Raw genomic sequence first — 56804 nt, 5'->3', positions numbered from 1 at the left:
TCGTCCATCTCAAACTCGTACGCATGCTTTTTGTTGCTGAGTTTGTCGATGCCGATTTCGTAGTCTCTAAGCTTCTTCACTACCGTTTTTTTATTGCAAGATGCAAAATTAGAACATTATTCTGACAAATAAAATAGCTGCCTTATTTAAGAACAGCCTTTTGTTCTGCCTGGCGCTTCTTTATGATGTCGCAGGCAAGGAACAACGCCTCCCGGAAAGAGGTTTCATCCGCCACGTGTTTGCCGGCTATGTCATAGGCGGTGCCGTGGTCAGGGGAGGTGCGCACAATGGGCAGCCCCGCCGTATAGTTCACGCCGCTCTCCATCGCCAGCGTCTTGAACGGGATAAGGCCCTGGTCGTGGTACATGGACAGCACGGCGTCGAACTGCGTGTACTGGCGCATGCCGAAGAAGCCGTCGGCCGGGTAGGGGCCGAACACCAGGTGGCCTTTCTCCTTCAGGTGCAGCACGGCCGGACGAATGATGTCAGTCTCCTCGTTGCCCAGCAGGCCCTTTTCCCCGGCGTGCGGGTTAAGGCCCAAGACCGCGATGCGAGGCTTGAGTATACCAAAATCCTTGCGCAGCGACTCCTGCAGGATGGTGATTTTGCGGATGATGAGGTCGAAGTTGAGTCTGCTCGCCACGTCCTTGACAGGTATGTGACCAGTTACGGTAGCCACGCGAAGGGTGTCGCTCACGAGCAGCATCAGGCTTTCAGGTGCATCGAAGTAGGAGGTGAGAAACTCGGTATGGCCTGGAAACTTGAACTCCTCCGCCTGGATGTTGTCCTTGTCAATCGGGGCGGTCACTAGACCATCCAGCATACCAGCTTTCAAGTCTCTGCAGGCGGCCAGCAGGGAATCCAGTGACGCTTTGCCCGATTCGGGCTTGGGTATACCTGGCTCTATCTCGATATCTTCCTCCCAGCAGTTAATCAGGTTCACCTTTTTCGGCACCAGGTCCAGGGCCGTGGGCACCTGCTGGTAGTGGAAGTGTTCGGCGCTCAGGGCTTTGCGTACTTTGTTGATGACTCCGGCAGACGCGTAGATGACAGGCGTGCAGAAGTTGAGGATGCGTTGGTCTGATAATGTCTTGACGATGATCTCGGGCCCGATGCCGTTGGTGTCGCCTATGCTTATACCTAGTTTTGCTTTGTATCTGTTGTCCATTGGTTCTTAGTTAGCCAAAGAGCTAAGGTAGTTGTAAATGAGGCGCACGCCGGAGCCGGTGGCCAGCTTGCCTCGGTAGGAGTCTTCGCCCAGCAGGTAGGCCGTGCCGGCGATATCGAAGTGCACCCACGGGTAATCGGTGAAGTATTCTAAGAATACGCCAGCGGAGATGGCGCCCGCCTCGGCACCGCCCAGGTTCTTGATGTCCGCGATGTCGGATTCGATGTGCTTCTTGTACTCGTCCCACAGCGGAAACTCCACGATGCGTTCGTGCTCTTCCTCGCCGGCCCTTTTCAAGGCGGCCATTACGTCATCGCCGGCGTTGCTCATGGCCACCAGGCCTTCTTTTCCGATGGCGCGTGCCGCGGCTCCTGTCAGAGTGGCCATGTCAATTACTAACTCTGGCTTATACTTTTGCGCAAAGCTTAGGGCGTCGGCCAGAATCAGGCGGCCTTCGGCATCGGTGTTGAGTACCTCCACGGTCATGCCATTGTGCATGGTCAGCACGTCGCCAGGAGCGTAAGCCTTGCCGCCCGGACGGTTGTCAGTGGCAGGTATAAGCGCGATGACGTGCAGCTGTATGTTGTTCTTCGCCAGGGCATACAACACGCCGGCCACAGCGGCGGCACCGGCCATGTCCGACTTCATGTAGTCCATGGACTGCGGCGTTGGCTTCAGGCTAAGGCCGCCGGTATCGTACACAACGCCTTTGCCCACTAGCACATAGGGCTTCTGGTTGGTGGCGCCTTCTGGTTTCCACTCCAATATATTAAAGGTAGGCGGCTCCTCGCTGCCTTGGTTCACGGCCAGCAGGCCGCCCATCTTCAGCGACTGTATCTGCAGTTCGTCGAACACCTGGGTCGTGAAGCCGGCGCTTTCACCCAACTCCACCAGCTGCTCACTGAACTGAGAGGCGGATTGGTGGCTGTTCGGTTCGTTCACTAGGTCGCGGGTGATGGTTACAGCATCCAGCACGTTCTGCAGCTCCAGCACATCGAACTCCGACAGGTTCTCATCTGTGAGCACGATGGTCTGCAGTGGGCTCGGTTTGCTGTTTCTGGTCTTGTATTTCTGGAATTGGTAGTTGCTTAGGTAGAGGCCTTCGGCCAGATAGGGGCTGAAGTTGCTGTTGGTGAGGTCCTGGATGGCCAGCTCTTCCACCTTATCAGTCTTGAGTTGCTTGAGCAAGGTATAGCCAGACTGGCGCATCGCCTCTTTAGCAGCGTTTTCGGTCTTAGCATCCTTGGTTACGACCAGGTATAGACGCTGCGTGTAGCGGTTCAGCGTGATGATCTTCGCCTCCGCCTCCAGCTGCCGCTGCACATAAGCCGCCTCGTCGGCATTCAGTTCTGACAGGGAGCCTGCCTGGTCCGCCCGCACAATCAGGGCAACGTCTGTATTTTTACCTACCGATGTATTGTATTTGAGTTGTGTTGGCATTTGTCGTTCGTATCTTTGAGTGCGCAATATAGTAAGTATATAGTTCAATGCGAAAAAGCGACTGGGCCCCATATAGCCCCTGCAGCACGCATATACATTAAGGTATAACGGTATTCGGCGGAAAAGTATAATTTCCGGCGGGTTCATAAAGAGCACAACGTGAGCAAAGTAAGTCCAAAGAAGCACCTGGGCCAGCACTTCCTGGTAGACCAGAACATAGCCCGCAAGATTGTGGAGCAGCTGACCCTGCCCGGCGGGGTGCCCGATGTGCTGGAAATAGGTCCCGGTATGGGCGTGCTCACGCAGTACCTGCTGCAGCATAAGGAATACCGGACCACCGTGGTGGACATCGACCGCGAATCCATCGCTTACCTCAAGGAGCACTTCCCGGCTTTGCAGGACCGCATCATCTCGGCCGACTTCCTGAAGACCGATTTGAGCCAGCTGTTCCCAGGCAAGTTCGCCGTCATCGGCAACTTCCCTTACAACATCTCCAGCCAGATATTCTTTAAGGTGCTTGAGCATCGCGACGTAGTGCCCGAAGTGGTCTGCATGATTCAGAAGGAGGTGGCTGAGCGACTGGCGGCACCTCCGGGCTCCAAGGTATACGGCATCCTGAGCGTGCTGCTGCAGACCTTCTATACCATCGACTACAAATTTACGGTGCACGAGCACGTGTTCCATCCGCCGCCCAAAGTCAAGTCGGGCGTCATCAGCTTGGTGCGCAACGGGCGCGAGAGCCTGCCCTGTGATGAGAAGCTGTTTTTCAGCGTGGTGAAGCTGAGTTTCGGAACCAGGCGCAAAACGCTCCGTAACTGCCTCAAGACGTACAACTTGCCACCCGAGGTGGCGGCGCTGCCCGTGTTCGACAAAAGGGCGGAGCAGCTGTCGGTAGAGGATTTCATTCAATTGACCCAACTCATAGAGCAGAACATGTAAGCCATGCAGGTAGAAATCACACGCGACTACATTGACCAGGTTGAAGAGGCGATAGCACGCGATGACAGGTCGTTCATACTGGAGACGATGTCGGACATGTATCCGGCTGACATCACCACTGTGCTGTATGAGCTGGACACGAATGAGTCGAAGTACGTGCTGGACCTGCTGCCACCGGAGGTAGGGGCCGAGATACTCAGCGACCTAGACTACGACATCCGCACTGATTTCCTGCAGTATTTCACCAGCCAGGAGATAGCCCGCTACGTCAACCTGATGGACTCGGATGACGCGGTGGACATCCTGAACGAGCAGAATGTGCAGCGCCGCGAGGAGGTTATCGCCCTGCTCGACAACGAGGAGAAGGCTGAGGACATCCTGGACCTGCTGCACTACGAAGAAGACTGCGCGGGTGGTCTGATGGCGAAGGAGCTCATCAAGGTGAACATCAACTGGCGGGTGCGGCAGTGCATTGAGGAGATTCGCCGGCAGGCCGAAGATGTGGAGCGCATCTATACCGTGTATGTGGTGGACAACCGCGACATCCTGGTGGGACGCCTAAGTATAAAGGCCCTGCTGCTTTCTAAAGATGACAAACTGGTGAAGGACATCTACAACCCGGACGTCATATCTATTGAGTCTTTCCGGGACGAGAACGAGGTGGTGAGCGTGATGCAGAAGTACGACCTGGAAGCTATACCTGTGGTGAACATTCAGGGCAGGCTGCTGGGCCGCATCACCATTGACGACGTGATTGACGTGATGCAGGAGCAGGCCGAACTCAGCCGGCAGCTCATGACGGGTATCACTGAGAACGTGGAGGAAGACGATAGCGTGTTCCGGATTTCGCGCTCCCGTATACCCTGGCTGATTATCGGGATGGTGGGCGGTCTGCTGGCTGCCCAGTTCATGGGCTTCTTTGAGGCGGATATCGCCATTCTTCCGGCACTTGCCCTGTTCGTGCCGCTGATTACGGCCACGGGCGGAAACGTAGGCATACAGTCCTCGTCTATCATCATCCAAACCTTGTCATCTAACGCGGTGATTTTCGAGAACTTCGCCCAGCGTATTTTCAAGCTCATCATGGTGGCCTTGCTGAACGCGCTCATCATATCGGCGCTCGTGTTTGGCTTCACCTATCTGTTCCGCCAGGATTTCAAGTTGTCGCTGGTGGTGTCGGTGGCCCTGTTTTCGGTGGTCATGCTGGCCTCGCTGATGGGTACGCTGACCCCGATGGTGCTGGACAAGTTCGGCATAAACCCTGCCGTAGCCGCCGGCCCCTTTATCACCACCGCCAACGATTTATTGGGGCTGGCCATTTACTTTGGCGTGGCGCACATGCTCTATGAGCTGTAGGGAGTAGCAATAGCTACTTCACAACCACTACTACAGCGCTGAGATCATAACAGAGTGCACCCAATCGCCTGTTTCTTTAAATTTGTCTTCCACCAAAGCGTAATCCTTATGCCTGTACGCATACTCATCATTGATGAAATCCACCCTAGCCTGTTCCCGATGCTGGAAGGTATAGGTATGGAGGCGGAGTACAAACCAGATATAAAACCTGCGGAGGTATGCGAGGCGCTGGTGGGCTTCGATGGGCTGATTGTGCGGAGCAAGATGCGCATCACCGCCGATACCATTCGGCTGGCAGACAGGCTTAAGTTCGTGGCGAGGGCCGGGGCAGGCGTCGACAACATTGATGCGGAGGCGCTGCAGGCGCGCGGAATTGCCTTGCTGGGTGCCAATGAGGGAAACCGGCAGGCGGTAGGAGAGCACGCGCTAGGTATGCTGCTGAGCCTGCTGCGCAACATCAGCCGGGGCGACCGACAGGTACGCAATAAGGTATGGCAGCGCGAAGAGAACCGGGGGGAGGAGATAAGCGGCAAGACCGTGGGCATCATCGGGTATGGCAACATGGGGCAGAGTCTGGCGCGTGTGCTGAGTGGCTTCGGGGGCCGCATCATCGCCTACGACCGCTACGTCCCCGAGAAAATAACAAGCCCAGCAGAAGCCGTTTCGCTGGAGGAACTGCAGCGCCAGGCCGATATTGTGAGTCTGCACATACCTTACATACCGGAGAACCGGACCTTCGCTAACGATGCTTTCTTTCAGGCCTTCCAGAAGCGCATCTGGTTCATGAACACATCGCGCGGCGAGGTGGTGGACCAGGCGGCGCTGGTGCACCACCTGAGGGCCGGAACCGTGAAAGGGGCGGCATTGGACGTGCTGGAAAATGAGAAGCTCCATACCTTGACAGAACAGCAGCTCCAAAGTTTCAACTACCTGGCCAACTCCGAGAATGTCGTCCTCACCCCGCATATCGCCGGTTGGACGCACGAGTCTTACGTGCAAATAAACCAAGTGCTCGTAGAGAAGATAGCCAGGTTGAAGGAGACAGGAAGACTGGGATAGACGGCTATACCTTGTGTGGTAGGGGCCATTGAAATGTCAGCGCTACCGAAAATCTGACTGCCTACTTTTTATCCCCTCAGTCGTATAACAAGGAGTGAAAACACCTTCTAACTGGTGCAGGTAGGCAAGAATAACTATCCTGAAAATATACTTGTAAATAAAAACTTTGTATATTTGTCTCAGACGGAAGGTGCGGGGGAAGCCCGCTAAACCACTTCCTGAACAGAATAAAGGTTCTGAAGCATGGAACAGCTGCCTCCTCTGATGGGGCAGATTTAGAGAAGCTTTCATTAATCACCAACATATTTGGCAAAAAGAACGGTTATGTGCGACATAGCCGTTCTTTTTGTTTTTGTGTTTTAAAACGTCAAGACCAAACATGAGCAACATTTCTTATTACACGGCAGAAGGTTTACAGAAACTGAAGGACGAACTGGCCGAGCTCAAAACAAAAGGCCGTGCCGAGGTGGCGCGCCAGCTGGCAGAGGCACGCGACAAAGGGGACCTCAGCGAGAACGCCGAATACGACGCCGCCAAGGATGCACAGGGTCACCTGGAACTCAAAATCGCCAAGCTGGAGGAAGTGGTGGGCAACGCCCGCCTCATCGACGAGACGAACCTGGACACGAGCAAGGCACTCATCCTGTCCAAGGTGAAAATCAAGAACCTGAAGAACAACATGGTGATGGATTACCTATTGGTAGCAGAGGAAGAAGCGAACCTGGCCGCCGGCAAGATTTCGGTTAAATCACCAATTGGGAAGGGCCTTTTAGGTAAATCGGTCGGCGATATTGCGCACATTACCGTACCTGCAGGTAAGATTGAGTTCGAAATCCTGGAAATAAGCCGCTAATAGGTATGGAAGCATCCATCTTCACTAAAATTGTAAACGGCGAGATACCGGCCTACAAAATTGCCGAGGATGACCGCTACCTGGCCTTTCTCGACGTGTTCCCGACTACCAAGGGGCACACGCTTGTCATCCCAAAGCAGCAGATTGACTACCTCTTCGACCTGGACGATGCGCTATACCTGGGCCTGATGGCTTTTGCCAAGAAAGTGGCGGCAGCCGTTGAGAAGGCCGTTCCCTGCAAACGCATTGGGGTGGCGGTGGTCGGGCTGGAAGTGCCGCACGCACACGTGCACCTGATTCCCATCAACAAGATGGCAGACATGAACTTCGCCAACAAGCAGAAGTTCAGCAAAGAAGAATTTGAAGAAGTGGCGGAGAAAATCCGCCAGGCATACGCTGCATCCTAAGGTATAGCAGGTATATAAAACGAGAAGGGGCGAATCTCAACGATTCGCCCCTTCTCGTTTTATGTTTTGAACTACTGCTTCTGCTGAAGCGTGTCCTGCCGTTGTTGGCGGATGGTGTCCTGTGGCTGCACCTGCTGTACAGGTTGCACCGGCTGCTGCTCCAGGCGTTTGGCCTCTTCCTTGGCCTGCTTTCGGAAGAAGCCACGCAGCAGGAAGTTGTTCTGCAGCGCCTGCATGTTCTGGTCGAATTTCTGCGTGCTTGTTTCCAGGTTCTGCATCGTGCTCTGCAGTTGCTTGGCGAATTCCTGGTCGTTGAGGAGCACACCTACCGCGTTGTTGTTGTTGTTCAACCTGTTGGTAGTCGTGCGCAGGTTCTCTGTGATTTCATTGGCCGAAGCGGTTGCTTCTTCCAGTTGCGCCATGGATGTCTTCAATTGCTCAAATACCTCTTTGTCCGTCATCAGTTCGTTGGCCAGTCCGCCCGGCGTGTTCAGCTTGGAGGTGAACTGCGAGAGGGCCTTCGATGCGTTGACCGTGCTGCGGGAAGTCTGCTGTAGGTTGGCTACCATTGTGCGCAGGTCGTTGGCCAGCGTCGAGTCCGTCATAATCGCACCCACCGTTCCTTCGCCGCGCACTATCTTGCCGCTCAGTTCCTTGAAGTCACCCGTAATCGCCACCAGGTTTTGGTTGTTTTTCTGAAGCGTCTCCATCAGGTCGTCGGTGTTGAGCGGATTCACGGCTTTCAGTACGTCACCATCACTCACCGGCGGAGCCTGTTGTGTGCCGCCATCTATCACGATGTTTTTATTGCCAATGAAGCTCTCGGAACTGATGCGGGCCAAGGCATCTTTGCGGATGTACTCCTGCACGCGCTGCTCAATGTTCATCACCACTTCCACCTGCGAGTCGCCGTAGAGGTTGATTGTTTTGATGGTGCCGATTTTCACACCGGAAAACCACACATTGTTCCCTGCCCGAAGACCTGCCACGTCATCAAAAACAGCCCGAACGGCAATGCTCTCCATAAACCGCTTCTGCTGCCCGCCCAGCGTGAAGATGCCAGCCAGGAGGATGACAATCGCCAAGAACACAAAGACGCCAACTATGATGGAACGTTTATTTTCTGAAGTGCTCATCTATTCTATAAAGTTGTAATTGTGAAATGCTTTTACGCGTTCGTCATCCGTATCGAATACTTCCTCAAATGTACCCTGCCGCTGAAACTGCCCATCCAGGAGCATCACTACGCGGTCGCCAACGGCTTTAGCGCAGGTCAGGTCGTGGGTGATGATGATGGAAGAGGTGTTGAACCGGCGCTGCACCTCGTTTATCAATTTGTTAATCTCAATACTGGTAATAGGGTCCAGGCCGGCGGTAGGCTCGTCGTACAGCATGATTTCCGGTTTGAGAATCAGCGTACGGGCAATGCCGATGCGTTTCCGCTGGCCACCGGATAACTCTGACGGCATCTGGTTCATCGCCTGCGAAAGGCCCACCGCCTCCAGCACAAAGCGGATAATCCGGTCGCGGTCCTTCTCAGTCAGCTCCTTGGAATGCCGTATTAGCGGAAACTCCAGGTTCTCCTTTACGGTCATACTGTCGTAAAGGGCGCTGTTCTGGAACGAGAAACCTATTTTAAGGCGCAGCGCGTCCAACTCCTTGGGAGATAGTCTATCTACTTCCTCCCCCAGCACATTCACGCGCCCCTCATCGGGCTTCAGAAGGCCGGAGATAATCTTGATAAGGACCGACTTACCTGTGCCGGAGCGACCCAGCACCACCAGGTTTTCGCCCTTGTACAGCTCCAGGTCCACGCCCTTGAGTACTTCGAAGTCATCAAAGGCCTTCTTCAGCCCCGTGATTTCGATGACCTTCTTTGTTCTATCTATTTTAGGGTTTATCTCTTTCATAGCCTACTTAGAATACACGTAAGGCATTGATAACCTGCATAATGAGCAATTCCTCAATGAAAATAAGGAACATGGCCGTCACCACCGAGGAGTTGGCCGCTTTGCCCACGCCTTCAGTGCCCTTGGAGGAATTATAGCCTTTGTAACAGCCTACCATACCTATAGTGAAACCGAAAATAACGGACTTGACGGAGGAAGCGGCAATATCCAGGAAGGTGATGGCCTCGAACACCTGGTAGAAAAACGTAATCAGCGTGGTCTGCTCGTTCTGATGCACGTTCAGGTAGCCGCCCAGCAGAGATACCAGCGTGGTGTACATGGTCAGGGCCGGAATCATGAGGGTGGAAGCGAGCACCCGGCTCACCACCAGAAACTTGAAAGGATTGGTGGCCGATACCTCCATGGCGTCAATCTGCTCAGTCACGCGCATAGAGCCCAATTCGGCCCCGATGCCTGAGGCCACCCTTCCAGCCGCAATCAGCGCCGTCACCAGTGGACCCATCGCTCTTACAATCGCCACCGAAATCAGGGCCGGTAACAAAGCGGTAGCGCCAAAGTCAGCCAGCGAGGGGCGCGACTGGTTGGTGAACACGATACCGATAATGAATCCGGTGAGGGAGATGAGCGGGAGCGAGCGTACCCCGATTTCGTAGCATTGGTTGATGACCTCCTTTATCTCATAAGGCGGGAACCATACCTCTTTGAAAAAACGAGCTATGAAGGCAAAGACGTGGCCGAGCTCCAGAAAAATTCTGTCCAGCCTCTTAGAGATGACGTATCGGCGCGAGCGGGTATTTTCAGTATTCTTGTTGCTTGAATCCATTTCGACGGGCTGAAATCCGGTTAGACCTTTCATGAAACCGGCAGCAGGAAAATCTTTGATATAATTTTACCACATCATACGGCCTACAAGGAGCTTTAGGTTGTTACGCTATACCTCACCTGATGGCTTACGAGGGGGTAAAGGTAACAATTGTAAAAATAATTTGAGGACCAAAAATCTGCAGGCCCAAATTTCTGCCCCTGAATTGAGCAAAACGATTTGTTTTACTTGCTGGCCAGCCGTTCCGGGTTGTCCGCCAGGAAGCCTTTCCATGACTTGCCGCCCTGCTTGGCGTTGTTGCCTTTCTGGTAGTGGTGGCAGAGCGCCACAGAAAGGGCATCGGTCGCGTCGAACATCTTCGGGTCGGGCTGTATTTTGAGAATCTGCACCAGCATGCTGGCCACCTGCTCCTTGGAGGCGTTCCCGTTTCCGGTCACCGACTGCTTCACTTTTTTGGGCGCATACTCCACGTAGGGAATGTCGCGGGAAAGGGCGGCGGCGATGGCAACCCCCTGGGCACGACCCAGTTTGAGCATACTCTGCACGTTCACACCAAAGAAGGGTGACTCAATGGCCAGCTCGTCGGGCAGGTATTCGTCGATGAGCTGTATCATGCGGTCAAAAATTTTCTTTAACTTGATGGCGTGGTTGCTGTAGCTTTTCAGGTGAATGACACCATACTGCACTACCTGCACCTTTGAACCCGTCACCTCAATCAGGCCGTAGCCCATGACTTGTGTGCCCGGGTCAATGCCAAGAATCAGTTTATTGGGAGGAAGTGCAGGAGAGTAAACCATAAGAGCTGCAAATTAAGACAATATCTTGAACATTACCCGCAACAGAAGGTTCCTTTTGATAATTGGCAAGGCCGTGGTGGTGGCGCTCACGCTCTACTTCCTATACCTGGCCATCTTCACGGCGCCCGATACGCTGCTCTCCTGGCGAGGCATACTCCGTTCCGCCCGCAAAAGTGATTATACCTTCCTGCTGATTCTGAGCGCGCTGCTCATACCTGTCAACTGGGGCCTGGAGGCCTGGAAGTGGCAATTGCTGGGGCAGAAACTCGAAAAGCTGTCGTACCTGCGCGCTTTCCGGGCCGTGATGGTGGGGCTCACACTCGGCTTCATCACCCCCAACCGACTGGGCGACTACGCCGGGCGGGTGCTGGAGCTGAAAAGCAAGGAAAGGCTGGAGGCGATTGGGGCGGTCTTCATCGGCCGGTTCTGCCAACTGGTCGCCACCGTGCTGGTCGGCTCACTGGGGCTTTTGTACTTTATCTGGCTCCTGTACTGGGCCGATTACCCTGCTATCTGCCTGAGTCTGGTGTTGCTGCTGCTGGTGCTCAACCTGGCTTTGCTGCTGCTGCTCTTCCATGCCCGCGCCATGGTGGCGCTGGTGTCAGCCGTGGGGCCGCTGCAAAAGCTGACCAAGTACCTGGCCATAATGGGGCGCTATACCTATCACGAGATGTACCGGGTGTTGCTGCTCTCGCTGGCGCGCTACTTCGTTTTCCTGCTGCAGTTCGTGTTGTTGCTCGTCTTGTTCAACGTGCGGTTGAGCCCGCTGGAGTATGTGAGTGGGGTATCAACGGCCTTCTTCCTCAAATCCGTGGTGCCGTCGGTGTCTTTGCTCTCTGATTTGGGGGTTCGGGAACTATCGGCCATGTACGTATTCAGCCTGCTGGGGCAGGAGCGCCTGCAAGTCTTGAGTGCCAGCCTGAGCCTGTGGCTGCTCAACATCGTGGTGCCAAGTGCCCTGGGCTTGTTCTTCGTGCTGCGCTTGCAGCTGACCAAAAAGCGTGTCGCGGCATGACCCTGTTGCTTGTGCTCTCGCTGCTGGCCTACGCCTTCGTCATCCTGAGCTGCCTCTTGGCCTGGGGCCGGCTGCCTATACCTGAACTTCCCAACGACTACGTGCCTGTCACCCAAATCTCTGTCATTATCCCGGTTCGCAATGAGGCGCGGCATATTCTGGCACTGCTGCAGGACCTGGAGCGCCAGCATTATCCATCAGAACTGCTAGAAGTGCTGGTGGTGGATGACCACTCGGAGGACGGAACAGCCGCACTGGTAGAGCAATTTCTACTAACCTCCTCGCTGCGCATCAGGTTAGTACCGCTGCGGGAGCAGTTGGGAGGCTTCGGGAAGAAGGCGGCGGTAAAGCAAGGTATAGCGCAGGCGCAGGGCGAGCTGCTCGCCTTCACCGACGGCGACTGCCGCGTGCAGTCGGAGTGGCTGCGGCTCTTCGCCTATACCTTCGAAACCCGTCGGGCGGTCTTCATCTCCGGCCCGGTCTGCTTCCATAACACCCATACCTTGCTGGAGCGGATGCAACTCGTGGAGTTCGCTTCGCTGATCGGCGTGGGCGGTGCCTCCATTGGGTTGCGGCAACCCAACATGTGCAACGGGGCCAACCTCGCCTATACCCGCCAGGTGTTTGAGGAGGTGGGGGGCTTTGCCGGAAACGAAGGGATTGCAAGTGGCGATGATGAGTTCCTGTTGCACAAGGTGAGCCGGCTATACCCAGACCGCATCGTCTTCCTAAAGCACGGGCAGGCCATCGTGCACACCGAGGCGCGGAAAACCGTCAGCAGTTTCCTGGCGCAGCGGGTGCGCTGGGCCAGCAAATGGAAAGCCTATCAGGAGTGGCATGTGCAACTGGTGGCGCTGGTGGTGTTCGCTGTCAACCTGCTTTTGTTCCTGGCTATACCTGCCACCCTGTTCGGTTCTATGGGATTGGGAACACTCATCGGGGCGTATGCAGCAAAGTTCGTGGTGGATTTCCTGTTTCTAAAGCGCATCCTGGCTTTTATGGGGAGAGGGATGTTCTTAAAATATATGCTCCCGCTACAGCTAGTTTACATACCATACGTACTATATACTGCCATTCTGGGCTTATTAGGCCGATACGAATGGAAAGGCAGAACAATCCGCAACCATGACCGATAACGAATTCGCAATCCTGGACGAACTTTACTTCGTGACGTCCTATTCCGACTTGAAAACCACCGTCTCCCTGACCGACGCTGAGCTGTGCGAGGCGCTGCGAAGCTTGATTTCGAGAGGCTACGTCAAAATCCTATACCCGGACCAGGACACCGAACACGACTACGATGAGCATACCTTCGGGCAGCACTGCCAGAAGTTCTACTTCCTGGCCACCAAAGCCGGACTCGTGGTGCATAATTCTATCTGAGCAGCAGCGCTACTTAAAATGCCTTTATTTATCCTGTTCAGGTATAGCTCTTTATAAACTAAGTCAGCATTTGCCAGACGTGGTTATGTAGCTGGCCATGCGTTTTATCTGCTGCTGATGTTTGGCAGTGGGTGCGTAATTAATGCTAGCAATTTGCGTTGAATACCTGTTATACAAAGGATTAAGCGCGATTAGTACAATTGCAGTTGATTTTTTGTAAATTTACGCGGCGCATGCCAGACTCTCGAGTGCTAGGTACAATGCCTGCCCATGATACCGGGCCGAAATCTGAGCCCTAAACTATGAACACGAATGCCGGAATTAATAACGCCAAACATACAGCAGGAGTTGAACCTGAAGAAGCTGGAGCTATCGGCTCTGCTAGAGATAACGCAGGCTATCAACGACAACCTGCCAGAGGAAGCGCTGTATAAAATTTATCGTTTCACGCTGCTGGCGCAGTTGCAGATTAACCGCCTGGCTCTGTTCGTGCACGACGAGAAGTGGGACTGTAAGGTGAGCTTCGGCACAGAGCAGGATTTCATCAAGCAGAACATGCCGGCTGAAATCCTGGAGCTGAAGGAAATAACCCGCACCTCCAAATTGAGCGTCGATAAGAAGTGGCGGGCATTCGAAATCGTGATTCCGATTCTGCACAACGGCAAAGTGCTGGCCTTTGTGATGATTGGCAAAATACAGCCCTATTACACCAACCTGGAGGCGCTGAACTTCGTGCAGACGGTGAGTAACATCATGCTGGTGGCCATTGAAAACCACCGCATGGCCCGGCAGCGATTGGCGCAGGAGTCCATCCGGCGCGAGATTGAGATTGCCCGCGAGGTGCAGTCCATGCTGTTCCCCAAGCAGCTCCCCAACGACAAGGATGTGGCCATCCATGCCAGCTACATTCCGCACTCCTCCATCGGGGGCGACTACTACGACTACATCGAGATTGACAAAGACCAGTTCCTGTTCTGCGTGGCCGACGTGTCAGGCAAGGGCGTACCTGCTTCGCTGCTGATGTCCAACTTTCAGGCAGGCCTCCGCACCATTCTGCGCCAGACCTCTGATTTGAGCAAAGTGGTATCGGAACTGAATCACCTGATATACCGCAACGCGATTGCCGAGAAGTTCATCACTACGTTCCTGGCCATTTACAACCGGCAGACGCGCGAACTGAGTTACGTGAACGCCGGCCACAATGCACCCGTCCTGCTGTACGAGAACAACACACACGACCTGCTCAACGACGGCTGCACCATGCTGGGCGTGTTTGACGTGCTCCCGTTCATGAACGTAGGCAGAATACACGTGCCAGAGAACTCCATCGTGCTGTGCTATACCGATGGTCTGACTGAGGTGTTTGACGAGGACGAGGCGGAATTCGGCATAGAGGGGACCATTGAGTTCCTGCAGCGGCACCGGTTCCTGAGTTCCAAGATGCTGCACCTGCAGCTGCTCAGCGCCATCAACCTCTACAACGAAGAAGCCTCTTTCAACGACGACATCACGCTGCTTTCGTGCAGGTTTAAGTAAGTCAAGTGCTCCGCCTCTACAAGACACCCGCGCTGCTCCGGAAGCTCATGCCCGGCTATACCTGGCTAAAGGAGGAGCAGACAAAGAAGCTATACCTCACCTTTGACGATGGTCCTATACCGGAGGTCACGCCTTGGGTGCTGGAGCAACTGGCACAGTACAACGCCAAGGCCACTTTCTTTACCGTAGGCGATAACCTAGTCAAATACCCTGAGGTGGCGGAGCAGGCGCTGTCCCAAGGGCACCGCCTCGCCAACCATACCCAACACCACCTGAAGGGCTGGAAAACGCCACTTCAGCAGTACCTGCACGATGTGGCGCAGTGCCAACAGGAACTGGAAAAGCTGGCTCCCGCCGCACCAAAGCTCTTTCGGCCACCTTACGGGCGCATCACTTCCAGACAGAGCGCCGCCCTGCGCGGCACCTACGAACTGGTGATGTGGGACGTGCTCACCAACGACTACGACAAGAGCCTTTCCCAGGAGAAGTGCCTGCAGCAGACGCTAAAGCATACCCAAAGCGGCAGTATCATCGTATTCCACGACAGCCTCAAGGCCAAGCAAAACATGATGTACGCCCTGCCCCGTTTCCTGGACCATTTTACGGCTGCCGGCTACACCTTCGAGACCCTATGACTGTTGTATCGGTAGCCTATTTCATCGTTTACTTCACGCTTTTCCTGGTCCTGCTGGCCCTGCTGCTCTTCAACCGAAGGCGCTACCCGCTACGGCCCCATGAGACTCCCCGCGTCAGCATCCTGATTGCCGCCCGCAACGAAGAACACAACATCCTCAACTGCCTGCAGGCCATTGAGCGCCTCGACTACCCCAAGGACAGGATGGAGGTGCTCATCGGTGACGACAGCTCCACGGACAGGACCCGTGCTATGGTCGATGCTTTCATCCAGGACAAGCCGCACTATACCTGCATCACCATCACGGGTACCATCGGAAAGGCCAAAGGCAAGCCCAACGTGCTGGCGCAACTGGCGCACCGTGCCACCAGCGATTTGTTTCTGTACACCGACGCTGATATCCAGGTGCCACGCGGCTGGGTGCAGGCGATGCTGGCAGGCTTGGACAATAACAAGGTAGGCGTAGTGACTGGGCTGACTACTGTGGCGGGCGATGGCTTTTTTGCCCGCATGCAAAGTCTGGACTGGCTGTACTCACTCGGGCTCATGCAGTCCGTCAGCGACGTAGGCTTGCCGGTCACGACCATGGGCAACAACATGCTGCTCACGCGCCAGGCGTATGAGGCGGTAGGCGGCTACGAGAACATCAAGTTCTCCATCACCGAAGACGTGGCCATCTTCAACCAGATACTGCGGAAAGGCTTCGACTACCGGAACATCTACGACCGCGGCGTGCTGGCGCTGTCGGCTCCTGCCGCCACTTTCTGGCAATTACTGGAGCAGCGCAAGCGTTGGATGCGCGGCGCCGTACACCTGCCCCTCTACATGTTTGCCATATTGGCGATGCACTCGGCCTATTACCCCGTGCTGCTGCCTTACTTCTGGCAGTCGTCGGCAGGTATAGCCAGTGTCGTATTTCTGGCCAAACTGCTGCTGCAGAGCGTCTACCTGCACATCTGCCTCCGGCGCCTCGGGCTGCGCATACCCTGGTGGCAATACGTAGTCTTCGAGCTGTTCATGGTGGTGACCAGCATCATTCTCATTATCTACTTCTTCCTCCCAACAAAAGTAAATTGGAAAGGGAGAAAATATTGAAAGCGAGTAAGTTTAGGAGTTAGAGATTTGGGGAGTTGAGAAGTATCCCAATTCATAATTGGTAATTCGTAATTCATTTTTCAGACCTTTGCTTATACCTGAGTACAATACATAGAGTACAGTTATGATTTTAGTTGATTCGCACGCACATATTTATTCCGAGAAATTCAGCCAGGACCGGGACGAGGCGCTGGCACGGGCGCTGGCCGAGGGAGTGGAGAAAATCTACATGCCCAACATCGACCATACCTCCATCGATGTGATGCTGGAGACCGAGGCCAAACACCCGCAGCAGTGCATCGCCATGATGGGCCTGCACCCCACCTCTGTGGACAAAGACTTTGAGAAGGAGCTATACCTGGTGGAGGAGTGGCTGGGCAAACGGGAGTTCGCGGCGGTAGGAGAGTGCGGCATCGACCTGTACTGGGACAAGACGTTTCTGCCGCAGCAACAGGAGGCACTGAAGGTGCAGGTGGCACTAGCCAAAAAACACAGCCTCCCCATCGTGCTCCATACCCGCGACTCGTTCGACGAAACCTACGACATCATAGCCGCCGCACAGGACGGTACCTTACGCGGTATCTTCCACTGCTTTTCGGGCACGCCGGAGCAGGCGTCCAAGGTAAAAGAGCTGAATTTCCTGATGGGCATTGGCGGCGTGGCCACCTTCAAGAATGGCGGCCTGGACAAGGTGCTGCCGCATGTGCAGCTCGAGGACCTGGTGCTGGAGACCGACTGTCCGTACCTGGCGCCAACACCGCATCGGGGCAAGCGGAACGAGCCGGTATACCTGCCGTTGGTAGCCCGCTGCGTGGCCGAACTCATGGATAAGACAATAGAGGAAGTGGCTGATACGACCACCCGAAACGCCCTCGCACTCTTCAACGGATAGGTATGGAATTCATCAAAGTGAACATCGACACGGCGACACCAGCCGACCCAGAGGCCTCCATCCTTATCATCTATACCGGTGGTACGGTGGGCATGGTGTTCGACAACGAGCAGCAGCACCTGGTGCCCTTCAACTTCAGCCAGATATTGGAGAAGGTGCCTGAACTGAACCAGTTCAACTACCTGCTCACAGTGGTGAGCCTGGAGCCTGCCATAGATTCCTCCAACGTCTCGCCGGCCGATTGGCTGCTGCTGGCCCGCCTGATTGAGGAGCAGTACTACGACTACGACGGCTTTGTGGTGCTGCACGGCACCGATACCATGGCCTACAGCGCCTCCGCGTTGAGTTACCTGCTCGAGAACCTGCAGAAACCCGTCATCTTCACCGGGGCGCAGGTGCCCATCGGCCTCATCCGCACCGATGCCCGCGAGAACCTCATCACAGCGCTACAGATTGCGGCTACCCAGGTGAACGGCAAGAGCATGGTGCCGGAGGTATGCGTGTACTTCCACAACCTGCTGCTGCGCGGCAATAGGGCCAAGAAAGTGGAGAGCAGCCATTTTGATGCCTTCAAGTCGGAGAACTACCCGCCCCTGGCCGAGGCCGGCATCGACATCGATTTCCGTCCGGACGGTATCCTGCCGCATCCCGACCAGACTTTCCGGGCGCACCACCAGCTCGATGAGCACGTGGCCATTCTGAAGCTTTTCCCTGGCATTACGCCGCAGGTGGTGAGCAGCATCCTGCAGGCGCCGGGCCTGAAGGGCGTGGTGCTGGAGACCTACGGCTCGGGCAATGCGCCAACCGCCCCCTGGTTTCTGGAGCAGCTGGAGGAGGCGCTGGCGCGCGATATCTACATCCTGAACGTGTCGCAGTGCGACGAAGGCCGCGTGGACCAGGGACGCTATGAGACAAGCAAATACCTGCTCAACATGGGTGTGATAGGAGGGGACGACATCACCACGGAGGCTGCTATCACCAAACTCATGTTCGTGCTGGGGCTTAGGCTGCCGGTGCAGCAGACGAAGGAAATGCTGGCAAGCAACCTGCGGGGAGAAATAACGATTTAATATATTTGCAGTATAAGGGAGTGAAAATTTGCGATAGTGTAAGTTTATCGCGTATATTTGCACCACAAAAAGAGAGCTGTCCGAGTGGTCGAAGGAGCACGCCTGGAAAGTGTGTATACCCCAAAAGGGTATCAAGGGTTCGAATCCCTTGCTCTCTGCTGAATACATGAAAGAGCCTGTAAGCGAGAAACTTACAGGCTCTTTTTGTTTCAACTACACCTGAATATAGAAGGCCATACCTGGTGCAGGTATGGCTTTTTAGGTTGGCGCTATACCTTGTGCTGCTCCATGTAGGGCTGCCAGTTCACGATGAGCACCTTCTCCTCGGGCAGCAGCAGATAGCCGTAATCGTAGCAGAAGTGGTAGGTGTTGCCCTGTTTGGTGCGGTAGAGGTGGGTGAAGTGCCGGAAGTCGAAGCCAGGCAGATGCAATACCTGCCAATAGGTGATGGCCTTGCACTGCTGACAAACTTGTGAGAGTTCTGCTTCAGGAGGCAACCTCTGGGGGCGGTTTCCCTCTTGAGAGGGGAACCGCCCCCAGCGCTAAAGCCGCAGCCAGAGCTTCCCATCATACGTCTGCAGCCGCTCGAGCACGAAGGCAGGACGCTCATTCAGCTCTCCTTCCAATACAGCAAAGAAATCTATTACTGCCTTTGGCGCTTCGGCGGCTGCACCTGGCTCAAAGAACTCAAGTGCTTCGCCACGCACTTGCTCGAGCAGGGCACGGACCTGCGTTACATCCAGACCCTGGTCGGGCACCGCTCCAGCAGAACAACAGAGATTTACACCCACTTCACAAGCTACGCGCTCGATAAAATCACAAGCCCACTTGACTGTCTATAGGGATAACGTATATTAGCTGTAGTAAATATAAAAAGATGGGAGAAGTGAGGAATGGGTATAATGGTGCTGCGAAACGGATGAAAAAGGCAAATTACACCTTCGCACATAGTGCCATTAACCGTATGTTCACGCTTTCAAGGTAGTTAGCGCTAAAAGTAAACATAGATAATATCAATATGAGTGAAGTAAAGGAGAAAAGTGAACAAACTAAAACTTGGGAGAATGCCTTGGTTGCTTCCTACTTCTTTATCCTATTTTATGGACTTAGGTTAGCACTTGAAAATCACCTGTTAGAAGATAGTTTGCCGATTACTCTTACCATGTTGATTGGCTTTTTTTCAGGTATCATTACCGCATCAATTGTCTTTATAGTAAAGGATAAAGCACTTAAGATAAAGGCCATCTGGGCAGTAGTGCTCTTGATTGTGATGGTAATCAAAAACTTGCTAGTCTCCTAAAACCTTTGAAGGTGAAAGTTTAAGACAAAATGAAAACAGGCGAAGAGAAAGACAGACAAAAACAGCTTAAGGCAGAATTGAAAAGAAAGGAGAAAGAAAACTTCTTAAATAGTCTGCCTATGTCTACTGACCAATTCAGAGAACTCTTTTATTACCTTGACGAACAGCTTCAACAGGAAGGTTGTGACGATACACTGTCTCTGACAGAATCATACCTAGACGAACAGGGTATTGAGTATGAAGAAGTAGTTTCTTGGCTTGAAGAAAACGGTGGGTATTGCGATTGTGAAGTTATTGCCAATGTGGAAGAAAGATTTGAAAACTTATAAGAACTCCTTTCGCTAACCCTGCACAGGCTTTAGTCTCAGCTATGCCTCACCATAGCCTGTACCAACCGTTAGAAATCCAAAAAATCAAACCTACCTACGCTTACCTGTATGAAACAGAAGTTATACCAGATAGACGCCTTCGCTGACAAAGTATTCTCAGGGAATCCGGCCGCCGTTTGCCCGCTGGACGACTGGCTAGCGGATGACCTGATGCAGAATATCGCTATGGAGAACAACCTGGCGGAGACGGCTTTCTATGTAAAGCGGGGAAGCCAGTACGAACTCAGGTGGTTCACACCGGCCGTGGAGGTAGACCTCTGCGGGCATGCCACCCTGGCGGCCGCCTACGTGCTGTTCCACCACGAAGGTCATACAGGCCTCACCATCCAATTCCACTCGCCCAGAAGCGGAACACTGACGGTTACCCGCCAAGGAGAGCTCCTGACCCTGAATTTCCCCACCGATACGCTGCGAGAAGTGGAGGTGTCTGCGGAAATACTGGCCGCGTTCAATACCAAGCCTACGGCAGCCTTCAAGGGCAAAACGGATTATATGCTCGTGTTTGAGAGGGAGGAAGACATACGAACCCTTCAACCCAGGTTCGGCAGCATCTCCAGATTGGAGGCACGTGGCGTCATAGTGACTGCTCCAGGAGAAAGTGTTGATTTCGTTTCCCGTTTCTTTGGTCCACGGGTAGGCGTGGACGAAGACCCTGTAACCGGCTCGGCCCATACCACCCTGACGCCATACTGGGCGAACAGGCTTGGGAAGACTGAACTGTCGGCCATACAACTGTCGGCTCGCAAAGGCTTCCTGCACTGCAAGCACCTGGGAGACCGGGTAGAGATAAGCGGGCAGGGCAAGCTATACCTGATAGGGGAGCTACATCTGGACTAAAGGATTATTCGCGGCTGGATATTCTTAGATTCCTATACCTGCTTCCCGGTTGAAAGCTACGCTCCTGTCTCATCTGCTTTCCTTTGGCGTAGTATTTTGTTGTCTACAGAATAGCGACCGGGGCCTACAATCATGAAGAAAAGCAGCAGGCCCGTCACGAGCAGCGAAACCACCAGCTCGACATTGGACACCGTGAACCCACCGCGCTGCGGGTTCACAATCAGCAGGGCTCCCAGCAGAATGGGAATCTGGCAGAGCAGGGCCAGGCGCGTCAGCATACCTGCCATAATCATCAGCCCGCCCACAATATGGACCATGCTCGTGAGCAAATGCGCTTTGCCAGCCGACAGCACATCCTGGCTTTCGCTAAAAATCAGGAAGACATCGGTGGTATGCTCCAGAAACAAAATGCCTTTCAGGAATAGGAACAGCCCGAGCAGTATGCGCAGGCCATCCATCCAGACGGGGTTGGAGGCGCTGTTCAAGCGCCTGCTCTCTTGGATTTGATGTGCTACAGCCATAGGAATAGGGGTTAGGTACAAAAAATCGCTCTATTTCTATATACGCGTAGAACCACTCTGCCGGTTGAATCCTACTCCCGCCATACCCCTTCAGCTGCACTTTAAAGTCAAATTATACCTGCCGTTTTAGAATTTCTCCTTACCTTTGCCACCCGAATGAATGTTCGGTCAATAAAAAGAGGCGCATGGAGGGACTAGCAGAAAAGAAGCGGGCGATACTGGAAAGTACCCTGGAACTGGTGCAGGAGCACGGCTTCCATGGCACGCCCATGAGCCTGGTCGCCAAGAAGGCGGGTGTTGCAGCGGGCACCATCTACCACTACTTCGAAAGCAAAGACAAGCTGCTGTGCGAGCTGTTTGGGTATGTGCGGCGGCAGGTGTCGGCGGTGGTGGAGCGGGAAGACTGCAGCACCACCCCATATCAGGAGTGTTTCTTCAATCTGTGGTTCGGACTTTACGCCTACTATACTGACAACCTGTACGTGCTCCGTTTCTTCGAGCAGTTCACCAATTCACCTTACAGCGGCTACTCCAACCAGGAGCAGGACGAGCTCCACCGCCAGTTGCACCGGTTTTTTGAGCGCGGCATACAGGAAGGGCACCTGCGCAACCTGAGCCCCCGAATTCTGGGTATACTCGCCCACGGCAATGTCATCTCCACCGTCAAAGTGGAGGCCATGGGCAGGGTGAAACTGCAGGAGGACGAGCTGAAACAGATTCCGCAGATACTTTGGGATGGCATGAGGAGCAGGTAAGCCTGTGTGTTTTTCACAGCTATACCCGTTAAACCTTGCGCTTATATTGATGTCTAAACAACCATCGTATTCAGAAACTATGAAAAATATTGGAACAAAAGCAGTTATCCTGCAGAGGCTGCAGCCGTTTAATACCCATCATCCACTCACCATACTTTCCTAGGCTACATGAAATTGAAGAAATATTTGAGGCTGCTGGTGCCAGCCTGTCTGCTGTTCCCTTCTGTTTTACTGGCCCAGCGTGCCCCGGAGAATCTTCCGGATAGCCTCACGCTGGAGCAATGCGTCAACTTCGCGTTGGAGAACAGGAGCGCCGTCGTGCAGGCGCAGCTGGATGAAGCCATCGGCAACCGGGAGATAAAGGCCAACCTGTCTGGCTGGTTTCCACAGGTAGGGGCCCGTTTCGGGGGTACGCACAACATCAAGCTGCAGCAACAGCCTTTCGGTGACCAGATTATAACGCTAGGCCAGCGCTTTACTTCCAACGTGGCCCTGGAGGCGACCCAGACGCTGTACAGCAGCGAGCTGTTGCTCGCTTCCAGAGCGGCCCGCTTTTCCCGCCAGCAGCTGGAGCAGCAAATCGCCAATACCAAAATAAACACGGTGGTGGATGTGAGCAAGGCTTTCTTCGACATCCTGCTCACCCAGGAGCAGCTTCGTATACTGGATGTGAACCTGGCTCGCCAGGAGAAGCAGTACAAAGACGCCCGCAGCAGGTATGACGTGGGGCTGGTGGACAAAACGGATTACCAGCGCGCCGCCATCACCCTGGCCAACATCCGCAGCGACCGGAACCGAGCACAAGAAGGCATCAAAGCCAAGCAGGCCTACCTGAAGCAACTCATGGGCTACCCAACCGAGCAGGACTTGAAGCTCGCTTACGACTATACCCGCATGCAACAGGCCGTGCTGGTGGATACTGCGGAAGTCATCGCGTTTGAGAACCGGATAGAGCTGCAGCAGTTGCAGACGCAGCGCGAACTACTCCTGCTGAACACAGCCTTCAACAAATGGAATTTCCTGCCTACGGTGTCTGCCTTCGGTAACTACAACCTGCTTTATTTCAATAACGAGTTCTCCAACCTCTACAATCAGAGTTATCCTACCTCCGCCGTGGGGCTGCAGGTGAACCTGCCTATTTTCCAGGGCACGCGCAGGCTGCAGAACATCAAAATCGCCCAGCTGCGCGAGGAGCGCCTGGAGGAGGAGATAGAGGATACACGCAAAGCCATCAACACGGAGTACCAGGCAGCGCTCGCCAATTACAAAAGCGATTTGGTGGAGTGGCGCACGCTGCAGGAGAATGTGGGCATGGCCGAGGAGGTATATGAAATCATCAAGCTGCAATACGACCAGGGGGTGAAGGCCTACGTGGATTTGATAGTGGCAGAGAGCGAGCTGCGCACCACCCAACTCAACTATTACAACGCCCTCTACAACGTGCTGGCCAGCAAACTGGACTACCAGCGTGCCCTGGGCGACATCGACATCCGGTAAAAGAGCTAACTACCCATAAATTCAGAGAAACAAGAGCATGAAGAAAAGATATACGTGGCTTTTTGCGGCCATGATGAGCCCGGTCGTCCTGATGTCCTGCGGCGGCAACGAGGCGGCCCAGCAACCGGTGAACCCAGCCGCCATGGCCGTTCCGGTCAATACCTACCAGGTGAAACAGGAGCGCGTGACAGGCAAGGACACCTACCCGGCCACGGTGGTGCCGTTGCAGGAAGTGGAGCTACGTCCGCAGGTGTCGGGCTACATCACCAACATTTACGTGCAGGATGGGCAGCGCGTGAAGAAGGGGCAGCGCATGTATGAGATAGACCAGAGCAAGTACCGCGCAGGGCTGCAGCAGGCGCAGGCCAACCTGCAAAGTGCTAAAGCCAACCTGGCCCGTGCCGAGAAAGACCTGGAGCGTTATGAGACACTGGCCGAGCGCGATGCCATTGCCAAGCAGCAGGTAGACTATGCACGTACTGAGGTGCAGACGGCCAGGGCGCAGGTGGCCTCCGCGCAGGCGCAGGTGCAGAGCGTATCCACCGATTTGGGCTATTCGGTCATTAACGCGCCTTTCAGCGGCACCATCGGCATCTCGCAGGTGCGCGTGGGGGCGCAGGTGTCGCCGGGGCAGCCACTGCTCAATACCATCTCCTCCAGCGACCCCATCGCCGTGGACATTGTGATAAACGAGCAGGAACTCACCCGCTTCAGCAACCTACAGCAGGGCAAGCAGCCCGATTCGCTCTTCACCATCCAGCTCAACAACGGGCAGGTATACCCACACACCGGCAAGCTGCGGGCCATTGACCGCGCCATTGGCCGGCAATCCGGCACCACGACGGTACGGGTAGAGTTTCCCAACCCAAAAGAAGTGCTTATACCTGGTATGACCGTGAGCCTTCAGGTGCTGAACCAGGATATAGGCGAGCAGTTGGTGATTCCGTTCAAAGCGGTGAGCGAGCAGCTGGGTGAGTTCTATGTGTATGTGGTACAGGGCGACTCGGCGGTGCAGCAGAATGTGGAGCTGGGAACCCGCGTGAACGGCAACATCGTGATACGGGAGGGCCTGAAAGACGGACAGCAGATAGTGGTGGAAGGCATACAGCGCCTGCGCCAGGGAGCCAAAGTACAGGTGGGCGCGCCGCAGCAGGGAGCAGCGCCACCGGCAGGCGGCGCCCGCTAGTCAATTCGTACAAGTTTCAGAAGTTTAGCAAGGAAACATGATTTCAGATGTATTTATAAGAAGGCCCGTCACCTCCATCGTCATCTCGATAGTGATTGTGCTGGTGGGCTTACTGGCCATGATGAGCCTGCCGGTCACGCAGTACCCGGACATATCGCCGCCAACGGTGTCTGTGTCGGCTAACTATACCGGCTCCGATGCGCTCACCGTAGAGCAGGCCGTGGCCACGCCGGTGGAGACACAGATTAACGGTACACCTGGTATGGCGTACATCACCTCCACCAACACCAGTACCGGGCAGATGAACATGTCGGTGACCTTTGAGGTAGGCACCGATATCGACATTGCCACCCTGGATGTGCAGAACCGCGCCAGCATCGCGCAGCCGACGCTGCCGGAAGAGGTGCGCCGACTGGGCGTGACGGTGCGGAAGCGAAACCCGAGCATCATGATGGTGATTGGCATCTACTCGCCCAAACGCACACACGATATCCAGTTCCTGGACAACTACACCAACATCTATGTGAAGGATGCGCTCATGCGCGTGAGCGGGGTGGGGGACATCACCTCCATTGGCCAGGACTTCAGTATGCGCCTCTGGCTGCAGCCCGACAAGCTGGCGCAGTATAACATTGGCGCCAGCGAGATTACGGCAGCCATACAGGAGCAGAACCTGCAGGTGGCGGCCGGTACGGTGGGCGGAGCGCCGCAGTACAGCACGCAAGCTTTCCAGTATCCCATTACCGTAACGGGCCGCCTGCAGACGCAGGAGCAGTTTGGCGACATCATCGTGCGCACCAATCCGGCCGATGGCTCTATCGTATACCTGCGCGACGTGGCCCGCATCGAGTTCGGACGCTTCGACTATGGGCGGGAGTCCAAGATAAACGGCAACCCGGCTACCATGATGCTGCTTTACCAGGCCCCGGGCAGTAACGCCCTGGAGACGGCCGAAGGCATCTATGCGGCGCTTGACGATTTGAAGCAATCTTTCCCGGCCGATGTGGACTACATAGTTTCGTTTGAGACGGTGTCGGTGGTGCAGGTGTCCATCAATGAGGTGGTGATGACGCTGGTAGAAGCGCTCATACTGGTAATCATTGTGGTGTTCCTGTTCCTGCAGAGCTGGCGCGCGACGCTGGTGCCTATCCTGGCTATACCTGTTTCCATCATCGGTACCTTCGTGTTCTTCATCCCGCTGGGCTTCACTATCAACACGCTCACGCTGTTTGGTTTCGTGCTTTCCATTGGTATTGTGGTGGACGACGCCATTGTGGTGGTGGAAGCGGTGCAGCATTACATTGACCACGAGAAGCTCTCGGCTAGGGAAGCTACCCGAAAGGCGATGAAAGACATCACAGCGCCGGTTATCGCCATCGCCCTGATTCTGGCGGCGGTATTCATACCCGTGGGCTTTATACCCGGTATAGTAGGCCGACTGTACCAGCAGTTTGCCATCACCATCGCTATTTCTGTGCTTATTTCTGCCTTTGTGGCCCTCACGCTGACGCCGGCGCTCTGTACGCTGATGCTCAAGCCGATGAACGTGAACAAGGACTCCCGAGGCATCAACAAGTTTTTCTACAAGTTTAACAACTGGTTTGCCCGCACCACGCAGTCTTACTCTGTGGGCGTCCGCAAGAGCATCAAGGCTACGCCGTTGGTGCTCATCCTGCTGGTGTGCCTCTATGTGGGCACGTTTGGCCTGTTTGCCACTAAACCGACGGGCTTTATACCTACCGAGGATGAGGGTCGGATGTTCGTGTCAGTGGAGTTGCCGGAAGGTGCTTCTATGAGCCGGACTTCTGCTATCCTGTCGCAAATAGGGGAGCAGTTGGGAAGCGTGGATGCCATACGCAATTATACCTCTATCGCCGGTCTGAACGCCATAAACTTCTCCTTTAAGTCGAATAGCGGTACCTTCTTCGTGCAGCTGGAGCCTTGGGACCAGCGAACCGATGAAGCCTCGCACCTGAACGGGGTGATGGCCGAGGTGCAACAGAAAATTGCTGGTATCAAAGAGGCCAACGTGATTCTGGTGGCACCGCCTGCCATACCTGGCCTGGGTGCATCGGGTGGTTTCAGCTTCGTGCTGCAGCAGCGGCGTGCCGGCGATGTGAAGGACCTGGAGCGGGTGATGGGGCAGTTCCTGGCAGCGGCCAACCAGCGCCCGGAAATCGCAATGGCCTACAGCTTCTTTACGGCCAAGACACCCGGATACCACCTGACAGTAGACAGAGAAAAAGCGAAACGCCTGGGTGTGAACATCGCCGATGTGTATGCCACCATGTCTACGTACATGGGCAGCCGCTACATCAACGACTTCACGCGCTACGGCCGCAACTTCCGGGTGGTCGCTCAGGCGGACACCGCTTTCCGGATGGACATTGAAAGCATGCGGCAGTATTATGTGATGAACAGGCAAGGCGAGTCGGTGCCTCTGAGTGCGCTGGTCACTTCGGAGGTGGTGGAGAACGCGCCGGTTATCTCGCACTTCAACCTGTTCCGCTCCGTGGACATCAACGGTAGTGCGGCTCCCGGCTATAGTAGCGGCCAGGCCCTGCAGGCGCTCGAAGAAGTGGCCCAGGAAGTACTGCCGGCTGGGTATGGCTATGAGTTCTCTGGTCTGAGCCGTGAAGAATTGGCAGCCGGAAGCAGTACGATTTACATCTTCTCGCTTTCCATCCTGCTGGTTCTCTTGCTGCTGGCAGCGCTTTATGAGAGTTGGTCGGTGCCGTTCTCGATTCTGTTCGCTATCCCGTTGGGCATGTTCGGGGCTATATTGGCGCTGACGCTACTACCTAAACTGGACAACAACGTGTATGCGCAGGTAGGTATGATTACGCTGATAGGTCTGGCTGCCAAGAACGCCATTTTGATTGTGGAGTTCGCCAAGGAACGGGTGGACCGGGGCATGGATTTGATAGAGGCGACTATTGAAGCCGTTATTCTGCGTCTGCGGCCTATTATCATGACCTCGCTGGCCTTCATTCTGGGCGTGGTGCCGCTGGCGCTCTCGTCCGGCGCCGGTGCCGTGTCCCGCCAGACCATTGGCTGGGTGGTGATTGGCGGTATGTTGGCCGCTACATTCCTGGCCATCTTTGTGGTGCCGGTGCTGTACGTGGTCATCACCCGACTGGCCTATGGCAAAAAGGGGCTGGCCGAACTCCGAAACAGGAACTACAATTCTGGCGGAGACGAGGGAGGCGACCCAGCCTATACCAACCCGCATGTCTGATAAAATTTAAACGCAACAAAAGAAAAGCCCCGGCCTTTACAGCCGGGGCTTTTTTTATAGGTATGGAGAACGCGGTTACTTTCTGAGCACCTTGCCTGCTTTCTCTTGTTCCAGCAGCCGCTCTATCCAGAAGATGAGGAAGAGCGCCACCAGGTTGAGCCCGATGAACTGCTGTCCTGACTCTGTGCCGAAGTTGAAATGGAAAGAGGAGAGGGCCAATCTGAATTTAAATGTCCAGCTTTCTAACACATCCACCCCAACACCAATCCGCAGGCCGGCCACATACTGGAAGCCGTAGGAGCCGAATGCGAAATACAGCACCTGCAGCACTTGGTTGACCAGCGAAAGCCGCAGGCCACGGGTAGGGTTCCGGAACAGCATACGGCCGCAGAGGATGGAAAACAGGAATAGGCCGCCGGCTAGCATCCCCAGCCGCAGCGCCTGCTGGTCCACGACCATTTCGCCGCTGAACATGACCCAAACGGTCAGCACAATGCCGAGGATGCCACCCACTAGTTGGTAAAGGGCGATGGCTCTGATTTGGTTTTTGATTCGGGAAGTCAATTTCGAGGAGCTTATAAGCCTTGGATTATGTAGTGAAATCGCTGCAAAAATAAGTAAAACAAACGGTTATCAGGTATAGCCGCAGCCCCAAGGTTAGGGTATAGCAGTGCATCCCTACTGTTGAGGTATGCTGTGGTTCCAGTGCTGCCCATCTCAGCCAGTTCTAGATTTCCAATCATGGTTGAAGTATACACGACTACGGAGACAAACGTGCTTTTTCACAATTCAGTAAGCGTGACTGCAAGTGATTCTGACTACTGGGTATAACTGCTGCCCTACATATTTTGGAAGGCTGATATTTTTGTTTTTGGAGTTAAACCAATCTCGCCTATCTTGCTCTGATTAAACGCCGGTAAGTTTATGAATAATAAGGGTTTTCCCTTTAAGCTGTATACCCGTATCGGTGAGCGGGCTTCGGGTCTCTTTGTGCGGCTCCATCAGGTATAGCCAAGGATGCGCCTCGGCCGTACCTGCTTAAAGAAAGGGGGTACGCTCTTACCGGTTGACAGTTTATCCACTGATGCGGCTGTGGCGCCTGGTGATTTTTGATAATTGCCCTGACTATACGCCAGCCAAAGGCATACCCTTTAACTAGAATCTTGAAATAACGCGATTATACCTGGTATGAAAAAAATCCTGAGCCTGCTGCTCGTTCTGAGCGCTTTCCCCTTGCTGCTGCAGGCGCAGCAAACCCAGAAACCCGCTTTGCACGGCAAAAGCTGGATGGCCATCACAGGAAAGCCTTTGGCTGCCACAGCCGGTGCCATGACTTTCCAGAAGGGGGGCAATGCCGTGGATGCGGCCTGCGCCATGCTCGCGGCTACCTGCACTATGTGGGATGTGCTAAGTTGGGGAGGAGAGACCCAGGCCCTGATTTACAACCCGAAGACGAAGAAGGTCATCGCCATAAACGCCATGGGGGTAGCCCCCACCGGAGCCACGGCGAAATTCTTTAAGGGCAAAGGCTACAACTTCCCGCCAGAGAACGGTCCGTTGGCGGCTACCACGCCAGGCACCGCCGGAGGGTTGATGCATATGCTGGCCAACTACGGCACCCTGAGCCTGGAGCAGGTGCTGGCCCCTGCCATGGACATGGCGGCCGGCTATCCTATTGAAGCGCAAACTGCCAACAGCATCGAAAGGAACAAGGAACTCATCAAACAGTGGCCTTATTCCAAGAAGGTTTTCCTGACCCATGCTGGTGAGAAAAGAGAGGCGCCTGTGGCCGGTGAGATATTCGTGCAGAAAGACCTGCTGCAAACGCTCACCAAACTCGTGGAAGCCGAGCGAGCCGCCCTGAAACAAGGCAAGAGCCGCAAAGAGGCGATTATGGCAGCCTATGACCGTTTCTACAAAGGTGACATTGCCGAGGAGTTTGTGCGCGGCTCGAAAGAACAGGGCGGTCTGATTACGATGCAGGACCTGGCCAAGTGGAAGCCCTTGGAAGAGGAGCCCCTGATGGTGAACTACAAAGGCATAGAGGTATACAAGCTGCAGCAGTGGACGCAGGGACCCGTGCTGTTGCAAGGGATCAACATACTGGAGAACTTCGACCTGAAAGGCATGGGCTACAACAGCGCCCGGTACATCCATACCTTGTACCAAGCCATGAACCTCTCCTTTGCCGACCGCGATTTTTACTACGGCGATTCCTACTTCGCGCCGCAGGAGCCCATGAAGGGGCTGCTCAGCAAGGCCTACGCCAAGCAACGTGCCAGCCTCATCAACTTTGAAAAAAACGACGCCAACATCGGTCCCGGTGACCCTTATCCTTTCGAAGGCAAGAAGAACCCATACCTGAAGCTGTTGAAGCAACGTGGCTACGAGCCCGACACGGCCCGCCGCAATTTCGCACCTACGCACGACCAGCGCAACGGCTCCTCCCTGGAAGAGTACCAGGACAGGCTCTGGCGGGGAACCACCACCGTGGAGGCCGCTGACAAAGAAGGCTGGGTGGTGTCTATTACACCGAGCGGCGGCTGGCTTCCCGCCTGCATTGCAGGCAACACAGGCATCGGCATGAGCCAGCGTATGCAGAGTTTTGTGCTCGACCCTTCCCTGAACCCCTTCAACGTGGTGGAGCCTGGCAAACGGCCAAGAGTGACTCTGACGCCTTCCATGGCTTTGAAAGACGGCAAGCCTTTCCTCTCCTTTGCGGTGCAGGGCGGCGATACGCAGGACCAGAACCTGTTGCAGTTCTTCCTCAACGTAGTCGAGTTTGACATGACTGTGCAACAGGCGGCGGAAGCGGCCAATTTCAACACCAACCAGCTCTGGCTCTCGCTGGGCGGCTCCAAGACCGATGACCGCAAACCAAAGCCGGGGCATATCCTGCTGAATGAAAGCACGCCGGATTCGGTGCGCAACGAACTCAAGAAGATGGGCTATACCTTGAGCTTCGGTGACCGCACCAGCGGACCCATCAACGCCATCTTCTTCGACTGGAAGCATGGTAGCTTCTGGGGGGGCTCCAGCAACCATGGCGAGGATTACGGCATTGGCTGGTAGGCCGAAGTTCAGACAATGAATTGCATTCTGCTTATTTGGTCAGATTCTAAATTGCTGCTCAACAGACGCATTCTGAAACCCGGGCAGGTAAAAGAGTAGTATTAGTCTTATAAACTGATGTTGAATCTAACTTATAATACTATGGAAGCTACTTGCAATCATTGCACACACTGGGAGCAAGACCCCAATAAAGTACAGCTGCAAAGCAAAGATTTTGGCGTATGCGACGAATTGACCGGGCAGCATGCCCTGGAGCCAGCCTATGTGCTGCCCCTGGTGCATGAAGGGCCGGAAGACAGGAAGCCAAGGCAATTTGAGATGATTACGGGCGCTATGTTCGGCTGCAATCATTTCAGCGAGCGTAAGCGCTGGGTATAATTCAAAACAGAGAGGGCGGATGCTGGTATAGCATCCGCCCTTTTAAAAACAAATGCCCTGCAGCGAACTACAGGGCGACTTGTCAATCTAAACACAAACAACCAACATTTTTAATATCTTCTAACCCTTTTACAAGGGTAATCCATTTCCATTTAATACCTTAAGAAGGGCCTGTTCGTGAAACCCTGCAGGCTTTCCGAGATGCCCACAAAATAATCTCCAATCAAAATGCCAGCTCCCTTTTGCAAGGCGCTCGTTCCGGCCATTGACGTTATTACCTCCCCATCAATGGTAGAGTACTCTACTGCTTCCTCCTCCACATAAGATTGCCAGGACGAAGCAGAATAGGTAGTCACTAGAGGGCAGCTACCACTCTCGAAGTTGGTTTTTGCTGCAGGGTTTCCATAGATGTTCATGTGACGTAGGGTTAAGGGTTTGTATAGGACAATAATACAGAGTAGCCTTATCACAAAAGAGGAATGTTTTTTAGAAAAAGTAACATCTATAAATCGGGTTATCTCGCCAGAAAAATACCTGCATGGCTGGCGTAAGTATATCGTTTATTCCTTATATGTTATATTTTCGTTAGAAAACTGCGCTTTGGTTCTTGTGCTAGAAGCGAACAAGCTAGAAAAAAGTAACAGTTATAGCCGGGTGTTTCCTCTGGAGGATTTCAGGAAATAATGGCTAAGGGTCTGGAGTCCGAGCACCGTAAGGGAAAGCAAGGCTCCGGGAAAGGCTACCAGCCACCAGGCGGAGGTATTGGAGCGTATACCTGAAATCATCCTGCCCCAACTTGCCAAATCCGTAGAGACGCCTATGTTCAGAAAAGAGAGCGTGGACTCCAGCAACATCAGGCTGGCTAGGCCAAACACAGAGGACACCAGAATAGGGGCCAGCATGTTGGGCAGCGCATGCCTATATATGAGTTGGGCCTGTGTAGCCCCGATACCAGTAGCCGCCTCAAAGTAAGGCAGCTCCCGGATGCGCAGTGTCTCGGCTCGGGCCAGTCGGGCTATACCTGTCCAGAAGGTGAATATGAGCAGGAGCGAGAGTAGCAGGAGGGAAGGCGGCGCAAAAGATGCCAGTACAAGTATCAGAATCAACCGGGGTATGCTGGTCAGCATTTCGATGAGACGCAGCACCGCCTGGTCTACCGGCAAGGCTATTTCCTCACAGAAAAAGTCCCATCGCTTCAGTAGGGGAGTGATTCCGAATACCAATATCCCGGGAAGCAGCAAAGCAAGTGTTAACGCATAGGTATAGGCTGTGGTATCAAAGCGCAGGCTGGTCAATTGCAATGGTAAATAGATGCCGTAATAGAACGCCACCAGTGCAGCCAGCAACAGCATCAGCGCTCTGCCACGGCTCATGCGTGCTTTCTTGTCGCCGTACAAGCCAGCCGAAGTCCCCAGTCCCACCCCCAGCAGCGTGGTGAGCACCATTACCGGAAAGCTGATGGCCCAGGCAGTGCGAGCACCAAACAGTGTGTTCGCCAGCACGTCCCTTCCCAGCGTATCGGTGCCCAGCCAATGGAAAGGGCGGCCCTGCTGGTAGGCCTCCCAATCAAACGGACGTTGAAACACATGCTCCAGGTCCAGCTCATTGGGATGGAAGGGCAGTGGCAGCCAGGGCAGCACGAGCACCAGCAACGTGAGCAACAACAGGTATAGCAGCGCCACCCGAAACGCCAGGAATTCCTGCCAAGCCTGCCGGAGGGTATGGAAGAGGCGACTCATGTGGTGGCGTGTCTTATGCGAGGGTCAGCCGTGGCGTACAGCAAATCGGCCAGCAGGTGGGAAAGCAGCTTGAAAGCGGCCACCAGGACAACGATGCCCATGATAACCGGATAATCCCGTGCCAGGACGGAGTCAATCAGAAGGCGGCCCATGCCCGGTATGGCAAAAACGGTCTCGATGATGACGGCGCCTGCCACCAGGGCTGGCAGAAAATCAGACAGCAGCGTGATGACGGGCAACAGGGCGTTCCGGAGCATATGTTTCCGGATGACGGTGCTTTCAGACAGCCCCTTTGCTCTTGCCGTCCGGATATAGTCTTGATTGGCGGTATCGGTGAGGGCATGGTAGAACTGGCTGGTTAGGTAGGGCAGGTTAGCGAGCACCAGGCACAGCAGGGGCAGCGCCATGAACTGCAGCCACTGGCCCAGTGCCTGTGCCTTCGTCAGCTGCGCTTCCTGGAAGTAGCCCATGCCGTACACCGGGAACAGCTGCAGGAAGGCAGGGCTGGCCAGCAGCACCAATAAGAGCATCGCCAGTACAAAAAGCGGGATGCTGTCCAGCAGGAACAACGAAGGCAGTACAGCTTTTCTCCAGCTGTGTCCGCCACGCCTCACCATGCGAAGGGACAACTCCAAAGCAATAGCCGTGGCCACTACCATACTAATGAGTAGGAGCCACCAGGTGGTGCCCACCGCCTCAAACAGAACCGCGCTGACCGGCCTTTTCAAGCGGAAAGAAGTGCCGAATTCTCCTTGGGCCAGCCCAACCAGCCAGCGATGGTACTGGTTGGCGGTTCCGTGCCAGCGCAGTGCGGGCATCAGGTAGGCGTAAGGATTTTGTCCCTCCAGTAGCTGAGCCGTGTGGTGCTGCAACTGGCTCTTTTGTGCCACCTGGTTTGGTGCCAGACTAGATAGAGCCGTTACGGCACGTTCTATACCTTTTGGCGTTGGATTCTGGTAGATGGTCTGCAGGTATGGCGCAAGCCGATTTCGCTGTGCGACAGGTGTTGCCTGCTCTACGTATTTCAGGCTGTTGTGAAAAGAGGAGACCAGCTGCCAATCGCCATACTGCCAGCTGAGGCGTTTCAAGAATAGCCTTTCACTTTCCGGGAAAATCAGGTGCAGCGTATCGGGCTCGGTAGCCGGTGACAGGCTGAAGTAGAAGAGGGGGAGGTCCTGGCCTGTTCTGTGCAGGAATTGTCGATAGGCTTTTTCACGGCTGTTGGCATCGGCCTTGCCAAAGTAGCCGCTGTCGGACTGGCCCAGCAGCTCAGCCCCATATATACCAGGCATCAGCCTACTCAGCAGGAAAATAAGCGTGGCTATGCCCCAAAGGACAGGTATAGCCAGCAATATCCGTTTCAGCAGATACGATGCCATGGTGGTTTACTTCTTCAACAGGAATGAGCTTACATCGTAGTAAGGGCGCAAACCTGATATTTTGGTATTCGTGAAGCGCCTGTGCACCGCCAGTTTCTCCTTGCGGTAGTAGAGCGGCAGGAAAGCTGCCTCTTCGTGCAGCACCTCCTGTAGCCTTTTGAGCAGTTGCGCCTTCTCTTCCTGTGTCTCAGCCGCGTTGATGCCTTCGAGCAACTGGTCGCTTTCGGTCGTGCCAACACCCGTTACATTGAATCCGCCTGGAGCGGCAAAGGAGGTATGGAACAGTGGCTTGAAGTTGAAGACGAACGGGTTGCCCGAGATGGCCCTGAAAAACATGTCGAAGTCGTGGGCGGCCAAACGCTGGTTCAGGGAACTGCTCTCCAGCGCCTGCACGGTAACAGGTATACCCGCTTTCGCGGCGTTCTGCTGGAAGATGAGGGCTGATTGCTCATAGGTAGTGTTCCCGGCCCGGTAGATGATTTCAAGGGTGAGTGCCTCGCGTTTTCCGTTCAGACTCCTGTGCCAACCCTCAGATGACTGTACCCAGCCCGCTGACTTCAGCAGCGCAACGGCCTGCTGCACATCAAAAGTGTAAGGTTTGAGGCGGGTGTGGTAGAATTCTTCTGCATCAGGTGGAACAGGTCCAACCGTAGGTATGGCATACGACTGCTGTGTTACCTTTATCAGATTCCCCACATCGAAGAGGTGGGCTAGGGCCTGGCGGGTGCGCCTATCGTTGAGTTTGCTCTGGCGTGTGTTAATGCCAGCGTACACCAGCTCGTACCCTTGTGGCGAATGAAGTGCGTAATCCTGTTGGAACGTTTTGTTCTGTTTGAGCTGCTCAAACTCTGCGACGGGGATGTTGTCGAGCACGTCAAGCTGCCTATTCTGCAGAGCCAGTAAGGCGGTGGTGTTTTCAGGGATGATTTGGAAGCTGATGCGGGCAGGATTGGCTGTCAGATATTCGCTGGCTTTGCCTATGGTGGTGCCCCACCAGTCTTCTTTGCGCTTCAGGGTAATATACTGTCCGGGTGCCCAACGTTCTAGAGTATAGCCGGCGCTGCCCTGCAGCTGTTCTGTGCTCTGTGAAGACCCCAGCGTGTTGAAACGCTTAGCGAATTCCTGTATACGGCTATTGTTATGCGCCACGGCAACCGTATCTGATAGCTGCTGTAACGTTAATGGGTTCAGCAGCCCTTCCGGGTCTAAAAGATAGGAGGGAAGGATGAAAAAATCACCCGTCAACAATTCCATCTCCGGGCTATACCCCGTGCACACAAAAGTGAATTTTCCTGGACTGTCAGCGTAGAGCACGATATCCTGGATAAACTCTACCTGGGGTTTGACACTCTCATTGTCCACATAAGGAGCTTTGAGCACCTTCAGGGTAAAGGCCACGTCCGCGGCTGTCACAGCTTCTCCATTGGGCCATTCGGCCTCCTCCCGTAGCTGATAAGTGAAGTAGGTAAGTGAATCTGTACGCTCCACCTCAGGTAAGGTGGAGGCTAGACTAGGCTTCAATGTGTTATAAGACAGGTCTGGTGCAAGCAGACTGTTGTAGAGTAGGTTTAGGATTTGCAGCGCCTCCAGCTCACTATAGTTAACTGGGTTCAGGTTAGCAGGGTCTACTGCCAATCGTACACGAACCTCGTCCGGCTGGCGCTCCGGCTGACTGCAAAAGCTGAGTAGTAAAAGTAAGCTGAATAGAACTGCTTGGGTTTTCCGCATCTTGTGTTATATACCTTTGGCTACAATAAGGCAAAGGCAATATAGGCAAAATGAGGTGAATCTCAACGCAGCCGGCAAATGCTATTTCTCTGTGGTCGTCCAAGCGCCCGAGCCACCCATGGAAGTAGCAGTGCCTGTAGTGGTTGTGGTGCTGGTAGTTGTAGTCGTAGTTGTCGTGGTCGTTTTCTGGTCAGTAGTAGATGGTGTACCAACAAGCATGTTCAGGACGATGGTAATGATGATTCCGGTCATGGGGTTTGAGATAAAAGGGTGTAAACTTCTTGAGGCAAAGATTAGAACGTTGTGTTATTATTTAAAGGAATATTTATAACAAAAAGTAACTTATAAAATATCGATTAAAATTTAAATAAGACTTATTTATATGACGATATCTAACTCGTTTCGCAGTTATAGATTATTTGGTTTAAAACAAATATGAATAAAAGTAACGCAACAAGAGAATTTCTTTTTAATATTAGGCTCTCACAGTCCAATTGAATGCTAAGGCTCTGTGAATATAGTATTTCTATAGTAAGTTTACTGCATTCGGTTGAATTTTCTGCCAATATTCTTAAGTGAAATAGATGGAAGAGCTTGCCAAACTTCTGAAGATAGTGTCTAACTGCACCAATGCAGCTAAAGTGGGCCCCAAGGATAAAAAGCAGGGGAGCAAGGAAGAGCTGTTTATCAGTAATATAGAAAAGGGCCTGTATAAGACGGATGAACAGGCCGCCGCTGACTTATATGATGCTGGCCCCAATGACTTCAGGTATAAGATGCTCAAGCACAGAGTCAAGACCAAGCTCTTCAATAGCCTGAACTATGTGGACCCTGACAAAGCAGGCCTGAATAATGTACAGCAGAAGGAGCTGGAATGCAACAATCTGCTCTACCAGGCAAACATACTCCGTTGGCAGTATGAATTGGGCCTGGTTGCGCATCTGGCCAATAAAGCTCTTTCCGTTGCGCGAGAGTACGACTTCACTGACTTGGAGGTATCGGCGTTGGAATTATTGAACCTGAGTTATTCGGAGCGAGGTATGGCTAAGCAACTCGCTTTGGCCCAGAAGGAGCTCAAGGCAACGTTGAATCAATTCATACAGGAGCGGGAGGCGGTAGCGCTGCTGCAGCACGTGGGGGTTCAGCTAAAGAAGTCAACCAAGACCAGAAAGGAGTTTTTGCCTTTTCTGCCCGAAATCATCAACCAATTAGAGCAGCTTTGGCTCAGTTCGGGGACCTTCAGTGCCTTCAATGCCTATTACAGAACCTACATCTGGTACCACGAACTGGAAGGAAACTTCAAGAAAATCATTGACATCACGGTTGATTCGATGAAGAACGTGGAGGACAATAAGGTGAACGCCCACCGGTTTGATTTGATGTACAACAACTACATCCTGGTATATGCACACCTGCGGGCAAAGGATTTTCAGAATGGCTTGGCCTATGCCGAGAAGAACCTGCCCCTCTACAATCCTTCCTCGCTCAACTGGTTTGCTTACATGGAGAACTACTTCCTGTTGGCCGTGCATGCCCGCCAATACGAGTTGGGAAATGTACTGCTGCAGCAGGTGTTCGACAGTCATGCCTTCGGTACCATACCTACCACAGCGAAGGAGCGCTGGATGCTGTACCAAGCTTACTTCAGGCTGATACATCCAAAGGCCTCGCCCATTCGCAGTGAGGCGAAGAATCCATACCTGCTTTCGTTGCCAGAATATAGCAAAGATAAGCTCGGTTTCAACGTGGCCATCCTGACGCTGCAGTTCATCTACCTGCTGGAAAAAGGGGATGCAGAGGCGCTGCTATACCGCATCGAGAGCCTCAAGAAGTACATCTCCACGCACCTGAAAGACGTGTTCAGCTTACGGAGCAAGTTGTTCCTCAAGCTGTTGGTGCTGGCCGTAACCGAGGACTTCGACGTGGAGCAGTGTCGGCAGAAGGGGAATGCCCTATACAAGAAATTGATGGAAACTCCCGCCCCCGGCGACGCCTACGCTGAGATAGAGATAGTGCCGTACGAACACCTGTGGGACCTTATACTGAGAATACTCCAGAAAAAAGAGACCCAGATGGAAGCCAAGTCCAGGTAAAGAGCAGCTTATAGGTGGCTGTAGTATGCAAAGGGAGGTTGGGAGAAGTCCATACCTGCTGCGGAAGTATTTGTGCTTCCCGGTGATTCTGCTGAATAGTTTTTTACATATATTTCAGCTATGCAAAAAAACAACCCTACCATCACAAGAGCCTGGTGCTTTTATGATTGGGCCAACTCGGTATACTCGCTGGTCATCACCTCCACGATTTTCCCGATTTACTACAGTGCGGTCGCGAAAAACCCAGACACCGGCTCCACGATGGTGGATTTCTTTGGGTTCGGGATGCAGAGTTCCGTGCTCTTTTCCTATGCCGTATCGGCATCCTTCCTCATCATTGCGGCGCTGAGCCCTTTTCTGACTGCCATTGCCGATTACAGTGGCCGGAAGAAGCTGTTCATGCAGTTGTTCTGCTACCTGGGTTCACTCTCCTGCGCCGCCCTGTTCTTTTTCACCCGGGATACCTTCTCGGTTTCTGTTGTCCTGTTCATGCTGGCCTCCATCGGGTTTAGTGGCAGTATTGTGTTCTATAACTCCTATCTGCCCGAGATTGCCACGGAAGACCAGTACGACCGGCTGAGCGCGCGTGGCTTTGCGATGGGTTACATCGGGAGTGTGCTGCTGCTCATCTTCAACCTGGCCATGATTCTACAGCCAGGCTGGTTTGGTATTGCGGCTGATAACACCAGCCTGCCGCCGCGCATCGCCTTCCTGACTACGGGCTTTTGGTGGTTTGGCTTTGCCCAGTATACCTTCTATCACCTGCCAGCCAATGTGTACCAGCGCACTCCGCGGGGCAGCTGGATTCTGAATGGCTTCCGGGAACTACGGAAGGTGCTGGACCAGGTGAAGGGGCTGCCGTTGCTCAAACGCTACCTGTTGGCCTACTTCTTCTTTAATATGGGGGTGCAGACAGTGATGTATGTGGCCACTATTTTTGGAATTGAGGTGCTGCAACTGCCCGATGACGCGCTCATCATAACTATTCTTATCATCCAGCTGGTGGCTATAGCCGGAGCCTACGGATTTGCTTTTATGTCATCGAGGTATGGCAACATCCGAGCACTGATTGTCGCTGTTATCATCTGGATTTGCATCTGTGCGGCGGCCTATTTCATCACTACGGCCATGGAGTTTTATGTATTGGCCGCTGTAGTGGGTTCTGTGATGGGAGGTATACAGTCTTTGTCCCGCTCTACATACACGAAGCTTATACCGGCAACCACCAAGGACCATGCTTCCTTTTTCAGTTTTTATGACGTGACGGAGAAGGTTTCCATTGTGTTGGGCACCCTCGCTTACGGCGCCATTGCGCAGGTAACTGGGTCGATGCGCTACAGCATCCTGGCCCTCATCCTGTTCTTTGCAGTTGGCCTTATCTTCCTGTCATTGATTAAGGGGAAGAAGTCACTGGAGCCGCAGCCAGCTGTAAACTAAGCCAAACAAGGTATAGCTAAGAGCAGTTGCTCCTGCTCCATGCTCTCGGCATTCTGAACTAAAATAACAGGTATAGCTTTAAAATGCAAAAGCCCTCCTAGATGTAGGAGGGCTTTTGCATGATTGTGAAATCCGGTTCTAGATTACTTCTGGTATACCTTTTTACCATTCACATAAGTGCGGAGCACCTGCAGGCCGCGCATCTGGTCAGGTGCTACGGTCATCAGGTCACGGTCTACGAGGATGAAGTCGGCGAACTTGCCTGGCTCCAGGCTGCCTTTCTCATTCTCCTCGAAAGCGGCCTTGGCGGCCCAGATGGTCATGCCTCGCATGGCTTCCTGCCGGCTCAGTGCGTTCTCCATCTGGAAGCCTCCTTCCGGCCAGTTCTTGCCATCCTGACGCGCCACGGCTGCATGGAAGCCATACACCGGGTTGATATCCTCTACCGGGAAGTCGCTGCCCAACGGGATATAGCCGTTCTGGTCCAGCAACTCCTTGAACGGATAGGCGTGTGCGATGCGCTCCTTTCCTAGTCTGTCACCGGCCCAGTACATGTCGGAGGTGGCGTGGGTCGGCTGCACCGACGGGATGATGCTGAACTTCCCGAACTTGGCCATATCAGCCGGGTTGATGATTTGGGCATGCTCAATGCGCCAGCGCTTGTCATTTTTTCCACCCAGTACCTCGCCATAGATATCGAGTAACAGGCGGTTGGCGGAGTCACCAATGGCGTGGGTGTTCATCTGGAAGCCATGTTGGTTGAGCAGGGCGGCTATGTCACGGAACTCCTTCTCGGAGGCCAGCAGGAAACCGAAATGGTTGTGGCGGTCGCTGTACGGTTTCAGCAGGCTGGCACCCCGTGAGCCCAAGGCGCCATCGGAGTACACCTTGAAGGAGCGCACGTTCAGGCGGTCCGTTTTGTAAGGGCCGCTCTTAAAATAGTGGTCCTGATTTATTTTGCCGGGGTTCATCATGGCGTACACGCGCATCTGCAGGTCGCCGCTCTTGTGCATGGCTTCCATCAAATCAACCGTGGACTTGTCCAAGCCTGCGTCGGCTACTGAGGTGAGGCCCACGACGAAGCAGTTTTTCTCGGCTTTCTGCAGTGCCTGGCGTTGTTCCTGCTCATCGGGCTCCGGTATCTTGGAAGAAACCAAATCAATGGCGTTGTCAATGAGGATGCCGGTCATACGGCCGCCTTCCACCTCCACCAGGCCGCCCACCATTTTGGTCTGAGGCGTGATGCCTGCCAGGTCAAGGGCTTTCTGGTTTGCTAGGGCCGCATGGCCGTCGATGCGGGTAAGCAGCACGGGCGTATTCGGGAAAAGCAGGTCCAGCGTGTCCTTTGTCGGGAATTCCTTCACAGGCCAGTCGTTCTGGTCCCAGCCGCGGCCTTCAATCCAGTCGGCGTCCGGGTACTGCTTTTGCTGGTCCACCACCTTCTGCACCACTTCTTTGTAAGAGGTAGTGCCTACCAGGTCAGCCGACTGCAGCGCCAGGCCATATCGGTAGAAGTGGGCGTGCCCGTCAATCAAACCAGGGTAGATGGTCTGTCCTTCGGCATCCAGTTCCTCGGAGGCCGAGTACTGCTTACGGATGTCGGCCGTGGTGCCTACTGCCACTATTTTGCCGTCCTTCACGGCAAAGGCTTCGGCCTGGTCAAAGTTGTCGTTTACCGTGTATATGTTGCCGTTGTACACAACCAGGTCAACGGACTCGGTGTTGGTGCAACTGCTCAGGATTGAGGTGCCCAGCAGGGCAGCAGCGGCAAAGGTGCGTAGCGTTTTTTTCATGTATGGGTTTATTCGAAGCGCATGTGTTTCACTGACTCACCCGAGTTGATGAGTTCTATCAGGGAGTCTATACCTATGCTCAGGTGCTTCTCTACATAGTTTGTGGTTACCAGTTTATCGCTTTCAGAGGTCTTCACACCTTCAGGAATCATCGGGTTGTCCGATACTAGCAGCAGGGCGCCGTGTGGAATCTCGTTGATGAAGCCTACCGTGAAGATAGTGGCCGTCTCCATGTCGATGCCCATGGCCCGAATCTGGCGCAGGTACTCCTTGAAGTCCTCATCGTGCTCCCACACGCGGCGGTTGGTGGTGTACACGGTGCCGGTCCAGTAGTCCATCTCGTGCTTCTTGATCATGGACGAGACGGCGCGCTGCAGACGGAACGAAGGCAGAGCCGGAATTTCTGGTGGCAGGTAGTCATCGGATGTACCCTCGCCGCGTATGGCCGCGATAGGCAATATAAGGTCACCGATTTGAGTTTTCCGCTTCAGGCCGCCGCACTTGCCTAAAAACAGGGCTGCCTTTGGTTTGATGGCGGAAAGCAAATCCATAACAGTGGCTGCCATGGCACTGCCCATCCCGAAGTTGATGATGGTGATGTTGTTGGCCGTGGCCGTTTGCATGGGCTTGTCCAGGCCTTTCATCTCGACGCCGAAGCGGTCGGAGAACATGCGCACGTAATTGATAAAGTTGGTCAGGAGAATGTACTCTCCAAACTCGTTCAGGGGGACTCCTGTATACCTGGGAAGCCAGTCGCCTACTATTTCCTCTTTCGTCTTCATGGGTTAAATATATAGAATAAGATATAAAAAAGCCGCCTCGGCAAGCTTTGTCGCTGGGGCGGGGCGGCAAAAAACGGTAAATTGCGGTATGGAAACGCTGAACCTGCCGCCATTTGCGTATAAAATTAAGCAATCTGGCGCAAACTCGTTGATTTTTGACCTGCTCCGCCGGAAATATGTGCTGCTCACGCCTGAGGAGTGGGTACGGCAGCATTTCCTTTATTACCTCACCGGAACGCTCAGCTACCCCAAAAGCCTCATCAGTATTGAACGGGGTACCACATATAACAAGTTGCAGAAGCGCACCGATCTGTGCGTTTATGACCAGCAGGGGAAGCCGCACCTATTGGTGGAGTGCAAGGCAGCCCATGTGCCCATTACGCAGGATGTGGTGAAACAGGTGTCGGTGTACAACCAGGTGCTGCAGGCACGGTATGTGGTCATCACCAACGGGCTGGAGCACTACTGCTGGGAGGTGGACTTTGTAACCCGCCAGTTCAAGCCTCTGCAGGAAATACCGCCTTTCCAGTCCGGCTTTTAACTACTGCTTCCTCCTCCAGAAATACAAATCGTTCTGTACCAGTTTGTTGCGGAAATATTGCACATAGGCTTTCAGCTGCCGATTCTGTGACTCATTTGCGGAAGTAGGTCTCATCTCCGGGAAGGTATAGGAACGGGTCTGGTCATCGGCGGTGAGCTCGGCTATACCTTGCTGCTGCACCAGGAAGTAAGAGGCACCGTTGTAGAATAAGGCCCGGCCAGAGCGGGTCGTGTCCAGTACGGATTCACCGAAAGGAAGCACCTTGTCGGTAGGCAGGTTCAGGTAATCCACTACCGTAGGCAGGATGTCGGCGTGCTGCGTCACTTTCTGCTCATCCCCTTGCAGCTGCTTACCGGGATGGAAGAGCAGCAGGGGCACGCGGTAATAGCCTAGTTCATTTTGGTACTCCGGCCGCACGCTTTTCTGGGTATGGTCCGCCACCAGAATGAACAGCGTGTTCTCGTACCAGGGCTGCTGCGAAGCGGTCCGGAAGAACTCCTTCAAAGCGTAATCCGAATAGCCTACCGATTCATGTATCTCTAGTTCGCCCTTCGGGAATCGGCCTTTGTATTGCGAAGGAACGGTATAGGGGTGGTGCGCGCTGAGCGTGAAGACCGTGGTGAAGAATGGCTGTCGGAACCTATTCAGCTCCTTGGCCACGTACTGCAGGTATGGCTCATCGAAAATGCCCCAGTTGCCATCATAGTCTTGTGAGCGGCGGTCTGCCGGATATTCATCCAGACCATAGTAGCGTTGAATGCCAGCCATTTGCGTGAACTGATTGAAACCCATGGTTCCATTAGTCGCGCCATGGAAAAATGCCGATTCATAGCCCGCCTCCTGTAGCAGATGGCCCAAGCTGTAGAGCGTGTTGGATTGGTAAGGCGAGATGATGTAAGGTTCCTGCAAAAGCGAAGGCAGACCTGATAGGATGGAGGGTAGCCCCTCAATGGACTTGCGCCCATTGGCAAAGCTGTTCTGGAAAAGCAGGCCATGCTGCGCGAGCGAATCCAGGAAAGGGGTATAACCCTGTCCACCGTTCAAAGCGCCCACATACTCGGCCGCAAAACTCTCCAGTATAATCAGGACCACGTTCTCCTGCAGCGGCGGGCCGTCCGGCTGGCTGTACCTGTAGGGGTTGAGGTCAATCGTTGCCAGCAATTCTTCATCCGTAACGAAATAGTGCTTCTCCTCCAACTGGGTTTTGCCTATGCTCTTGATGAACGTGAAAGGGCTGTTCAGGGACAGATGCCCCAGCGCCGCCGGCTCCAGCACAAAAGCATGGGCAGGCCTGAGCGGCTTGAGCTGTATGCCGCCGCGTATGCCCAGCACCACAAAGCCCGCCACCAGCAGCAGCCTGAGGTAGCGCAACCAAACGGCTGGCGCCTGGGCAGGTATAGCATCAGCCTTCGGGTAGACTCTGGCAATGGCCACCACCAGTGCTACAAACCCCAGCACCAGGTACCAGTAGTAGCGCGCTAGCTGCGCCAACTGGTCCAGAATATCGCCCGTAATGGTGAACACTTCATTGCCAGAGCGCCTGCCAATGAACTTGAAGAACTCCACGTCGGCCAGGGCCAGCGCAATGAAAGGAGCGTTTGTTAGCACAAAGAGCCATTTCAGCGCGAGTTGGTATCTCGGGTGCTGCACATTGCCCTGGGGCAGGAGGGAGAGCAGGATGAACAGCGAGTTGATGATGACCAGCGCGGCCACGTCGAAACGGAAGCCATGAACGAAGGCCAGGGCTATCTGCCCGGCGTCTGCCTCCGCGAAAGTGCCATAGTTGAAAGCATAGAAGACGACCCGCAGCAGCGTATACAGCAGGAACACGAACCCTAGCCGGCGTAACAGCAGTCGGAATGTACTATCAAACATCAAGGAATTCTGAAATCATTCGGTTGCCTGCCAGGGCCTCTACAGGTATAGCTGCCGCCCAAGCATCTTGCAAAGGTACCTAAAAGGATGCTGACTAGAAAGTGACCGGCCTGGCTAGGTATAGCCGGTAGGCGCCTCCCCACTCAAGACAGGCCAAAAACAGAAGCGCCTTCCCGATTTTCTCAGAAAGGCGCTCTACAATATATGCTCGTGAAGCTAATGTAGTGACTACAGCACAGAATCAACTGGTACATACTCCAAGTTGAAGGCCTCGGCCACACCTTTGTAAACAACTTTGCCATCTACCACGTTCAAGCCCAGCTTTAGCTCGTTGCTGTCAGAGCAGGCTTTCTGCCAGCCTTTGTTGGCTAGCTGAAGCGCATAAGGTAGGGTAGCGTTAGTGAGTGCTAGCGTAGAGGTATAAGGAACGGCACCTGGCATGTTGGCCACGCAGTAGTGCACCACGTCATCAATGATATAGGTCGGGTTCTCGTGCGTAGTTGGCTTGCAGGTCTCGATGCAACCGCCCTGGTCAACGGCTACGTCCACTACTACCGTACCTGGTCGCATCTCCTTCAACATGTCGCGTGTAATCAAGTGTGGCGCCTTAGCACCCGGAATCAACACGGCACCGATGATGAGGTCGTGCGTAGGGAGGAGCTCACGTACGTTGTATTCATTCGACATGAAAGTGTTCACGTTGGCTGGCATGATGTCGTCTAGGTAACGCAGGCGGGCCAGGTTCGTGTCCAGGATGGTCACGTCGGCTCCCATACCTGCCGCCATTTTCGCGGCGTTGGTACCTACCACGCCACCACCCAGAATCATCACCTTAGCGGGACGCACACCTGGTACGCCACCCAACAGGATGCCACGGCCTTTCAATGGCTTCTCCAGGTACTTGGCACCTTCCTGGATGGACATACGACCGGCTACCTCAGACATAGGCACCAGCAAAGGGAGGCTTCTGTCCGGCTTCTCTACAGTCTCGTAGGCAAGGCAAATGGCCTTACGCTCAATCATGGCGTGTGTCAGCGGCTCGTAAGAGGCAAAGTGGAAGTACGTGAACAGCAGCTGGCCTTCTTTAATCAGGCTGTACTCCGACTCAATCGGCTCCTTCACCTTGATAATCATCTCAGCGATGCCGTATACCTCTTCAATGCTCGGAAGTATAGTGGCGCCTGCCTTCTCGTAATCTTCGTTGGCAAAGCCGCTGCCTTCGCCGGCCGTAGCCTGCACGTATACCGAGTGGCCGTTGCGCACCAGTTCAACTACACCGGCAGGGGTTACGCCTACGCGGTTTTCGTTATTCTTGATTTCCTTTGGAACACCAATAATCATGTCGTTCTGTTTATAAATTAGTTATTGGAAAAGCTGCGCAAATATACCACATCTATCCTGAAATAAAAGGTTAATTCAATAGGGTGTCATAACATTGTATTGGCAACCGCAGGTAGCTGAGCAAGGGGAGTTTAAGTAGGGCCTGAACCGACGCGCAGCCGCAGTCAGCAGAGGCTATACCTGCATGGATAGGCTATTTGATAGGGGCAGTTCAACCAGTTGCACTGCTCAGGGGAAGTGGGTAGATATAAAATGAAAAAAGGCAGTGATAGAATCACTGCCATTAGTACAAAATAAAACTATGAAAAAAACTATCTGAAAGGTACCGGCTGTGTGCCCTCCCTTAACATATTCTTTTGAGCCAGACTCTCTACCACTGTCGCCTTCAGCGTGAGCTTCAGGTCTGGCATTACTATATCATTTGAAATAATAGAAACTACCTCGCTTTGCTCCTTTAACATTGTAGGATTATAGGTTAGTTCCAAAATCGCTTGCTGTCCAGGCTTTATTGATGGCTCCGATACTCTGTAGCTCACGCAGTTGCATTTGGACTTCACTCCCTGTATCACCAGGTCCTGCCGACCCGTGTTTTTGATTGTGAACTTGGCTACAGCTTTTTGTCCTTTTTCAAGTTTTCCGAAGCTGTACGATGTGTTACCAACAGCCAAACGCGGCGAATTTGCTTTTTGTTCCGGCGTGTGACTTGTTTTTAAATCTTTTGGCCCAACCTCCCCTTTGATGAAGATAACGGCATGAGGGGTAGCCGCATTGGAGGTAACTGAAATAGACTTGTGGAACGGGCCGGGACGGCCGGTGCTGTTATAGGCAGCCTTGATGACGCCTGTTTTGCCAGGCAGTATCGGGTCCTTGGTCCAGTCCGGGGTAGTGCAGCCACACGAAGGCTGTACATTCGCTATAACCACAGGCTTGTCGCCCACGTTCTTTACAACGAACTCATAAGTTGCCTGCACTCCTTCGGCTATGGTGCCAAAGTCGTGTGTCTCCTTCTCGAATTTGAGTTCGCCCTGTGCGGAGGCACTGAAACCTGCCAAAAGCAGGCTGAGCATTGTCAGTAAGTAAATTTTTCTGTTCATGTACCGGTAATTTAAGTAAGCTGCTCCTGTTTTACAAAGCAAACAAAGATATAAATTCTTTTAACAAAAAAACAGTATCAACAACCAAGCCGTGGTCCGCCTGAGGTCACCTCAGATTTGAATTTCGGCTAATCTTGAGTACTTTTGATGGTAAAAACAAATAAAATCCTTTATAGAGAAGACATGCAGACTGCTGAAGCATCTATAACTCAACGACTAAGCACCCAGGAAATACTCAACGACTACCGCATCGCGTGGGAGAGCCGCCAGGCAAGTCTCGCCGGCCGTAAGGAGGTGTTCATGGGCAAAGCGAAGTTCGGCATATTTGGTGACGGGAAAGAAGTGGCACAATTGGCCATGGCCAAGTTTTTCCAGAACGGTGACTTCCGTTCCGGCTACTACCGCGACCAGACCTTTATGTTCGCTATTGGTGAACTGACGCTGCAGCAATACTTTGCACAATTATATGCGCATACCGATGTAGAAGCAGAGCCTTCCACAGCCGGCCGCGCCATGAACGGACACTTCGGCACCCGCCTACTTGATGAGGAAGGCAAATGGAAAAACCTGACCGAGTCGAAGAACTCCAGCTCTGACATTTCCCCGACAGCATCTCAGATGCCGCGCCTGGTCGGTTTGGCTTACGCTTCCAAGCTATACCGCCAGAACCCGGATTTGCAACACATGACTCAGTTCTCGGTGAACGGAAACGAAGTCGCTTTTGGCACGATTGGCAACGCCTCCACCTCTGAGGGGATGTTCTTTGAGGCCATTAACGCCGCCGGCGTGCTGCAGGTGCCTATGCTGGTTTCTGTATGGGACGACGGTTACGGCATCTCGGTACCGGCCGAGTACCAGACTACCAAAGGCAGCATCTCGGAGATACTGGCTGGCTTCCAGCGCAACAGCCGCGAGGAACAGGGGTACGAGATTTTCAGGGTGAAAGGCTGGGATTACCTGGCGCTATGCGAAGCCTATGAAGCGGCCGTACGGGTGTGCCGGGAAGAGCACGTGCCTGTTCTGGTGCACGTAGAAGAACTCACTCAGCCTCAAGGTCATTCGACTTCCGGGTCACATGAAAGGTATAAGTCCAAAGAGCGCCTCGGCTGGGAAGCGGAATACGACTGCCTGCTGAAGATGCGCGAGTGGATGCTAAGTGCAGCGGTAGCCACCGCAGAGCAGTTGGACCAGATTGAGGCAGAAGCCAAAGAAGCTGTTCGGCAGGCCCGCAGCGCTGCTTGGAGCGCCTTTGCCGACGGCATCAAGGCCGATCATGAAGAAGCACTGAAACTGATGGACAGCCTGGCAGCCGCCAGCGAACATATCACCGAAATCGCCACCATCACAGAGGAACTACGCAAAACGTCAACTCCCATCCGAAGCGATGCGGTGAGAGCCGTACGTAAGGCCCTGCGCTACGTGCGCGATGAAAACAACCAAGCCAAGCGTGAACTGGTAGGCTGGCTGGAGCAGACGATGGGCGAGAACGCCGACCGTTTCAACTCCTACCTGTACAGCCAATCCGATGAGGCGGCTCTGCTGGTGGAGGAAGTGAAACCAGAGTTTGCAGAAGATGCTCCAGTAGTCGACGGTCGCGAAGTGCTGCAGGCTTGCTTTGATTCTATTCTGTCCCGTGACCCGCGTGTATTCGCCATCGGGGAAGACGTGGGTCGCATCGGTGACGTGAACCAAGCCTTTGCTGGTTTGCAGGAGAAGCATGGCGAGCTGCGCGTGACCGACACAGGTATACGCGAGTGCACGATCATCGGGCAGGGTATAGGAGCCTCCCTGCGTGGCCTGCGCCCCATCACCGAGATACAGTATTTAGACTATTTATTATATGCTATCCAGATTCTGTCTGACGATGTAGCCTGCTTGCAATATCGTACCAAAGGAGGTCAGAAGGCACCTTTGATTGTACGTACGCGTGGACACCGCCTGGAAGGTATATGGCATTCAGGATCGCCCATCGGCATGATTTTGCACAGTATCAGAGGCATGCACGTGCTGGTGCCGCGCGATATGACGCAGGCAGCAGGTTTCTACAACACGCTTCTGAAGGCAGATGAGCCGGCGCTGGTAATTGAGTGCCTGAACGGCTACCGCCTCAAGGAGCGTATACCTAGCAACATTGCTGAATTCACAGTGCCACTGGGTAAACCGGAGGTGCTGAAGGAGGGAACAGACATCACGGTGGTGACTTATGGCTCCATGTGCCGCATCGTAATGGAGGCGGCCCGTCAGCTGGAGGAGTTTAATATCTCTGTAGAAGTGATTGACGTACAGTCGCTTCTGCCATTCGACTTAGAGCATACGATTACAGACTCCATCCGCAAAACCAACCGGGTGCTGTTCGCCGATGAGGACGTGCCAGGCGGTGCAACTGCCTACATGATGCAGCAGGTGGTGGATGAGCAGGGTGCCTGGCGCTACCTCGACTCCAAGCCGCAGAGCCTGTCGGCGCATGCGCACCGTCCGCCCTACTCTTCCGATGGCGACTACTTCTCCAAGCCTAACCCGGAAGATGTGTTCGAAGCGGTGTACGACATCCTGCACGAAGCCGACCCTGCGACATATCCTAAGATTTACTAAGCAGAAAAGGAAAGGCCCTGTAGTATCAGCTACAGGGCCTTTCCTTTTCTATGCCTCAAGTGAATTGCTCTATTCTGGCTGAAACAGCGTTATCTCTTCCGTGGTTACCACATTGCTTTTGTTGGGTACAGGAGAATTACGGTCATAGATATGGATGTCGAACTTGATGACGGCGCCAGGCCCGAGCAAGAACAGGTCTGAGGTAATTTCGTTGATGGTGTACTTTATCTCGCCTTCCAGTGGCTCTGGCCTCTCGTCGGCGGATAGGCGCTGGAAGCGACCCGAGAACTGAAAGCCCGGTACCGGGAAGGGGTATGGTTCGAATCGGAAACCGCCCGCTCCGTCCTGCACCCGCACATACATAGTGGTCACGAAATTGTCGTGGTAGATGGAGCCGGGATTGAAGGGTGCCTGCCAATCTGAAGAGGCCGTGTCGCTGGAAAGGCCCAGATTGCCGTCGCCGTCCTTGAAACCTACTACCAGCACCAGGGAGTCGCGCTTCACGCCAAATTCCTCAAAATGATACTGTTCCACCCGCCTGTACTCTATTTCGGGTACCACATCGTATACAGGTTCTTTGCGGCAGGAGCTGAGGGTCAGCAACAGCAGGAGGCAGGCCATACCATACTTTAGCATGTATCTCATGTGGGATGTCGGAAAATGAAGCTAAATTTACTAAATCAAACGAACAGATACAGGAATTGTTATAAATAATTTGGATGGATTTCAAAGCCCGACACATCAGCCAATTGCACCAGAACCAGCCATTTGACTTTGACCAAGCTGCGCTGGAACTGTTCCGCTATCAGGCTCAGCACAACGCTGTGTATAGGGCTTTTCTGCAGCAACTTGGAAGAGACGTGCAGCAGGTGAGTCGGCTAGAGGAGATTCCGTTCCTGCCCATCGAGTTCTTCAAGACGCATGAGGTGAAAACCGGTGACTTTGAGCCGGAGGTGACGTTCTACAGCAGCGGCACCACCCAAACCTCCCGCAGCCGCCACCTGGTGGCGAGCCTGGATTGGTATACGCACACCACCCAACGGATTTTCGAGAGCTTCTATGGCTCTTTAACAGATTACGTGGTGCTGGCGCTGCTGCCATCCTACCTGGAGCAGGGCGGCTCCTCACTGGTGGCCATGGTCGATTTCTTCGTGAAGCAGACGGGGCAGCAGGAGGAAGGCTTTTACCTGCGCAACCACCAGCAACTGCTACAGACTATCCAATCGGTGCAGCAGCGAGGCAAGAAGGTGTTGCTCATTGGGGTGTCTTATGCGCTGCTCGACTGGGCAGATGAACTGCAGGGCAAAGAGGATTTCTCGAACGTCACCATCATGGAAACAGGCGGGATGAAGGGCCGCCGCCGCGAGATGATTCGGGAAGAACTGCACGCTTACCTGAGAAAAGGATTTGGGGTAAAGGCTATCCACTCGGAGTACGGCATGACGGAGCTGCTCTCGCAGGCATACTCCCTAGGAGATGGCGTTTTCAGACCCGGCTATACCTTGCGCGTGCTGCTACGCGACCTCAACGACCCTTTCGACATCCGGACGGACCTGCGTTCTGGCGGCATCAATGTGATTGACTTGGCCAATGTGGATTCCTGTGCCTTTATCGAGACCAAGGACATTGGTCGTTTATGCCCCACTGGCGAGTTTGAGGTACTCGGCCGCTTCGACAACTCCGACATCCGGGGCTGCAATCTTTTGATTGCCTGACATCCTATCTGCTATACCTGCGTTAAAGCTCCTCATGGGTTACATATTCTTTCTAGCACTGGTGGCAGGCATGGTCCTCCTTTTTTACAGATGGGCCACCCGCAAGGAGCGGAGACGGCGACAGGTGCTGGCACAGGGCTTTCCGGCGGAGTGGCGCAAAATCCTGCAGGACCGCGTCGGCTTCTACCATACCTTGGACGAGGAGAAAAAGGAACGTTTCGAGCGGATGCTCCTGCTTTTCCTGTCAGAGAAGCGCATCACAGGTATACAGACCGAGGTGGATGATACAACCAAGGTACTGGTAGGAGCCAGCGCCATCATCCCGATTTTCGGTTTTCAGGATTGGGAGTACCACAACCTGGGCGAGGTGCTGGTGTTCCCCGGCAGCATCCACAAGTATAAAAATCAGGACAACGAAGCTGTTACGGAGGTGCTAGGCCGGGTGAACCCTTTCCAGAACGACCATTATGTGACGCTGTCGAAGCCGGCGCTGGAGCAGGGCTTCAATGACATGGCCGACCGTAAGAACGTAGGCATACATGAATTCGCGCACATGCTGGACCAGGCCGACGGAGAGATAGACGGTATACCGAAGGCCTATTTGCCCGAGGAACTGGTGCGACCTTGGGAGGAGCTCATGTACCGTAAAATCAGCCAGATTGAAAAAGGACAGTCCGACATCAACTCCTACGGCGCTACCAGCGAGGCCGAATTCTTTGCCGTGGTCACAGAATATTTCTTCGAGAAGCCAGGCCAATTGGCCGAGGAGCACCCGCGTCTGTATGAGATGCTGACAAAGATTTTCCACCAGAACCCCAAACGCCGCTTCCGACTCAATTTCCGGAACTTGCTCAGCCCTTACGGAAAGCGTCTTGGCCGTAACGAACTTTGCCCTTGCGGGAGCGGGGAGAAGTACAAGAACTGCTGTCTGCTGAAAAAGGGAGCTGCTGTAGCGGCGGCTGCTTAGGTATAAATGATTCAAGCCAGCAATAGCTGGTTGCTGTTGGTGTAGTATGTCCGCTATACGTTTGCTAATTCGTTGCTGGCCTCCCTTGTCCTCAGTATGAATCCACACATGGACAAGTACACATGCTGTCATTCCGAAAGGAGGAATCTCATGCCCTTCCGGCCGCACATCCAGCGCCAGCGCAGATGCGGCTTTTGTGAGGACAACAAGGGAGGAAGCGGAAAGATAGGAGCGCCAGATGCAGATTGATTCGCATATTTCACCGCCGGTTCCCGCTGCGCTCGCACCGGCGGTGGCTATGGTAACAGATTCCTCCTTCCGTCGGAATGACAGAAACGAGAGGGGAACGACAGGAGTGCGAGTAGGTATAGCAGAGCACACTTACTACAGCAGCTACATGGCAGCGGCATCGGCCAAGTGCACTAAATGGCGCTCCACTGTTCAAGTGGTCAGCGAGTGGGGGTAGGGGCCCTCAAGAAAGGAGCATCTTGACCTTTTTGTCCACTTTTTTCATCAAGGAAAAAAGTAGGTGCCCGCCGCACAGGCTAGGCTATGAGACAATATTAAGTTGAGGATGCATAAGCAGCAGACATAAAAGCAGATTGCCCCGACTATCCAGCCGAGGCAATCAAAAAAGGTAAAAACAGAAGATTTTAAAGTCTTACGCAACTACTGGCCTAGCGTAGGCTTTGGCATCCTCAGCCGTTATCTCCTGTCCGCTCATGATAACCAGTCGCTCCACCACATTGCGCAACTCCCGCACGTTACCGCGCCAGTCCAGCGTTTGTAGGTAGGCGAGCGCATCGGCTGTGATGGCCTTGGGTTTGTTGCCATAGTCGTTGGCGATGTCTTGCAAGAACTTCTGAACCAAGTCTGGGATGTCCTCGCGTCGCTCGTTGAGCGGCGGCACGTGTATCAGGATTACGCCCAGGCGGTGGTACAAGTCCTCCCGGAATGTCTTCGCTTCAATCTCCTCCAGCAGGTTCTTGTTGGTGGCCGCCAATACCCGCACATCCACCTGTATGTCCTTGTCGCCGCCAACGCGCGTAATCTTATGCTCCTGCAGCGCCCGCAGCACCTTGGCCTGTGCCGATAGGCTCATATCGCCCACCTCATCCAAGAAAAGGGTGCCGCCGTTGGCCTGCTCAAACTTACCAATGCGCTGTTTCACGGCCGAGGTAAAGGAGCCCTTCTCGTGACCAAATAACTCGCTCTCAATCAATTCACTTGGTATAGCGGCGCAGTTCACCTCAATCAATGGACCATTGGAGCGGTTGCTGTACTCGTGTATGGCACGCGCGACAAGCTCTTTTCCCGAGCCGTTGGGGCCGGTAATCAGGACACGGGCATCGGTAGGGGCTACTTTCTCAATAGCCTGCTTCACGCGTCCCAGCGCGTCAGAGCTTCCCACCATCTCGTAGGTCTTGGAAATCTTCTTCTTCAGAATCTTCGTTTCCGTCACCAGATTCGATTTATCGAGTGCATTGCGAACAGTCACCAGCAGGCGGTTCAAATCCGGTGGCTTCTGCAGGAAATCGTAGGCGCCTTTTTTGGTAGCCTCCACGGCGGTGTCAATAGTGCCGTGCGCCGATATCATGATGAAAGGCGTATCAGGGCTCATTTCCATGGCCTTCTCCAGCACCTCTATGCCGTCCATACCTGGCATTTTGATATCGCAGAGCACTACGTCATACCTGGTCTTTCCCAGTTGCTGCAGTCCCCTGATGCCGTCCTCGGCCTCATCCACATTGTAATTCTCAAACTCCAATATCTCCTTCAGGGTGCTGCGGATGGCCCGCTCGTCATCTATAATCAGGATTTTGGGCATATTTTCTCTCGTTATAATCTGTGAGGATAAGTATATAAAATAAACAGCCGCTAATCAAGCGGCCGCTGCATTTGTACGATATATTTGCCAATTAAGCTATACCTAGCCAGGCTTCTCACGAATTGGTGAAGTTGATGACGCTGTACAGCTCTGGCTCCAGGAAAGGGCCTCCGGGGTACCCGGCGGTATAGTCAAAGTTTATCCAAAGCTCGCCGTCGGTCTCATGGAAGTGGATTTTGCCGCCTGTCACTTCGTCCGGAAACAGTGACCGCACCGCGTGGCTCACCTTGTCCAGGTCCTCTACTGTGCCCATCTTCACCTCGGTATACATGTGGTTGGGTGAAATCACGATGCGTGCCTCACCGCCTATGGCCATGATGGAGGAGGCCATCAGGATGGCGTAGTCGTCACAGTCGCCGGCCAGCAACTTAACGCTTTCAGTAGGCGGGGAGTAGTAGTCGAGGCCGAGCGGGTCGTTGACGTAGCGCCAGCTGTTGCGCACGTGTTTGAAGAGCGAGAAGTAGCGGACCATCTTGCCGTACTTGCGGTAGTACTCGTCATGGAAGAAGCGGGTGGAGTTCTCTACCCCGAAGGCACGCACGGCGGGGTGCGTCGGCTGCATGGCGCTCCGGACGCGGCGCTCCTGGAAATAGGTTCCCCGCACGGGCTTGAAGTAGGATACCTTGCTCGAGTTGCTGGTCATGTTCACCAGCATGGCGTTGTAGTCGGCGTAGAGGTTCTCTACGGTATAGTCGTCGAAGGTGCTGTTGAAAAACATGGCCCCCATGATGCCCACAAACAGCAGCAGGATGAGCTTTTGGTTGATGGTGGTGATGATGACCGAGATGATGGCCGCCAGTATGACACACAGCAGGAAGTTCAGCTCGTAGTCGATGAAGCTGATAGGAGGAAGATAGAAACTAATCAGGACCGCCATCGGGAAGACGATGATGATCTGAACAAACCGAACTATAAACTTAGTCAGATTGGAGAGCTTGAATAGCTGCGTCATGATTACCCAAATTTCGTGGTTTCTGGCGCCTAAGGCCCTTCTGGCTTTAAAACTGCATCAATAAAAAATAGCTTTAAACCTGTAACGCAAAACCCGGGCCTTTCTACTCATTCTCTGGCTCAAATTCCTGATGTTTTTTCGCGCTGCCGATTCGGTAATAATTTCGGCATTATTTTCTTGTTTCGAAAGCCGGGGGCACAAAAGGTTAAAATTTTGTTAAATGGCAGGTGGTATTGCGTGCAATGCTTTCTTTAAATACTACAGTTACGTATAGTATCTGCAAACAGAAGAGAACTATGAAAATAAAGATTTTCGTCCTGATGGCCTGGCTATGGGTGGGAAGCCTTTCCGCCTGCCTGGGTCAGAACCTGCAACGCCGCCCCTTCCTGGGTGTGCAGGTGTCACCGGTAGCAGACTCGGTGGCGCGGGCTGCCAAGTTGAAGAGCACGGACGGGGCCTATGTGCAGCGGGTCGTGCCCAACAGCACGGCGGCCTCTCTCAAGGTGCAGCCCGGTGACGTCATACTTCGGGTGAACGCTATACCTGTCAAAAATTTCCTGGATGTGACGGTGATGGCCCGCCAACTCAAGACCGGTGAAAACGTCACCCTGGAGCTTGCCCGCAACGGCAAGACCACCACCATGAAAGGCAAGGTGCAGCCCATGCCGTTTGAGACCGACCCCAACGCTGATGTGGTATATGGCGAAGTGCCACTGGAAGGAAACAGGTATGCCCGGTCCATCCTCAAGAAGCCCAAAGGCAAAGGCAAGTACCCGGCGGTATTCTTCATACAAGGATTCAATTGCGGCAGCCTAGACAACCTGCCCGACCAGGACCCGCAGCGGAAGCTGATAGACGGGCTGGTGGAGAAGGGATATGCCGTCTACCGCATGGACAAACCCGGGGCAGGCGACAGCCAGGGTACCCAACCCTGCACCGAAATCGGTTATAAGGAAGAAATGGCTGCCTTTGCCGCCGGCCTTAAACAGCTGAAACAGCACCCCAATGTAGACACAGATAACGTCTTCCTGTTCGGCCACTCCCTCGGTGGCAATACGGCTCCCCTCATTGCGGCAGAGGAGAAGGTGAAGGGCATCGTGGTGTATGGCATCGCTGGCAAGCCGTGGTTTGAGTACCTGCTGGAGGTATACCGCGACCAGCGCATCATGACGGGCGCCGACCATGTGCAGGTAGATGCTGACATGCGTACCCTGGTGCCGCTGCTCTATGAATTCATGATTTTAAAGAAGACGCCAGAGGAGTTGGCCCAGAACGCCACCTATCGCCCCTACTTGGAGAGCCACCTCGACTATGATGGCAAGGGGCACTTGTATGGCC

General features: G+C 53.9%; 53 protein-coding genes, 1 tRNA gene and 1 pseudogene (2 of these 55 cut by a window edge). 32 read left to right on the top strand and 23 right to left on the bottom strand.

All coding sequences use genetic code 11. From position 1 onward, the window contains the following. From B051_RS0111175 to B051_RS0111165, 3 genes are all read right to left on the bottom strand, one after another. A protein-coding gene (locus B051_RS0111175) for a YceD family protein (RefSeq protein WP_018478295.1) crosses the window boundary here: on the bottom strand, window positions 1-80 show its start. The gene continues 463 nt to the left of window position 1, outside the view; 80 of the gene's 543 nt are visible here — the first part of the coding sequence; it begins with the start codon at window positions 78-80; its stop codon lies beyond the left edge, outside the window. Between the two features lie 62 nt (window positions 81-142). Then, window positions 143-1168 (bottom strand): 4-hydroxythreonine-4-phosphate dehydrogenase PdxA, encoded by a 1026-nt coding sequence (pdxA, locus tag B051_RS0111170; protein WP_018478294.1) that lies wholly within the window; start codon window positions 1166-1168, stop codon window positions 143-145. A gap of 6 nt (window positions 1169-1174) precedes the next feature. Beyond that, complete coding sequence (locus B051_RS0111165) at window positions 1175-2608, bottom strand: leucyl aminopeptidase family protein (RefSeq protein WP_018478293.1); 1434 nt, start codon at window positions 2606-2608, stop codon at window positions 1175-1177. Window positions 2609-2767: 159 nt separating this feature from the next. Here B051_RS0111165 and rsmA point away from each other — a divergent pair, with 159 nt between their 5' ends. The 5 genes from rsmA to B051_RS0111140 all read left to right on the top strand — a co-directional run bounded on the left by rsmA (window position 2768) and on the right by B051_RS0111140 (window position 7222). Beyond that, window positions 2768-3547, top strand: a complete 780-nt coding sequence (gene rsmA / locus B051_RS0111160) for a 16S rRNA (adenine(1518)-N(6)/adenine(1519)-N(6))-dimethyltransferase RsmA (protein ID WP_018478292.1) — start codon at window positions 2768-2770, stop codon at window positions 3545-3547. Between the two features lie 3 nt (window positions 3548-3550). Then, window positions 3551-4903, top strand: coding sequence for a magnesium transporter (mgtE, locus tag B051_RS0111155; protein WP_018478291.1), 1353 nt, complete (start codon window positions 3551-3553; stop codon window positions 4901-4903). A 108-nt stretch (window positions 4904-5011) separates the two neighbouring features. Next, on the top strand, window positions 5012-5962 hold the full coding sequence (locus B051_RS0111150) for an NAD(P)-dependent oxidoreductase (protein WP_018478290.1): 951 nt from the start codon (window positions 5012-5014) through the stop codon (window positions 5960-5962). Window positions 5963-6341: 379 nt separating this feature from the next. Continuing rightward, window positions 6342-6815 (top strand): transcription elongation factor GreA, encoded by a 474-nt coding sequence (gene greA, locus B051_RS0111145; RefSeq protein ID WP_018478289.1) that lies wholly within the window; start codon window positions 6342-6344, stop codon window positions 6813-6815. A 5-nt stretch (window positions 6816-6820) separates the two neighbouring features. Further along, window positions 6821-7222, top strand: coding sequence for an HIT family protein (locus tag B051_RS0111140; protein ID WP_018478288.1), 402 nt, complete (start codon window positions 6821-6823; stop codon window positions 7220-7222). Between the two features lie 71 nt (window positions 7223-7293). Here B051_RS0111140 and B051_RS0111135 read toward each other — a convergent pair whose 3' ends face one another. The 4 genes from B051_RS0111135 to ruvC all read right to left on the bottom strand — a co-directional run bounded on the left by B051_RS0111135 (window position 7294) and on the right by ruvC (window position 10752). Continuing rightward, window positions 7294-8358, bottom strand: coding sequence for an MlaD family protein (locus B051_RS0111135; protein WP_018478287.1), 1065 nt, complete (start codon window positions 8356-8358; stop codon window positions 7294-7296). Then, window positions 8359-9132 carry an ABC transporter ATP-binding protein gene (locus B051_RS0111130; protein WP_018478286.1) on the bottom strand — a complete coding sequence of 258 codons (774 nt, stop codon included), beginning with the start codon at window positions 9130-9132 and terminating at the stop codon, window positions 8359-8361. Window positions 9133-9139: 7 nt separating this feature from the next. Continuing rightward, on the bottom strand, window positions 9140-9955 hold the full coding sequence (locus B051_RS0111125; RefSeq protein ID WP_018478285.1) for an MlaE family ABC transporter permease: 816 nt from the start codon (window positions 9953-9955) through the stop codon (window positions 9140-9142). 224 nt (window positions 9956-10179) lie between these two features. Then, complete coding sequence (gene ruvC / locus B051_RS0111120) at window positions 10180-10752, bottom strand: crossover junction endodeoxyribonuclease RuvC (RefSeq protein ID WP_026236339.1); 573 nt, start codon at window positions 10750-10752, stop codon at window positions 10180-10182. Window positions 10753-10777: 25 nt separating this feature from the next. Between ruvC and B051_RS0111115 the strand changes: the two genes are divergently transcribed. The 9 genes from B051_RS0111115 to B051_RS22460 all read left to right on the top strand — a co-directional run bounded on the left by B051_RS0111115 (window position 10778) and on the right by B051_RS22460 (window position 18535). Continuing rightward, window positions 10778-11767, top strand: coding sequence for a lysylphosphatidylglycerol synthase domain-containing protein (locus B051_RS0111115; RefSeq protein WP_018478283.1), 990 nt, complete (start codon window positions 10778-10780; stop codon window positions 11765-11767). Continuing rightward, window positions 11764-12903, top strand: coding sequence for a glycosyltransferase (locus tag B051_RS0111110; RefSeq protein WP_018478282.1), 1140 nt, complete (start codon window positions 11764-11766; stop codon window positions 12901-12903). Before B051_RS0111115 ends, B051_RS0111110 begins: the two co-directional genes overlap by 4 nt. Beyond that, complete coding sequence (locus tag B051_RS0111105; protein WP_018478281.1) at window positions 12893-13150, top strand: hypothetical protein; 258 nt, start codon at window positions 12893-12895, stop codon at window positions 13148-13150. Before B051_RS0111110 ends, B051_RS0111105 begins: the two co-directional genes overlap by 11 nt. A gap of 312 nt (window positions 13151-13462) precedes the next feature. Next, window positions 13463-14686, top strand: a complete 1224-nt coding sequence (locus B051_RS0111100) for a GAF domain-containing SpoIIE family protein phosphatase (RefSeq protein ID WP_018478280.1) — start codon at window positions 13463-13465, stop codon at window positions 14684-14686. Window positions 14687-14691: 5 nt separating this feature from the next. Beyond that, window positions 14692-15321, top strand: a complete 630-nt coding sequence (locus B051_RS0111095) for a polysaccharide deacetylase family protein (RefSeq protein WP_018478279.1) — start codon at window positions 14692-14694, stop codon at window positions 15319-15321. Then, window positions 15318-16415, top strand: coding sequence for a glycosyltransferase (locus tag B051_RS0111090; protein ID WP_018478278.1), 1098 nt, complete (start codon window positions 15318-15320; stop codon window positions 16413-16415). Before B051_RS0111095 ends, B051_RS0111090 begins: the two co-directional genes overlap by 4 nt. Before the next feature lie 124 nt (window positions 16416-16539). Next, window positions 16540-17307, top strand: a complete 768-nt coding sequence (locus B051_RS0111085; protein ID WP_018478277.1) for a TatD family hydrolase — start codon at window positions 16540-16542, stop codon at window positions 17305-17307. A gap of 2 nt (window positions 17308-17309) precedes the next feature. Continuing rightward, entirely contained in the window at window positions 17310-18377 is a 1068-nt protein-coding gene (locus B051_RS0111080) for an asparaginase (protein ID WP_018478276.1), read from the top strand. Window positions 18378-18447: 70 nt separating this feature from the next. Continuing rightward, window positions 18448-18535: transfer RNA gene (locus B051_RS22460), tRNA-Ser, on the top strand. 111 nt (window positions 18536-18646) lie between these two features. Here B051_RS22460 and B051_RS21195 read toward each other — a convergent pair. Further along, a complete protein-coding gene (locus B051_RS21195; protein ID WP_018478275.1) occupies window positions 18647-18874 on the bottom strand; it encodes a hypothetical protein in 228 nt (75 codons plus the stop codon). 198 nt (window positions 18875-19072) lie between these two features. On the opposite strand from B051_RS21195, the pseudogene B051_RS22190 reads away from it, so the two are divergent. From B051_RS22190 to B051_RS0111055, 4 genes and pseudogenes are all read left to right on the top strand, one after another. Next, window positions 19073-19219 (top strand): annotated as a pseudogene (locus tag B051_RS22190) (tyrosine-type recombinase/integrase); the annotation flags it as partial. Between the two features lie 176 nt (window positions 19220-19395). Further along, window positions 19396-19677 carry a hypothetical protein gene (locus B051_RS0111065; RefSeq protein ID WP_018478273.1) on the top strand — a complete coding sequence of 94 codons (282 nt, stop codon included), beginning with the start codon at window positions 19396-19398 and terminating at the stop codon, window positions 19675-19677. Between the two features lie 29 nt (window positions 19678-19706). Further along, entirely contained in the window at window positions 19707-20006 is a 300-nt protein-coding gene (locus tag B051_RS0111060) for a DUF2695 domain-containing protein (protein ID WP_018478272.1), read from the top strand. A 108-nt stretch (window positions 20007-20114) separates the two neighbouring features. Then, window positions 20115-20903: a PhzF family phenazine biosynthesis protein gene (locus tag B051_RS0111055; RefSeq protein WP_018478271.1), complete on the top strand. Its 789-nt coding sequence runs from the start codon at window positions 20115-20117 to the stop codon at window positions 20901-20903. 56 nt (window positions 20904-20959) lie between these two features. Here B051_RS0111055 and B051_RS0111050 read toward each other — a convergent pair whose 3' ends face one another. Next, window positions 20960-21424 carry a DoxX family protein gene (locus B051_RS0111050; RefSeq protein ID WP_051080654.1) on the bottom strand — a complete coding sequence of 155 codons (465 nt, stop codon included), beginning with the start codon at window positions 21422-21424 and terminating at the stop codon, window positions 20960-20962. A gap of 185 nt (window positions 21425-21609) precedes the next feature. On the opposite strand from B051_RS0111050, the gene B051_RS0111045 reads away from it, so the two are divergent. From B051_RS0111045 to B051_RS0111030, 4 genes are all read left to right on the top strand, one after another. Next, a complete protein-coding gene (locus B051_RS0111045; RefSeq protein WP_018478269.1) occupies window positions 21610-22179 on the top strand; it encodes a TetR/AcrR family transcriptional regulator in 570 nt (189 codons plus the stop codon). A 168-nt stretch (window positions 22180-22347) separates the two neighbouring features. Continuing rightward, window positions 22348-23676, top strand: coding sequence for a TolC family protein (locus B051_RS0111040; RefSeq protein WP_018478268.1), 1329 nt, complete (start codon window positions 22348-22350; stop codon window positions 23674-23676). 37 nt (window positions 23677-23713) lie between these two features. Continuing rightward, on the top strand, window positions 23714-24862 hold the full coding sequence (locus tag B051_RS0111035; protein WP_018478267.1) for an efflux RND transporter periplasmic adaptor subunit: 1149 nt from the start codon (window positions 23714-23716) through the stop codon (window positions 24860-24862). A gap of 37 nt (window positions 24863-24899) precedes the next feature. Continuing rightward, window positions 24900-28100, top strand: a complete 3201-nt coding sequence (locus B051_RS0111030; RefSeq protein ID WP_018478266.1) for an efflux RND transporter permease subunit — start codon at window positions 24900-24902, stop codon at window positions 28098-28100. A gap of 75 nt (window positions 28101-28175) precedes the next feature. On the opposite strand, the gene B051_RS0111025 is transcribed toward B051_RS0111030, so the two are convergent. Beyond that, complete coding sequence (locus B051_RS0111025; protein ID WP_018478265.1) at window positions 28176-28664, bottom strand: hypothetical protein; 489 nt, start codon at window positions 28662-28664, stop codon at window positions 28176-28178. Between the two features lie 624 nt (window positions 28665-29288). On the opposite strand from B051_RS0111025, the gene B051_RS0111010 reads away from it, so the two are divergent. Both B051_RS0111010 and B051_RS0111005 read left to right on the top strand, forming a co-directional pair. Beyond that, window positions 29289-31172: a gamma-glutamyltransferase family protein gene (locus tag B051_RS0111010; RefSeq protein WP_018478262.1), complete on the top strand. Its 1884-nt coding sequence runs from the start codon at window positions 29289-29291 to the stop codon at window positions 31170-31172. 141 nt (window positions 31173-31313) lie between these two features. Further along, window positions 31314-31550 carry a hypothetical protein gene (locus B051_RS0111005; protein ID WP_018478261.1) on the top strand — a complete coding sequence of 79 codons (237 nt, stop codon included), beginning with the start codon at window positions 31314-31316 and terminating at the stop codon, window positions 31548-31550. Between the two features lie 152 nt (window positions 31551-31702). Here B051_RS0111005 and B051_RS0111000 read toward each other — a convergent pair whose 3' ends face one another. From B051_RS0111000 to B051_RS22455, 5 genes are all read right to left on the bottom strand, one after another. Beyond that, window positions 31703-31966 (bottom strand): hypothetical protein, encoded by a 264-nt coding sequence (locus tag B051_RS0111000; protein WP_018478260.1) that lies wholly within the window; start codon window positions 31964-31966, stop codon window positions 31703-31705. Window positions 31967-32194: 228 nt separating this feature from the next. Further along, entirely contained in the window at window positions 32195-33289 is a 1095-nt protein-coding gene (locus tag B051_RS0110995; RefSeq protein WP_018478259.1) for an ABC transporter permease, read from the bottom strand. Next, window positions 33286-34668: an ABC transporter permease gene (locus tag B051_RS21995; protein WP_018478258.1), complete on the bottom strand. Its 1383-nt coding sequence runs from the start codon at window positions 34666-34668 to the stop codon at window positions 33286-33288. Before B051_RS21995 ends, B051_RS0110995 begins: the two co-directional genes overlap by 4 nt. A gap of 6 nt (window positions 34669-34674) precedes the next feature. After that, entirely contained in the window at window positions 34675-36396 is a 1722-nt protein-coding gene (locus tag B051_RS0110985) for an ABC transporter substrate-binding protein (RefSeq protein WP_157578754.1), read from the bottom strand. Window positions 36397-36477: 81 nt separating this feature from the next. Beyond that, window positions 36478-36648, bottom strand: coding sequence for a hypothetical protein (locus B051_RS22455; protein ID WP_157578752.1), 171 nt, complete (start codon window positions 36646-36648; stop codon window positions 36478-36480). Between the two features lie 332 nt (window positions 36649-36980). On the opposite strand from B051_RS22455, the gene B051_RS0110975 reads away from it, so the two are divergent. Then, window positions 36981-38489, top strand: coding sequence for a hypothetical protein (locus B051_RS0110975; protein WP_018478255.1), 1509 nt, complete (start codon window positions 36981-36983; stop codon window positions 38487-38489). A gap of 120 nt (window positions 38490-38609) precedes the next feature. Beyond that, the gene (locus B051_RS0110970) at window positions 38610-39926 is read left to right on the top strand and encodes an MFS transporter (protein ID WP_018478254.1); all 1317 of its coding nucleotides are present in this window, start codon (window positions 38610-38612) and stop codon (window positions 39924-39926) included. Between the two features lie 143 nt (window positions 39927-40069). Here the strand turns inward: B051_RS0110970 and B051_RS0110965 are convergent, their stop codons facing one another. Beyond that, window positions 40070-41719, bottom strand: coding sequence for an amidohydrolase (locus B051_RS0110965; RefSeq protein WP_018478253.1), 1650 nt, complete (start codon window positions 41717-41719; stop codon window positions 40070-40072). Between the two features lie 8 nt (window positions 41720-41727). Continuing rightward, complete coding sequence (locus B051_RS0110960) at window positions 41728-42501, bottom strand: AMP nucleosidase (protein ID WP_018478252.1); 774 nt, start codon at window positions 42499-42501, stop codon at window positions 41728-41730. Window positions 42502-42589: 88 nt separating this feature from the next. On the opposite strand from B051_RS0110960, the gene B051_RS0110955 reads away from it, so the two are divergent. Beyond that, on the top strand, window positions 42590-43042 hold the full coding sequence (locus B051_RS0110955) for a type I restriction enzyme HsdR N-terminal domain-containing protein (RefSeq protein WP_018478251.1): 453 nt from the start codon (window positions 42590-42592) through the stop codon (window positions 43040-43042). Here B051_RS0110955 and B051_RS0110950 read toward each other — a convergent pair whose 3' ends face one another. From B051_RS0110950 to B051_RS0110940, 3 genes are all read right to left on the bottom strand, one after another. Then, on the bottom strand, window positions 43043-44917 hold the full coding sequence (locus tag B051_RS0110950) for an LTA synthase family protein (protein ID WP_018478250.1): 1875 nt from the start codon (window positions 44915-44917) through the stop codon (window positions 43043-43045). A 228-nt stretch (window positions 44918-45145) separates the two neighbouring features. Beyond that, window positions 45146-46258 carry an alanine dehydrogenase gene (gene ald / locus B051_RS0110945; protein WP_018478249.1) on the bottom strand — a complete coding sequence of 371 codons (1113 nt, stop codon included), beginning with the start codon at window positions 46256-46258 and terminating at the stop codon, window positions 45146-45148. Between the two features lie 311 nt (window positions 46259-46569). Then, window positions 46570-47352, bottom strand: coding sequence for a DUF1573 domain-containing protein (locus B051_RS0110940; protein WP_018478248.1), 783 nt, complete (start codon window positions 47350-47352; stop codon window positions 46570-46572). 183 nt (window positions 47353-47535) lie between these two features. Between B051_RS0110940 and B051_RS0110935 the strand changes: the two genes are divergently transcribed. Then, window positions 47536-49944 (top strand): alpha-ketoacid dehydrogenase subunit alpha/beta, encoded by a 2409-nt coding sequence (locus B051_RS0110935; RefSeq protein ID WP_018478247.1) that lies wholly within the window; start codon window positions 47536-47538, stop codon window positions 49942-49944. Window positions 49945-50013: 69 nt separating this feature from the next. Here B051_RS0110935 and B051_RS0110930 read toward each other — a convergent pair whose 3' ends face one another. Continuing rightward, on the bottom strand, window positions 50014-50589 hold the full coding sequence (locus B051_RS0110930; protein ID WP_157578750.1) for a hypothetical protein: 576 nt from the start codon (window positions 50587-50589) through the stop codon (window positions 50014-50016). 74 nt (window positions 50590-50663) lie between these two features. Here B051_RS0110930 and B051_RS0110925 point away from each other — a divergent pair, with 74 nt between their 5' ends. From B051_RS0110925 to B051_RS22450, 3 genes are all read left to right on the top strand, one after another. Then, the gene (locus B051_RS0110925; protein ID WP_018478245.1) at window positions 50664-51659 is read left to right on the top strand and encodes an acyl-CoA synthetase family protein; all 996 of its coding nucleotides are present in this window, start codon (window positions 50664-50666) and stop codon (window positions 51657-51659) included. A gap of 34 nt (window positions 51660-51693) precedes the next feature. Continuing rightward, window positions 51694-52626 carry a zinc-dependent peptidase gene (locus B051_RS0110920; RefSeq protein ID WP_018478244.1) on the top strand — a complete coding sequence of 311 codons (933 nt, stop codon included), beginning with the start codon at window positions 51694-51696 and terminating at the stop codon, window positions 52624-52626. Between the two features lie 298 nt (window positions 52627-52924). Beyond that, window positions 52925-53092 carry a hypothetical protein gene (locus B051_RS22450; RefSeq protein WP_157578748.1) on the top strand — a complete coding sequence of 56 codons (168 nt, stop codon included), beginning with the start codon at window positions 52925-52927 and terminating at the stop codon, window positions 53090-53092. 195 nt (window positions 53093-53287) lie between these two features. On the opposite strand, the gene B051_RS0110915 is transcribed toward B051_RS22450, so the two are convergent. Together B051_RS0110915 and B051_RS0110910 are read right to left on the bottom strand one after the other, a co-directional pair. Beyond that, window positions 53288-54454, bottom strand: coding sequence for a sigma-54-dependent transcriptional regulator (locus B051_RS0110915; protein WP_018478243.1), 1167 nt, complete (start codon window positions 54452-54454; stop codon window positions 53288-53290). A gap of 115 nt (window positions 54455-54569) precedes the next feature. Further along, window positions 54570-55466: a transglutaminase domain-containing protein gene (locus tag B051_RS0110910; protein WP_018478242.1), complete on the bottom strand. Its 897-nt coding sequence runs from the start codon at window positions 55464-55466 to the stop codon at window positions 54570-54572. 296 nt (window positions 55467-55762) lie between these two features. Here B051_RS0110910 and B051_RS0110905 point away from each other — a divergent pair, with 296 nt between their 5' ends. Beyond that, window positions 55763-56804 carry the 5' portion of an alpha/beta hydrolase family protein gene (locus B051_RS0110905; RefSeq protein WP_018478241.1) on the top strand. It continues 332 nt past the right edge of the window, so 1042 of the gene's 1374 nt are visible here — the first part of the coding sequence; the start codon lies at window positions 55763-55765; the stop codon falls past the right edge of the window.

Source organism: Pontibacter roseus DSM 17521 (genome assembly GCF_000373265.1).
GTDB classification, from domain to species: Bacteria; Bacteroidota; Bacteroidia; order Cytophagales; family Hymenobacteraceae; genus Pontibacter; species Pontibacter roseus.
This window is presented reverse-complemented; position numbering and strand designations above follow the sequence as displayed.

Bases quoted from the DNA above. Each gene is read 5' to 3' on its own strand.
- pdxA (WP_018478294.1), bottom strand. From the start codon at position 1,168: ATGGACAACAGATACAAAGCAAAACTAGGTATAAGCATAGGCGACACC.
- B051_RS0111165 (WP_018478293.1), bottom strand. From the start codon at position 2,608: ATGCCAACACAACTCAAATACAATACATCGGTAGGTAAAAATACAGAC.
- mgtE (WP_018478291.1), top strand. From the start codon at position 3,551: ATGCAGGTAGAAATCACACGCGACTACATTGACCAGGTTGAAGAGGCG.
- B051_RS0111150 (WP_018478290.1), top strand. From the start codon at position 5,012: ATGCCTGTACGCATACTCATCATTGATGAAATCCACCCTAGCCTGTTC.
- greA (WP_018478289.1), top strand. From the start codon at position 6,342: ATGAGCAACATTTCTTATTACACGGCAGAAGGTTTACAGAAACTGAAG.
- B051_RS0111140 (WP_018478288.1), top strand. From the start codon at position 6,821: ATGGAAGCATCCATCTTCACTAAAATTGTAAACGGCGAGATACCGGCC.
- B051_RS0111135 (WP_018478287.1), bottom strand. From the start codon at position 8,358: ATGAGCACTTCAGAAAATAAACGTTCCATCATAGTTGGCGTCTTTGTG.
- B051_RS0111130 (WP_018478286.1), bottom strand. From the start codon at position 9,132: ATGAAAGAGATAAACCCTAAAATAGATAGAACAAAGAAGGTCATCGAA.
- B051_RS0111125 (WP_018478285.1), bottom strand. From the start codon at position 9,955: ATGGATTCAAGCAACAAGAATACTGAAAATACCCGCTCGCGCCGATAC.
- ruvC (WP_026236339.1), bottom strand. From the start codon at position 10,752: ATGGTTTACTCTCCTGCACTTCCTCCCAATAAACTGATTCTTGGCATT.
- B051_RS0111110 (WP_018478282.1), top strand. From the start codon at position 11,764: ATGACCCTGTTGCTTGTGCTCTCGCTGCTGGCCTACGCCTTCGTCATC.
- B051_RS0111105 (WP_018478281.1), top strand. From the start codon at position 12,893: ATGACCGATAACGAATTCGCAATCCTGGACGAACTTTACTTCGTGACG.
- B051_RS0111100 (WP_018478280.1), top strand. From the start codon at position 13,463: ATGCCGGAATTAATAACGCCAAACATACAGCAGGAGTTGAACCTGAAG.
- B051_RS0111090 (WP_018478278.1), top strand. From the start codon at position 15,318: ATGACTGTTGTATCGGTAGCCTATTTCATCGTTTACTTCACGCTTTTC.
- B051_RS0111085 (WP_018478277.1), top strand. From the start codon at position 16,540: ATGATTTTAGTTGATTCGCACGCACATATTTATTCCGAGAAATTCAGC.
- B051_RS0111080 (WP_018478276.1), top strand. From the start codon at position 17,310: ATGGAATTCATCAAAGTGAACATCGACACGGCGACACCAGCCGACCCA.
- B051_RS0111065 (WP_018478273.1), top strand. From the start codon at position 19,396: ATGAGTGAAGTAAAGGAGAAAAGTGAACAAACTAAAACTTGGGAGAAT.
- B051_RS0111060 (WP_018478272.1), top strand. From the start codon at position 19,707: ATGAAAACAGGCGAAGAGAAAGACAGACAAAAACAGCTTAAGGCAGAA.
- B051_RS0111055 (WP_018478271.1), top strand. From the start codon at position 20,115: ATGAAACAGAAGTTATACCAGATAGACGCCTTCGCTGACAAAGTATTC.
- B051_RS0111050 (WP_051080654.1), bottom strand. From the start codon at position 21,424: ATGGCTGTAGCACATCAAATCCAAGAGAGCAGGCGCTTGAACAGCGCC.
- B051_RS0111045 (WP_018478269.1), top strand. From the start codon at position 21,610: ATGGAGGGACTAGCAGAAAAGAAGCGGGCGATACTGGAAAGTACCCTG.
- B051_RS0111040 (WP_018478268.1), top strand. From the start codon at position 22,348: ATGAAATTGAAGAAATATTTGAGGCTGCTGGTGCCAGCCTGTCTGCTG.
- B051_RS0111035 (WP_018478267.1), top strand. From the start codon at position 23,714: ATGAAGAAAAGATATACGTGGCTTTTTGCGGCCATGATGAGCCCGGTC.
- B051_RS0111030 (WP_018478266.1), top strand. From the start codon at position 24,900: ATGATTTCAGATGTATTTATAAGAAGGCCCGTCACCTCCATCGTCATC.
- B051_RS0111010 (WP_018478262.1), top strand. From the start codon at position 29,289: ATGAAAAAAATCCTGAGCCTGCTGCTCGTTCTGAGCGCTTTCCCCTTG.
- B051_RS0111005 (WP_018478261.1), top strand. From the start codon at position 31,314: ATGGAAGCTACTTGCAATCATTGCACACACTGGGAGCAAGACCCCAAT.
- B051_RS0111000 (WP_018478260.1), bottom strand. From the start codon at position 31,966: ATGAACATCTATGGAAACCCTGCAGCAAAAACCAACTTCGAGAGTGGT.
- B051_RS0110995 (WP_018478259.1), bottom strand. From the start codon at position 33,289: ATGAGTCGCCTCTTCCATACCCTCCGGCAGGCTTGGCAGGAATTCCTG.
- B051_RS21995 (WP_018478258.1), bottom strand. From the start codon at position 34,668: ATGGCATCGTATCTGCTGAAACGGATATTGCTGGCTATACCTGTCCTT.
- B051_RS0110985 (WP_157578754.1), bottom strand. From the start codon at position 36,396: ATGCGGAAAACCCAAGCAGTTCTATTCAGCTTACTTTTACTACTCAGC.
- B051_RS22455 (WP_157578752.1), bottom strand. From the start codon at position 36,648: ATGACCGGAATCATCATTACCATCGTCCTGAACATGCTTGTTGGTACA.
- B051_RS0110975 (WP_018478255.1), top strand. From the start codon at position 36,981: ATGGAAGAGCTTGCCAAACTTCTGAAGATAGTGTCTAACTGCACCAAT.
- B051_RS0110970 (WP_018478254.1), top strand. From the start codon at position 38,610: ATGCAAAAAAACAACCCTACCATCACAAGAGCCTGGTGCTTTTATGAT.
- B051_RS0110965 (WP_018478253.1), bottom strand. From the start codon at position 41,719: ATGAAAAAAACGCTACGCACCTTTGCCGCTGCTGCCCTGCTGGGCACC.
- B051_RS0110960 (WP_018478252.1), bottom strand. From the start codon at position 42,501: ATGAAGACGAAAGAGGAAATAGTAGGCGACTGGCTTCCCAGGTATACA.
- B051_RS0110955 (WP_018478251.1), top strand. From the start codon at position 42,590: ATGGAAACGCTGAACCTGCCGCCATTTGCGTATAAAATTAAGCAATCT.
- B051_RS0110950 (WP_018478250.1), bottom strand. From the start codon at position 44,917: ATGTTTGATAGTACATTCCGACTGCTGTTACGCCGGCTAGGGTTCGTG.
- ald (WP_018478249.1), bottom strand. From the start codon at position 46,258: ATGATTATTGGTGTTCCAAAGGAAATCAAGAATAACGAAAACCGCGTA.
- B051_RS0110940 (WP_018478248.1), bottom strand. From the start codon at position 47,352: ATGAACAGAAAAATTTACTTACTGACAATGCTCAGCCTGCTTTTGGCA.
- B051_RS0110935 (WP_018478247.1), top strand. From the start codon at position 47,536: ATGCAGACTGCTGAAGCATCTATAACTCAACGACTAAGCACCCAGGAA.
- B051_RS0110930 (WP_157578750.1), bottom strand. From the start codon at position 50,589: ATGAGATACATGCTAAAGTATGGTATGGCCTGCCTCCTGCTGTTGCTG.
- B051_RS0110925 (WP_018478245.1), top strand. From the start codon at position 50,664: ATGGATTTCAAAGCCCGACACATCAGCCAATTGCACCAGAACCAGCCA.
- B051_RS0110920 (WP_018478244.1), top strand. From the start codon at position 51,694: ATGGGTTACATATTCTTTCTAGCACTGGTGGCAGGCATGGTCCTCCTT.
- B051_RS22450 (WP_157578748.1), top strand. From the start codon at position 52,925: ATGGTAACAGATTCCTCCTTCCGTCGGAATGACAGAAACGAGAGGGGA.
- B051_RS0110915 (WP_018478243.1), bottom strand. From the start codon at position 54,454: ATGCCCAAAATCCTGATTATAGATGACGAGCGGGCCATCCGCAGCACC.
- B051_RS0110910 (WP_018478242.1), bottom strand. From the start codon at position 55,466: ATGACGCAGCTATTCAAGCTCTCCAATCTGACTAAGTTTATAGTTCGG.